Here is a 57,671-nt window from a genome sequence, read left to right as displayed (position 1 = left end):
CACGAGGTCAGCCCCCTGCCCCGCTTCGTGCCCCGCGCCGAGACGGCGGTGGCCGACGCCTACCTGACGCCTGTGCTTCGGGCCTATGTCGAGCAGGTGGCCGGCGCCGTCGCGGGCGCGCCGCTGTGGTTCATGACCTCCGCAGGCGCGCTGGTCCGTGCGGAGGCGTTCCGGGGCAAGGATGCGGTCGTGTCGGGCCCCGCCGGCGGCGTGGTCGGCGTCGCCCGCACCGCTGAAAGCGCCGGAGCCGCGGCCGTGCTCGGTTTCGACATGGGCGGCACATCCACGGATGTCTGCCGCTTCGCCGGCGTGCTGGAGCGGCGCGACGCGGCGAAGGTCGCCGGGGCGAAGCTGCGCAGCCCGATGCTGGACGTGGAGACCGTTGCGGCGGGCGGCGGCTCGATCCTGACCTTCGACGGCTTCCGCGCCCTGGCCGGCCCCGCCAGCGCCGGCGCGGACCCCGGCCCCGCCTGCTATGGCCGGGGCGGTCCGGCGACGGTGACGGACGCCAATCTGATCCTCGGCCGGCTCGATCCGCGCTTCTTCCCCGCGGTGTTCGGACCGAACGGCGACGCAGCCCTGGACCTGCTGGCGGCCCATGCCCGGCTGGCCGATCTGGCGGCCGCCATGGACCTGACCGTCGAGGCCGCCGCCGAGGGCTTCGTCGCCGTCGCGGTCGAACAGATGGCCCAGGCGGTGCGGCGCATCTCTACCGAGCGCGGCTTTGACCCGCGCGGCCACGCCCTGGTGTCCTTCGGCGGGGCGGCGGGTCAGGTCTGCTGCCAGGTCGCCGACGCGCTGGGCGTCACCGAGGTGCTCAGCCCGCGCCACGCTTCGCTGCTGTCCGCCTGGGGCATCGGCCAGGCGCGGGTGGGCGCCATGCGCCAGGGCGGGCTGGAACATCCGCTCGGCGAGGCCGGTCTGAAGGCGGCCGGCGCGCTGGCCGACCGCCTGGAAGCCGATGTGCGCGAAGCCCTGACAGCCCAGGGCGCGGACACCGGCGCCGTCGAGCGTCGCCTGCGCCTGCGCTACGACGGCGCGGACGCGGCCTTGCCGATCGCGCTCGGCGATGCGGAGACCGTGAAGGCCGCCTTCGAGGACGCGCACCAGCGGCTGTTCGGGTTTGTGGAGCCGGAGCGAACGGTCCTGATCGCCAGTGTGGAGGTGGAAGCGGAGGCGAGTTCCTCCCCATCGGGGGAGGTGGCTCGGCGAAGCCGAGACGGAGGGGGTCACCCGAAATCTGAGCGGACCCCCTCAGTCGGCTTCGCCGACAGCTCCCCCGAGGGGGGAGCATCTGCGATCGTTCAGGCCGCCGACCTCACCACCCTCGACGGCCCCGCCCTGATCATCCGGTCCGACACCCAGATCGCGGTCGCCGAAGGCTGGCGCGCCACCAGCGAAGCGGACGGCCTGATCCGCCTGACCCGCGTCGCCCCGCTGTCAGCCGGCGTCATCGCCGCGGATGCGCCGGACCCGGTGACTCTGGAGCTGTTCAACCGCCGCTTCATGGGGGTCGCCGAGGCGATGGGGGCGGCGCTGGAGCGGACGGCCCATTCGGTCAACATCAAGGAGCGGCTCGACTTCTCCTGCGCCCTGTTCGACGCCGACGGGGGGCTGGTGGCCAACGCGCCGCACATGCCGGTGCACCTCGGCAGCATGGGCGCCAGCGTGCGGGCGACCCAGGAACGGCATCCGGTGCTGCATCCCGGCGAGGCCTTCGCGCTCAACAACCCCTACTTCGGCGGCACACACCTGCCGGACATCACCGTCGTGATGCCGGTGTTCATGGCGGACAGCGACGCGGCGCCGGCCTTCTATGTCGCCGCGCGTGGCCACCATGCCGACATCGGCGGCGTTCAGCCCGGCTCGATGCCGCCGTTCTCGACAACGCTGGAGGAGGAAGGCGTTCTCCTCGACGCCGTGCCGATCATGCGCGAGGGACGGTTCCTTGAGGCCGAGACCCGCGCGGCGCTGCTGACCGGCCGGTGGCCGTCCCGGGCGCCGGACCGCAACATCGCCGACCTCAAGGCCCAAATCGCCGCCTGCCAGGCCGGCGCGGGGGCGGTGTCCGGCATGATCGAGGCCTACGGCGCCGACGCTGTCGCCCGCTACATGACCTTCGTGCAGAAGAACGCCGAGCAGGCTGTGCGCCGAGCCCTGACCAAGCTCACCGACGGCGAGGCGCGCGTGCCGATGGACGGCGGCGGCGAGATCGTCGTGAAGATCACCGTCGATGCGGCGGCCGGCGAGGCGGTGCTCGACTTCACCGGCTCAGCCGACCAACTGGGCAGCAACTTCAACGCCCCTTCTGCCATCGTCGATGCGGCGGCGCTGTATGTGTTCCGCAGCCTGGTGGACGACGACATCCCGCTGAACGCCGGCTGCCTGACGCCGCTGAAGATCATCACCCGGCACGGCTCGATGCTCGATCCCGAGCCGCCGGCGGCGGTTGTCGCGGGCAACGTCGAGACCAGCCAGCACGTGGTCGACGCCCTTTATGCGGCCCTCGGCGTCATGGCCAACAGCCAGGGCACGATGAACAACTTCACCTTCGGCGATGACGAGCGGCAGTACTACGAGACGATTTGCGGCGGCGCCGGCGCGACGGCCCACCGCGCCGGAACCAGCGCGATCCACACCCACATGACCAACAGCCGGCTGACCGACCCCGAGATTCTCGAGCGGCGCTTCCCGGTGCGGGTCGAGACCTTCTCCGTGCGACCGGGCTCCGGTGGCGATGGGGCGCGGCGCGGCGGCGACGGGACCATTCGCCAGGTCCGCTTCCTGGCCCCGATGGAATCGGCCCTGCTCTCGTCACGCCGAAGCCACAGTCCGGAGGGAATCTGTGGCGGTGGCGCCGCCCTGCCCGGCCGCCAGCGTTTGAGAACAGCCGACGGCGCTGTAAGGGAACTTTCAGGCTGCTTCTCGATTTCCGTGCGGCCGGGCGACGTCGTCGAGATTGAAACCCCGGGGGGCGGCGGTTTCGGTCGCAAGACCGGCGACCACGCCTGACGCAACAGTTTTAGGACCTTGAATGGCCCCGTATCTTCTCGTCCTCGCCCTGCTGTTCCAGGACGGATCCGCCGCCGCCGCGTCGGATGCGCCCGTCGCCACGGCCGTTCCGCGCAAGCAGGACATCGCGCCGCTGCCGATCCAGGGCGGGGCCGTGACGGCGCCGACGGACGACTACGGCTATGTCGGCTGGTGCTATGGCGCGATCTCGGCCTACGTCGATCTCTACGACCGGGCGATGCCCGAGGTGATCCGCATCGAGCGGGCCTGGCCGACGCCGAGCACCGAAGAGAACATCGCGGTGATCTATCCGGAGCAGCGCGAAGAGGCCAAACGCAACCTCGTGCTCTTCGCCCGCGCCATGGAGGCGGCCGAGAAGGCCAGCCCGACCCTGATCCAGCCCCAGGGCGCCGCCGCCATCAAGCGCGGGCGCGCCGTCTGGACGGGCGCGACCAACGTGCCCAAGGCCCAGCTCGCGCAGTTCTGGATGTCCTGGTCGCCGCCGGCCAAGTGCGCCGAGACGGCCAAGACGCTGGAAACCCGCTCACGGCTGTTCGGCCAGGCCCTGGCCACCGCTGCTCCGATCGTGGCCCCGCCGCCGCCTGTCGCCGAAGCGGCAGAAGCGACTCCTCTGGTCTTGCCGGCGGACGCCGCCATGACGTCTTCTGCCCTCGCGCCCACCGAGCCGGCCTCGGGCGGTATGATCGAGACCACGCAGCAAGCGCCCGCCCCGACGGTCGAGGCGCCGGTCGCGGCCCCTGCGCCCGTCGCCGATGACGTGGTGATTGAACAGCCGGCCGCTGACGGGCCGATGGTCTATGCCCAGCCCGCGCCCAGCGAGGACCCCGAGGTCGACGTCAGCGGCGCCGCGACACCGCCCGCGGCGGCGGCGGTTATGCCTGACGCCGCGGCCCTGTCAGCCGGCGCCCCGGAGCCGGTCGCTCAGACGGCGATTGACGACCTGCTGCCCAGGGAAGACGCCGCCGCAGCGCCGGTCGCTTCCGAGCCTGAGGCGCCGCCGCCCGTCGCAACGCCCGCAGCGCCCGTCGTGAAGCCCGCGCCCGCAGCCACGACCCCGCCTGCGCGCAAGCGCAAGCGCGGCCTGAAGGAAACCCTGCAGGGCCTGCGCGGTCCGCAGTAGGCGCTAGGCCGCCGCGTCCCGGTCCGTCGTGGACGGATCGTAGGCCAGGATCGGCGACAGCCACCGTTCGGCGGTCGCCACATCCCAGCCCTTGCGGGCGGCATAGTCGGCGATCTGGTCACGGTCGATGCGGCCGACACCGAAATAGTGCGCCTGGGGATGGCTGAAGTAGAGGCCGCTGACCGCCGCCGCCGGGCTCATGGCGAAGCTCTCGGTCAGCTTCATTCCCGTCTGAGCCTCAGCGTCCAGGAGTTTGAACAGCGTAGCCTTTTCGGTGTGATCCGGCTGCGCGGGATAGCCGGGCGCCGGGCGGATGCCGCGGTACTTTTCGCCAATGAGTGTGCCCAGATCAAACGCCTCGTCCGGCGCGTAGCCCCACAGTTCGGTCCGCACCCGATGGTGCATGGCCTCGGCGAAGGCCTCCGCCAGACGGTCGGCCAGCGCGGCCGCGAGAATGGCCGAATAGTCGTCGCCGGCGTCCTTGAACCGTTTGGCGATCTCCGGCTCGCCGTGACCGGCCGTCACCGCGAAGCCGCCGATCCAGTCAGCCGGCCCGCCGATCGGCGCGATGAAGTCAGACAGGGCGGCATTGGCCTTGTCGCCTGTCTTGGCCATCTGCTGGCGCAGGGTGTGGAGGCGAGCCAGTTCCGTGGTCCGGCTGTCGTCGGCGTAGACCACCACATCGTCGCCGTCGGACTGCGCCGGCCAGAAGCCGACCACGCCGCGCGCCTCGAACCAGTTCTCCTCGACGATCTTCGCCAGCATGGCCTGGGCGTCCTTCCACAGGTCGCGCGCCGCCTCCCCAACCACGTCGTCATCGAGGATGGCCGGGAAGCGCCCGACCAGTTCCCAGCTGGCGAAGAACGGGGTCCAGTCGATGTATTTCGCGAGTTCTTTCAGATCATAAGACGCAAAGCTTCGCGTTCCGGTGAACGTCGGCTTCGGCGGCGGCGCGGCGGTCCAGTCGATCGCGAACCGGTTGGCGCGCGCCTTCGCGATCGGCGTGCGGGTCTTCTGGTCCTGTCCGCGCGCGAACTGCTCGCGCACCCGCACATAGTCCTCGCGGGTCTGGGCCTCGAACGCCGCCTTGTCGGTCTTCGACAGCAGCTGCGAGACCACGCCCACCGCCCGGCTGGCGTCGAGCACATAGGTGGTCGAGGCCGCGCGATAGGCCGGCGCGATCTTTACGGCCGTGTGGGTCTTGCTGGTCGTCGCCCCGCCGATCAGCAGCGGGATGTCGAACCCGCGCCGCTCCATCTCGGCCGCGACGAACACCATCTCGTCCAGCGACGGGGTGATCAGCCCCGACAGGCCGATGATGTCGACGTTGTGCGCCTTGGCCTCGTCCAGGATCCGGTCGGCCGGGACCATGACGCCGAGGTCGATGACCTCGTAGTTGTTGCACTGCAGGACCACGCCGACGATGTTCTTGCCGATGTCGTGGACGTCGCCCTTCACGGTCGCCATCAGGATGCGGCCGGCCTGCTCGCGCGGCTGGCCTTCCTTCTCGGCTTCCATGAACGGCATCAGCCAGGCCACAGCCTGCTTCATGACCCGCGCCGACTTGACCACCTGGGGCAGGAACATCTTCCCGGCCCCGAACAGGTCGCCGACGATGTTCATCCCGTCCATCAGCGGGCCTTCGATCACGTGCAGCGGCCGCGCGACCGTCAGCCGCGCCTCCTCCGTGTCCGCATCGATGAACTCGGTGATCCCGTTGACCAGCGCATGGGCCAGCCGCTCGGCGACGGGCAGGCTGCGCCAGGCCTGGTCGGCGACCTGGACCTTTGATCCGTCGCCCTTGTACTTCGGCGCAAGATCCACCAGCCGCTCGGTCTGGCTGCCGCCAGACTTCGGCGTGCGGTTGAGGATCACGTCCTCGACGGCCTCGCGCAGTTCCGGCTCGATGTCGTCATAGACCGGCAGATCGCCGGCGTTGACGATGCCCATGTCCATGCCGGCGTTGATCGCGTGGTACAGGAACACGCTGTGGATCGCCCGCCGCACCGGCTCGTTGCCGCGAAAGCTGAACGAGACGTTCGACACACCACCGGAAACACGAGCGAATGGAAGGGTTTGCTTGATAACCCTCGTCGCCTCGATGAAGTCGACGGCGTAGTTGTCATGCTCCTCGATCCCGGTCGCGACAGCGAAGATGTTCGGGTCGAAGATGATGTCCTCGGGCGGGAAGCCGACCTGGTCCACGAGGATGCGGTAGGCGCGCTCGCAGATGGCGATCTTCCGGGCGGCGGTGTCGGCCTGCCCCTCCTCGTCGAAGGCCATGACCACCACGGCGGCCCCATAGCGCAGGCACAGCTTGGCCTGGGCGATGAACTCCGCCTCGCCGGCCTTCATCGAGATCGAGTTTACGATGGCCTTGCCCTGAACGCACTTCAGGCCAGCCTCGATGATCTCCCACTTGGAGCTGTCGATCATCACCGGCACGCGGGCGATGTCCGGCTCGGCGGCGATCAGGTTGAGGAAGGTGACCATGGCCGCCTTCGAATCCAGCAGCCCCTCGTCCATGTTGACGTCGATGACCTGGGCCCCGGCCTCGACCTGCTGGCGCGCGACAGACAGGGCGGCCGGATAGTCGCCCTCCGCCACCAGCTTGCGGAATTTCGCGGAGCCGGTGACGTTGGTGCGCTCACCGATGTTGACGAAGACTGGTCTCATTGGGACGTGGGACTTTCAATGGCCGGTTCGCGGCCCGCGAGGGCCAGACGGCGGCTGAGAATGGCTTGGGGCGCGCCGGCGGCGACGAGGCCGGGCCAGCATTTGGGATCCAGCGTGCGGTGCTCCGCCAGGGTGGCGACCAGCCGCGACAGGGTGGCGATATCGGCGGTGGCGGCGATCTTCACCACCAGTACGCCCGACAGCACCTTGGCCGGCACGGCGGTGGTCGCCGGGACGTCTGCCCGGGCGCAGGCGCTGATGAAGGCCGTGCCCAGCGCGAACAGCGCCGCGTCGCTGACCGCACGACGGTTCAGCCGGCTGCGGATGTCGCGCAGCATCTCGGTCTCGATGGGGCCGAGGGCCAGTACGGTCCGGGGGGCGGTCATGCGTACGACCTGCTGCGCGCGATCGACTTGATGATCAGATAGACCGACGCCTCGCCGGCCGGCGCGCGATAGGCGCCAAGGCCCGCCACCAGCTTCACGGCCGCGGCCGTCAGGCGCCAGGCCAGCGCCTCGAGGTCGGAGTCCGCGACGATCCGCTCGCGGAGTTCGGCCACATCGTGTTTGTCGCCGAGCGCCTTCGCCGCCGCGCTGTCGGTTGTGAACGGCTGCGGCAGATGCGGATTACCCCAGGCCCAGACCCAGTTGCGAGGGCCCAGCGTCCCGGCGATCTGCACCTCGGCGAACACCTGGATGCCCTGCTCGTCGGAAAAGGTCAGCGAGCCCTGACCGAGCTCGGCGTTCCAGACCGGCCAGGTTCCCAGGCCATAGCCCTCCGTCAACGCGTCCTGCTTGATCGCGAGCGCGGCCTCGGCCTCGGCGATCCAGTCCGCATAGACGAACGGCGGCGCCTTGCGCCGCAGCAGGTTCCTGAGAAAGCCGAGGATCGCCATCAGGCCAGCTCGAAGGCTTCCAGCCCGGCCAGTCGCATGGCGGTCGCCCGTTCCGGCAGCGCGCGCGGCGCCATGCCGGCGACCGACTCCGCAACGTGCGCGATGTGGTCGGGCGTCGTACCGCAGCAGCCGCCCAGAATGTTGACGATGCCGCTCTCCGCCCACTCATGGAGGGAACAGGCGGTCTCGTGCGGCTCCTCGTCATACTGCCCCATCGCGTTGGGCAGGCCGGCGTTGGGGTAGGCCGCGACCAGGGTGTCGGCGATCCGCGACAGCTCGGCGATGTGCGGCCGCATCAGGTCGGCGCCCAGCGCGCAGTTCAGGCCGATCGCGAACGGCTTCGCGTGGCGCACGCTGTTCCAGAAGGCCTCGACGGTCTGCCCCGACAGGGTTCGGCCCGAGCGGTCGGTGATCGTGCCGCTGATCCAGATCGGCAGCTCCTCGTGGCCTTCCTCGTCCCGCAGATCGAGGATCGCCTTGATGGCGGCCTTGCAGTTCAGGGTGTCGGTGATGGTCTCGATCAGGAACAGATCGACGCCGCCCTCGTACAGCCCCCTCACCTGCTCGCGATAAGCCTCGTAGACCTGGTCGAAGGTGACGGTGCGCGCTCCGGGGTCGTTCACGTCCGAGGACATCGACAGCATGACGTTCAGCGGTCCGATCGAGCCGGCGGCGAAGCGCGGCTTGTCCGGCGTCTTCGCGGTCCATCGGTCCGCGGCCGCCCGCGCCAGCTTCGCGCCCTCGAGGTTGATGTCGTAGGCGGCGCTTTCCAGGCTGTAGTCGCGCTGGGCGATGGTCGTGGCGCTGAAGGTGTTGGTCTCGCTGATGTCCGCTCCCGCCGCGAAGTAGGCGTCGTGCAGATCGGCGATGACGTCGGGCCGGGTCAGGCACAGGACGTCGTTGTTGCCCTTCAGCTGGCCGTTGTGATCGGAGAAGCGGTCGCCGCGGAAATCCTCCTCGGAGAGGCCGCGACGCTGGATCATCACGCCCCAGGACCCGTCGAGGATCAGGATGCGCTCGCGCGCCGCCTGCTTGAGGGCGGCGATACGGTCGAGGCGGCTCATGGCCGGACTCCTTGTTGGCGGGCCAGTTCGGCCTCGAAGGCGGCGCGGGACTCGGCGATACGGCGGGGCAGCTCGGCGGGATCGACGAACGGGCTGGGCTTGCCGCGTGCGACAGCGGCCCGCTTTTCCGCGAATCCGAACTGATCCGGATGGGGCGCGAGGAAAACGTCGGCCTTCAGGGCGCCCAGACGCACGAAGCTGGCGCGATAGTCGGCCACGATCGTCGGGTATTGTGGTTTCGGCGCGAGACGGTTGGCCGCGACGGTGGTGCTGCACCACAGGATGGCCTTTCGGACGACGCCGTCGATCTTCACCGGGAAGGTCCAGGTCGTGCATCCGGGGGTATGGCCGGGCGTGATGTGGGCGGTCAGCGTTACGCCGCCGAGCGTGACGGTGTCGCGGTCCTTGATCACCGCGTCGACCTTGACCGGCTTGAAGCGCAGGGCGGCCACGCCCTCGGAGCCGGGATAGACGCCCTTCTCCAGCAGCGGCCGGTCTCCGGCGCTGGCCAGCAGGGCCGCGCCCGTGTCCGCCTTCAGCCTGGCCAGGCCCGCAGCGTGATCGAAGTGGGCGTGGGTGTTGAGCAGGATATCGACGTCCGAGAGCTTGAAGCCGAGCGCCTTGATGTTGGCCTCCACGCCGGCGACGTTCTGCTCCATCGGGCCATCGATCAGGATGTGTCCCTTGGGCGTGGTGATCAGAAAGGCCGAAAGGCCCTCACTACCCACGTAGTAGAGGTTGTCGGCGATCTTCACGGGCGGAGCCGGCTTCAGCCACTCGGCCGGCCAGCCCTGGGCGATGGCGACGCCCCCGAGGGCGACGGCGCCCGCCAGCGCGATCCAGACCCGCTTCATGCCGCGGCTTCCCGGGACGGGAGGGCGGTGTCGCGCACGCCCAGCACCCTGCAGATGGCGTAGACCAGATCGGCGCGGTTCAGGGTGTAGAAGTGGAAGTCGCTGAAGCCTTCTTCGGCCAGCCTGGCGCAGGTCTCGGCGGCCACGGACGCGGCGATGAGGCGGCGGGTTTCAGGATCTTCGTCCAGGCCGTCGAACAGACCGCCCAGCCAGCCCGGCAGCGGGATTCCGCAGGGGTCGGCCATGCGCTGCAGGCCCTTGAAGTTGGACACCGGCATGATCCCGGGCGAGATCGGGATGGTCACCCCGGCCTTGCGGACCTTGTCCATGAACCGCAGGAACACATCGGTATCGAAGAAGAACTGGGTGATGGCGCGGGTCGCGCCGGCGTCGATCTTGGCCTTCAGGACATCGATGTCATGGTCGACGCCCGGGCTTTCCGGGTGGACCTGCGGGTAGAGCCCGACGGACACCTCGAAGGGCGCAACGCCCATGATGCCGCGGGTCAGCTCCGTGGCGTTGGCGTAGCCGTCCGCATGCGGAACATAGGCGCCGCCGATCGAGCCGGGCGGATCGCCGCGCAGGGCTACGATATGCCGGATGCCGCTTTCCCAGTAGTCGCGCACAACCTCGTCGACCTCCTCGCGGGAGGCGCCGACACAGGTCAGATGGGCGGCGGGCTTCAGCGTGGTCTCGTCGAGCATCCGCTTGACGGTGCGGTGCGTCCGCTCGCGCGTCGAGCCGCCGGCGCCATAGGTCACCGACACGAACGAAGGGTTCAGCGGCTCGAGCCGGCGGATAGCGGTCCAGAGCGACTCCTCGGCCTGCGGCGTCTTGGGCGGCGAGAACTCGAAGGACACCCGCACGCCGGTATCGCGGCCGCCCGCGCGGGCGACAGGACCCAGAGCGGAGGGATGGGCGGAGGGAGAAGTCATGCGGCGCTCCTTTCGGCCTGGGCGGGCCGACGGGCGGTCCAGATTTTCACAGTCAGGCCCGCCGCTGCCGGCGGCAGGGCGGTCGCGGTTTCCAGCGCCAGGCCGGCGCCGTCGAACCAGCGCCCGATCTCTTCGTCCGAGAAACCGAGACGGCGATGCTGGTGCTGCTCCCGCAGGTTTTCCAGCGCGTGCGGCGCGAAGTCGACGATCAGCAGCCGCCCGCCCGGCGCCACCAGTCTGGCGGCCTCGGCCACAGCGGCGGCGGGGTCGCCCAGATAGTGCAGCACCTGGTGAACGGTCACCAGGTCGGCGCAGCCCGTGGGCAGGCCGGTGGCGAAGATGTCGCCGTGGCGCAGTTCGCAGGTCGCCAGGCCCGCCTCGCTGACGTTCAGCCGGGCGATGTTGAGCATCTGCTGCGACAGGTCCAGGCCGACCGACCGCCGGGCGCGGGCGCCGAGCAGGGTCAGCATCCGGCCCGTGCCGGCGCCGAGATCGACCAACAGGCCCATCGGATCATCCCCGACCAGGCCGTGGATCTCCGCTTCGACGTCGGCTTCAGCGACATGCAGGGAGCGGATTTCGTCCCAGCGGGCGGCGTTGCGGGCGAAGTAGCTCGCCGCTTCCGAGCCGCGCTCGGTCGCGACCCGCGAGAGGCGCTCGGCGTCGAGCGCCAGGGCGGCATCGTCCAGGTCAATCTGCGCCAGGGTGCTGTCCGCCAGCGCCCGACCACTGCCTTCGGTCGCGAGACGGTAGAAGACCCAGGCGCCGTCGGGGAACCGCTCGACCAGTCCGGCCTCGGCGAGCAGCTTGAGATGGCGTGACACGCGGGGCTGGCTCTGGCCGAGCACGGTGCACAGTTCCAGCACCGACAGCTCCTCGCGGGACAGCAGCGCGAGGATCCGCAGCCGCGTCGGTTCGCCCGCCGCGCGCAGAATCTCGACCGCCTGTCCCGATGACACTGTCATGGGGATATAAAGATATCTTTATATGATCAAGTCAAGCGCCGGCGGGCGGTCGGCACGGCGTGGCAGGGTCGCGGCCTGTAGATCCGACCGCATCCAGGTCCCGCACCCGGCGGCGACGGCCGGATGTCAGACTACCTCTAGCCAGCACGAATTCGCTCGTCAAAGTGATATCACTTTGATATTGATTTCGCGAGCGACGGCGACGGGCCGCCGCACGGGAGGACCACGACATGCTTGGCGTATTCCTGAAGTCCCCGCGCAGGCGGCTGGTCGCCTTTGTTCTGTTCGGAGCCCTGCTGGCCGCCGGCGTCGGGATGCTGATTGCTCAGGCCTGAACCGGGGACAGCAGCGGCTCTTCATGGAAGAAGCGCCGCAGGTTCTCCAGCGTCTGGCCGACCATCTTCGGGATGCTCTCCAGCGTCCCGCCGGCCGTGTGCGGCGTCAGCACCGTATTGGGCACATCTGCCCAGCGATCAGCCGGCGTCGGTTCGGTCTCGAACACGTCCAGCGCCGCCATGCCCAACCGCCCGTCCTTCAGCGCCGCGATCAGCGCGTCCTCGTCGACCACCGAGCCCCGCGCCACATTGACCAGGCAGCCGCGCGCGCCGAGCGCCTCGATGACCGGCTGCGAGATCAGGTGATGGTTCACCGCGTCGCCGCGACAGCAGACGAACAGCGCGTCGCTGTCGCGCGCCAGCGCCAACAGCCCCTCGGCCATCGGCCAGCGGCTTTCCTTCGGATTGGGCCCCCACCAGGACACCGTCATGCCGAACGGCTCAACCCGCCGTGCGACGGCCTGGCCGATGTGGCCCAACCCGACGATGCCCGCCCTGCGACCGGCCAGCCCGGGCCGGGGCCGCATGCGGTCCGCATGGGTCCAGCGACCGCCGCGCACGATGCCGTCGCCGGTGACGATCCCGCGCCAGGCGGCCAGGAAGGCGCCGACAGCGTGATCGGCGACGTCCTCGGCGTTCAGGCCCCGGGAATGGGTGACGGCGACACCCTGCGACCGGCACCAGGGCACGTCGACGCCGTCATAGCCGACGCTGACGCAGGCGATGAGGCCCAGTCGGGGCATCTCCGACATCATGTCCACGGACAGTTTGATCTCGCCGGCATGGACGATGGCCTGCACCTCGCGGCCCGGGCCTTCGAGAAAGGCCAGGCGGTCGGGAAACTCCCACAGCCGGATGACCCGATAGGCCGGTTCGAGCGCCGCCTGCAGTGGCAGCAGCATCTCATGCGAGATCAGGACGACGGGCGGAGGCGAAGCATCGGTCATGCCGCGACATTGCGCCCGTCGCCAGGCGCGTCAATCGACGACGTCGTGAGCAACATGCCCCGCTAGACGATCCAGTCGTGATCGGGCAGGCCGCGCGGTCCCCAGAAATGACCGGCCGCCCCCTGCTCGAAGTCAGGCCGCCCGAGGTTGGCTGCAAACAGTCCATCCTCGTGTCCCTCAAGACCGGCGCTCTGACGGTGATCATCGGCCAGGGGTGTAGCGACGGCCGGCTTGTCGGCCGTAAACACGAAGTGCTCCGGCTCGTCCGGCGACGGCCCCGAAAGTCCGACGAAGCTGCCGTTCGTGACCGTGGTCGCGACGACGTTCTTCAGCACCATCGTTCGCCCGTTGGCGAAGGTGATCAGGGTGTTCACCCCGCTCTGGACGATGGTCCCTGTCGCCCCGAACGCGGTGACGTCGATCAGGTCCTGCCCCACAACGAAGCCGATCACCGTATCGGAGCCCGCCTCGAGCGTAGCCACGAAGGTGTCGCCGCCCGCGCCTCCGGTCAGGGTGTTGGAGCCAGTCCCGCCGACGAGAATGTCGGCGCCCTCGCCGCCATCGAGCGAGTCGTTGTTCGCGCCGCCCTCAAGGCGATCATCGCCGCCGAGACCGGTGAGAATATCGTTGCCGGCCAGACCCTGGATGCGGTCCGCCCCGGCCGTTCCGGTAATCGGGCGGTCCGAGCCGGCCGTGCCGACAATCTCGTTGTAGCCCGGCGGAGGGCTCGGCGGCGGCGACGGCGGCGGACTGGGCGGCGGCGACGGCGGCGGGCTCGGCGGCGGTGAAGGCGGCGGAGACGGCGGAGGTGAAGGTGGCGGCGAAAGGCCGATGAAGCTGCTTTCCGTAACCGCGGTCGCGACGACGTTCTTCAGCACCATCGTTCGCCCGTTGGCGAAGGTGATCAGGGTGTTGGCGCTGCTCTGGACGATGCTGCCGGTCGCCCCGAACGCGGTGACGTCGATCAGGTCCTGACCCACCACGAAACCGATCACGGTGTCGGAGCCGGTTTCGGCGGTGGCCACGTACCTGTCGGCGCCCGCCCCGCCCGTCAGGGTGTTGGACCCCGTGCCGCCGACGAGAATGTCGTCGCCGTCGAGGCCCGAAATGGAGTCATTGCCGCCCAGGCCCTGGATCCGGTCGGCCCCGGCGGTGCCGGTCAGCGGCCGGTCAGCGGCCGCCGTGCCGACGATCTCGTTATAGCTCACCGGCGGCGGCGGCGGCGGCGGGCTGGGCGGAGGTGAAGGCGGCGGACTTGGCGGCGGCGACGGTGGCGGCGACGGCGGCGGGCTCGGTGGCGGCGAAGGCGGCGGGCTCGGCGGTGGCGAGAGCCCGATGAAGCTGGCGTCGGTCACGGCGGAGGCCGTCGTGTTCACCAGGCGGAATGTCACGCCGCTGGCGAGGGTGACGATCGTGTCCCCGCCGGACTGGACGATGCTCTGGTAAGCGCCGAACGCGCTGATATCGATCTGGTCAGTCCCGACGACGAAGTCGGTCACCGTGTCGGCGCCGCCGTTCAGCGACGCGACGAACACGTCGGCGGCCGCGCCGCCCGTGAGATTGTCATCGCCCAGACCGCCGATCAGCCGGTCAGCGCCGCCGCCCGCGCTCAGGGTGTCAGCGCCGCCGTTGCCGGTCAGCACATTGGCGACGCCGTTGCCGGTGATGGTGTCGGCGCCCGCTCCACCGATGGCGTTCTCGATCACCGCGCCGATGGCGACGGCGACGTTGCCGACCAGATTGCTGCCCGAACCGTAGGTGCCGACGCTCGAGAACGCGCCCTGGTTCAGGTTGATGATCTGGTTGTTGCTGTAGCCGGAGAAGTCGAACGTGTCGGTCCCGCCCGCGTCCCAGACGGCGAACACCAGAATGGTCGAGGCCGACGACGCGATGAACCACGGCCGGTCGGCATTGGAGTTGAAGCCGTAGGTCGTATCGCCGGTGCGCGTCGCGGTATTGACCCCATAGGTCCGCTGGGCGGCGGCGATGTCGTCCAGCATGATCGTCGCCGGATAGGCCGGGCCGAAATTCCCGCCCGTGTAGTTCTCGGTGAAGTAGCTCATCACCGTGTACTGGTGGCTGTCCTCGAAATACTCCGCGTTGGCGGCGTACGTGATCGAGACGCCCTCGCCGGCGTTGTAGTCGCCCGGGTGCGAGAAGCCGATGGCGTGGCCGGTCTCATGGATCAGCGCCAGCATGGCGTAATTGCCGGCCGTCGGGTTGGCGTAGTCTTCGTTGATCCAGACGTCCCCGCCCGAGGCGCTCTGGCTCGGATAGTAGGCGAACGCCGCCGCGCCGGCCGCGCCGGCGGAATAGTTGGCGTACAGCATGGTGGCGCTGTTGGAATAGGCGTCCTCGCCGCTCGTCCCGGTTCCCACCCGGACAAAGACGATGTTCGCCACGTCCGACCAGGCCGCCAGCGCCAGGATGGTCGCGTTGATCTGGAGCTCGCTGAAGCGGCTGAAGCCCGTCGTGCCGTCGGCCCCGTCCGTGCCGCCGGCGCCGAGCCCGACAGACCGGAAGGCATAGGTCACCACCGACGGAGCGCCGCCCCAGTAGGGATCGTCCCAGCGGTTGTCCACGTCGGCCACGCCCGGCCGAATGTAGAAGTCGTTCCACGACGCGTAGGTGCGGTTCAGCTGAAGGGCCGCCTCGGCGACGGTCTTGGACACCTTGCCGGTGCCGGCCTCGGTGCCGCCGCGCTGGTCGGCGTTCAGGAAGAAGTCCGGCTGGGCCGGCGTTTCCGGCGCCTTGACCGCAATGAACCCGCCCGAGCACATCGGGCAGCCACAAGCGACCGCCGGCAGTGAGTCGTCCTGCAGTATGGCCCGGCTGAGCGCCGCGTCATGCTCCGTCGATGCTGTCAGGGTCAGCTGGCCGTCCAGATCGGGCGAGAACAGGCCCCGCCCCGTACCTGGAATGAAGTCGCCCACGCCGGGATCAGGCTGAGACAGGTCCTCGCGAAACTTGGCCATACTACGGCTGCCTTCCCTGCTCGATCCGTCCTCGTCCCCCGGAAACTAGGCCCCGGGCGGCGGTTCGGCAAGGAACCTGCACCGCGTGAGGTTGCCGCAGCGTTACGACCCGGGCGCCCGACCGGACAGGCCATCCGCAACAGGCTCCATTGCCATTCATGATTTGAGGTTCCACTGTTCTCCGGGGAGGCGCGGATGACTCAGGAGCCGCACATCGAGAGCCTGCGACGGCAGCAGCGACTCGTGTTCCGCTGCGTCACGATCTTCCTGCTCGATCTCGTTGGCCGCCAGATCCGCCGGCACGACGGCGATTTCACCCGCGCGATCGTCTACATGGCCGCGATCCAGGCCAGCCGATCCCCCGCCGGCGGCGAAGGGTTGGACGCCGCGGCTCGCGCCTTCAGCGTTCGGGCCATCGCCCAATCGCTGGCCCTCCCCTACGAGACCACGCGCCGGAAGGTCGCCGACCTTGAGGCCGCCGGTCTCGCCCGCCGCAACGGATTCCGCGGATTCACGGTCGCGCCCGCGGTCTTCGAAAACGAAGCCGGCCGCATGGACAACGAGGCGACGTGGCTGGCCCTCCAGCGGGTGATCGTCGACCTGCGCGCGCTCGGCTTCGACTTCAGCCAGATCCCCGGCGGAAACACCCCCGCCCTCGCCCCCGCGCGCGGCCTGGCCGAGGACGACCTCGTTGATGCGGTCACCATCCTGACCAACGACTTTCTGCTGCGGGTGCTCGAGGCGGGCTCAAGGCCGCACGGTTCAATGCTGGACGCATCCATCATCGCGACGCTCATTCTCGCCAATGCGGAGCTCCTGACGCTCGATCCGGAGCTGGCCTGGACCTATTCGGGCGCGGCGACGCCGCCGCCGGATCATCTGCGCACGCCGGCCACCATCACCAGCCTCGCCGCCTCGCTCGGCCTGACGCACGAGACGCTGCGTCGCCGGATGCGCCACTATCGCGCGCTCGGCTGGGTCAAGCGGGCGACCGGCGGCTATCTGATGACCCTCGACAGGCTCCAGGACCCGGACGTCCTGGCCGCGGGCCTGATGATCGTCCAGCGCTTCCTGCAGCTGCTCCAGTCGGTCAGCCAGCTGGGCGTCGACCTGGCGACGGTCGGCGCTGAGGACTAGAGCACCCACCCGCCGTTCACGTCGCCGCCGCCGGTGTAGAGGTTCGCCGTGGTGGCGGCGTGGTTGCCGGTGATCTCGATGGCGAGGTCGGCGACGCCATCGCCATCGACGTCCAGCTGCAGCAGGGTCTTGCCGCTGTTCGACTTGATCGTCGCCTGGCCGGCCGTGTTGGTGAACTTCGCGACGAAGGTGAAGGCCTGATCGTCGGCGAGGTTGACGTTGGCGTCGATGGCGCTGAGGTCGATGCGGTCGTTGAACAGGAAGCTGAGGTCGGTGATCGCGTCCCGGTCGGCGGTCTGGCCGAGGTTCGAGCGGCGGACGTCGAGATCGCTGAAACCGAACGTGTCGCCGCCCGTGCCGCCGGTCAGCCGGTCGCCGCCCGCACCGCCGTAGAGGACGTCGCCGTCCTGGCCGCCGTCGAGGCTGTCATTGCCGTTGCCGCCGTAGAGGCTGTCCGCGCCGGCCATCCCGGCGAGCACATCGGCCCCGTCGTTGCCGATGAGGGTGTTGCCGCCGGCGCTGCCCGTGATGGTGTTGGCCAGCGCGTTGCCTTCGCCGGTAACCCCGCCGTTCAGGGTCAGGCTCTCGATGTTGGCCGAGAGGGTGTAGCTGACCGACGAGGTGACGCTGTCGGTCCCCTCGCCCACACCCTCGGTGATGGCGTCGTCGGCGTCGTCGACGACGTAGGAGTCATTGCCCGCCCCGCCGGCCATGCTGTCGACGCCGGTTCCGCCGTCGAGCGCGTCATTGCCCGCCCCGCCGTTGAGCGTGTCGATCCCGGCGCCGCCACTGAGGACGTCATTCTGGGTGTCGCCGTTGAGCGTGTCGTTGTCATCGCCGCCGTTCAGGACATCATCCCCGCCGCCGCCATTGAGCGTGTCGTTGCCCGCCAGACCGTTGATCGTGTTGGCGACGCTGTTGCCGGTGATGACGTTGGCCAGCGCGTTGCCAGTTCCGGTCAGGGTCCCGCCGTTGCCCAGCGTGAGGTTCTCCAGCCCCGACCCGAGGGTCCAGCTGATCCGGGTGATCACGAGGTCGGTCCCGTCGCCGCCGGTCTCGTCGGTCGTATCGCCCGCGTCGTCAACGACATAGGTGTCGTTGCCCGTCCCGCCGGTCATGGCGTCGGCGCCGAGCCCGCCCTTGATGTAGTCATCGCCGTCGCCGGCATCGATGACGTCGTCCCCCTCGCCGCCGTCGACTGTGTCGTTGCCGCCGCCCGCATTGACGGTGTCCGCGCCGGCCTGGGCGCTGATCGCGTCCACGCCGCCCGTGCCGGTGAGGGTGTCGTCGCCGGGTGAGGGCGTGGTTGAGCCTTCCGCCGCGTCCTCGATCGGCAGGATCAGGCTGGTTGAGGCCGTGCCGCCCTGGCCATCGTCGGCCGCCAGGGTGATCGTCGCCGAGGCCGGCGGCGTATCCGTGTCGGCGAGGAAGTTGACGACGCTGGCCGGGTTCGTGTTGAGCAGGGCGTTGATCTGGAACCAGGTCCCGGTGAGAACGACGCTGGCCGTGCCCGAGCCGGAAACCAGAGCGCCGCTGCTGGCCGGAGCGACCGTGAGCAGGCCGTAGTCCGTGGACAAGGTCACGGTGAGCACGTCGCCGGCGTCCGGGTCGCTGATCGTGAAGCCGGTGTTTTTCAGGCTCAGCGCCACCTGTTCGACAGCCGTCGGGCCGACGTTGAAAACCTGCGCCTTGACCGCGAAGCCGCTGGCGTCGCCTGTCGCGCCGAGCACGCCCCGACTATCGTCGCGCCAGGTGACCACGAACCCGCCATTGGGCAGGGCAGCGATCTGGATGGTGTCCTGAGCGTTCGCTACGGCCGTGTTGACGCGGACCTCGGTCCCGACCATTGCCCCGGCAGCGGTGAAAACCTGCGCCTTGACGGCGTAGCCGCTGGCGTCGCCAGTCGCCCCGAGGACGCCCCGGCTGAAATCCTGCCAGGTGACGACAAACCCGCCGCCTGCAAGGGCGGTGACCTGCGGGGCGTCCTGACTGCTCGCAACAGCCGTGTTGACCCGGATCTCGGTCCCGACCATCGCCCCGGCGGCGGTGAACACCTGCGCCTTGACTGCGGTGCTGCTCGAGTCGCCCGTGGCGCCGAGTGCGCCCAGGCTGAGGTCCTGCCAGGTAACGACGAACCCGCCGTTGGACAGGGCTGTGATCTGCTCGTTGTACTGATTGTTCGCAACCGCGGTGTTGACCCGGATCTCGGTCCCGACCATCGCCCCGGCGGCCGTGAAGACCTGCGCCTTGACGGCAAGATTGCTGGCGTCGCCCGTCGCCCCGCCGTCACCCAGGCTGCCGTCTTGCCAGGTGACCACGAACCCTCCGTTGAGCAGGGCGGTGATTTGGGCGGTGTCCTGATCGTTCGCTACCGCCGTGTTGACGCGGATCTCGGTCCCGACCATCGCCCCGGCGGCGGTGAACACCTGCGCCTTGACCGCGTAGCCACTGGTGTCGCCGGTTGCTCCGAGCACGCCCTGGCTGCCGTCTCGCCATGCGACCAAGAAACCGCCGCCTGACAGAGCGGTGACCTGGGCGAAGTCCTGGCTACCCGCGACTGCCGTGTTGACGAGAATTTCGGTCCCGATCATCGCTCCGGCGGCGGTGAACACCTGCCCCCGGACTGCGGCGCCGACGGTGTCCGGGGCTGTCGCGCTGTTGTCCTGCCAGGTGATCACGAAGCCGCCGTTGGACAAGGTTGTGATCTGGGGAGAGCTCTGACCGTTCGTGACTGCGGTGTTGACGCGGATCTCGATCCCGACCATCGCCCCGGCGGCGGTGAACACCTGCGCCTTGATGGCGGTGCCGCTGTTGTCGCCGGACGCCCCACCCACGCCTCCGCTGGAGTCCTGCCAGGTGACCACGAACCCGCCATTGGACAGGGAGGTGATCTGCGGGAGGCTCTGACTGCTCGCTACGGCTGTGTTGACGAGGATTTCTGTCCCGACCATCGCTCCTGAGGCGGTGAACACCTGCGCCTTGATGGCGGTGCCGTCGCTGTCACCGGTCGCTCCCAAGACGCCCGCGCTGTTGTCGCGCCAGGTGACCACGAACCCGCCGTTGGACAGGGAAGTGACCTGCTGGACGAGTTGATCGCTTGCCACAGCCGTATTGACCAGGATCTCCCCACCCGTCCGCACTAACGTCGGCGTGAAGCCCACGGTCGGCCCGCCGGTTCCGGCGAAGACCTGCGGCTGGTCGCCGCCGTCCGTGGGATCGAGCGGCGCAGCTTCGGAGGGCGCGGATACGGGCGGCGTGCCGGTCGCGGGGACGGTGTCGCCGCCAGCGCCGACGCCGGTTTCAGCCACGGCCGTGGTCGATCGCGAAAGGAAATGCTGCACGTTTCGCCCCTGCTCCGCCGGACCAGAGGCGGACTGCAAACAGGGGTCATCACGGCCGGAGCAGGGTCAGCGCAGCGGGTCGTCCCGCCAGACCCGTACGGATACCGCAGGTTCGCGAACCGGCGGGTAACCGGAAGTGCAATAATTAGGGCCTATCCGGGCAATCGTCACCCGGAATGGGCCATCATCGCGCGCAGCGCGATATGTCCACGCGCACAGGGTCGCGGCGGACGAAGCCTTACCGCTCCCGGACCGCCGCTCGACGCCCGCCCTAGCGCGTGAACTTCTGGAACTTGATGCGGTGCGGGATCAGGCTGTCGGCGCCGAGGCGGCGCTTCTTGTCTTCCTCGTACATCTCGAAGTTGCCCTCGAACCACTCCACATGGCTGTCGCCCTCGAAGGCGAGGATGTGGGTGCAGAGGCGGTCGAGGAACCAGCGGTCGTGGCTGATGACCACTGCGCAGCCGGCGAACTCTTCCAGCGCCTCTTCGAGGTTCTGCAGCGTCTCGATGTCCAGGTCGTTGGTCGGTTCGTCGAGCAGGATGACGTTGCCGCCGGTGGCCAGGGTCTTGGCCAGGTGGACGCGGTTGCGTTCACCGCCCGACAGCTGGCCGACCTTCTTCTGCTGGTCGCCGCCCTTGAAGTTGAAGCTGCCGACGTAGGCGCGGGTGTTGATCTCGCGCTTGCCGACCATCATCACGTCGGTGCCGCCGCTGACCGCCTGCCAGACGGTGTCGGTGGGGATCAGGTCGTCGCGGCTCTGGTCGACGTAGGCCAGCTTGACCGTCTCGCCGAGGCGGACAGTGCCGCGGTCCGGCGTTTCCTGGCCGGTGATCAGCTTGAACAGGGTCGACTTGCCGGCGCCGTTGGGGCCGATGACGCCGACGATGCCGTTGGGCGGAAGCTTGAAGGTCAGGCCCTTGAACAGGACCTTGTCGCCGTATTCCTTCTCCAGGTCGGCGACCTCGAGCACGACGTTGCCGAGGCGCGGGCCCGGCGGGATCTGGATGACGGCGTGGGTCTGGGCGCCGCGGGCGTTCTCCTGCTCCGACACCATCCGCTCATAGGCGGCCAGGCGGGCCTTGGACTTGGTCTGGCGGGCCTTGGCGTTGGAGCGGACCCACTCCAGTTCCTTGGTCAGGGCGCGCTGGCGCGACTCGGACTCGGACTGCTCCTGCACGACGCGCTTCTGCTTCTGCTCCAGCCAGCCGGAGTAGTTGCCCTCGTAGGGCACGCCCTTGCCGCGATCGAGCTCGAGGGTCCAGCTGGTCACCTGGTTGAGGAAGTAGCGGTCGTGGGTCACCAGGATGACGCAGCCCGGGAAGGCTTCCAGGTGATGCTGCAGCCAGGCCACGGACTCGGCGTCCAGGTGGTTGGTCGGCTCGTCGAGCAGCAGCATGTCGGGCTTGCTGAGCAGCAGGCGGGCCAGCGCCACGCGGCGCTTCTCACCGCCCGACAGCTTGGTCACGCCGCTGTCGTTGGGCGGACAGCGCAGGGCGTCCATGGCCATCTCGACCTTGCTGTCGATGTCCCACAGGTCGCCGGCGTCGATCTTCTCCTGGAGGGCGGTCATCTCCTCCATCAGCTCGTCGGTGTAGTTCTCGCCCAGCTCCATGGCGATCTGGTTGTAGCGGTCGACGGTCAGCTTTTCGTCGCACCAGGCGATGACGTTTTCCCAGACGGTCTTGCTGTCATCCAGGTGCGGCTCCTGCTCGAGGTAGCCCATCTTGACGCCGTCGGCCGCGCGCGCTTCGCCGCTGAACTCCTTGTCCAGCCCGGCCATGATCTTCAGCAGGGTCGATTTGCCCGAGCCGTTGACCCCGACGACGCCGATCTTGGCGTCCGGGTAGAACGACAGCCAGATGTTCTCGAACACCTTCTTGCCGCCGGGATAGGCCTTGGTCAGGCCCTGCATCTGGAAAATGTATTGCGCGGCCATAGGGGTCGCTCGCTCTCGTCTGATCGTGATCCGGGGTGGCGCGGGATGTAGCGACCGGGGGGCCGAAACGCAATGCGCAGCCGGACTTGCCACGCGCCTCCATCAGGGAGAAGCATCGCCCGGTCGCCCCAGGAGCTCCCATGCGCCCTCTTCTGACCGCTCTGTTCGCCGTCGCCCTCGCCGCGCCCGCCGGCGCCATGCCGCCGCCCCTGCCGGCCGTCGCCGACCGCTCGATGACCGAGCTTCAGGCGGATATCGCGAGCGGAAGGGCGACCGCCGAGAGCCTGGCCAGCGCCTATCTTGTGCGCGCCCGCGCGATCGACCCGCAGCTGCGATCCATCATCGCCCTCAATCCGAACGCCCTGTCACTGGCCAATGCCGCCGACCAGGCCCGGCGACGGGGCGCCGCTGTCGGCCCCCTGTTCGGCATGCCGATCCTGATCAAGGACAACATCGAGACGCTGGATGCGATGGCCACCACCGCCGGATCGCTGGCCCTGGCGGAGAACGTCACCGGACGCGACGCGCCGGTCATCGCCCGCCTGCGGGCGGCCGGGGTTGTGGTGCTGGGCAAGGCCAACCTGTCGGAATGGGCCAACATCCGCTCCGACGACTCCCTGTCCGGCTGGAGCGCGGTCGGCGGCCAGGCGCGCAATCCCTATGACCTGGCGCGCAGCACCTGCGGCTCGTCGGCCGGCAGCGCCGCGGCGGTCGCGGCGGGGCTGGCGGCGGCGGCGGTCGGGACCGAAACCGACGGCTCGATCACCTGCCCCGCGGCGATCAACGGACTGGTGGGGCTCAAGCCGACGGTCGGCCTGGTCTCGCGCACCTTCATCGTGCCGATCAGCGACAGCCAGGACACAGCCGGGCCGATGACCCGCACCGTGCTCGACACGGCCAACATGCTGACGGTGATGGCGGGCAGCGATCCGAAGGACCCCGCCACCGCCGAGGCGGACGCGCGTAAGGGCGACTACGCCGCCGGCCTGCGCACCGATGCGCTGAAGGGCGTGCGCGTCGGGGTGATGCGCTACGCCGCCGGCTTCCACCGCGAGACCGACGCGGTGTTCGAGCAGGCGCTGGCGGCGCTGAAGGCGCAGGGCGCGATCCTCGTCGATGTTCCCGAGTTTCCCGACCGGTCGAAGATCGGCGCCAACGAGCTGGTCGTGCTGCTGACCGAGCTGAAGGTCGGGATGAACGCCTGGCTCGCCTCGACCGACCCGATGAAGGTCAGGACCCGCAGCCTGGCCGACGTGATCGCCTTCAACCGCGCCAACGCCGACCGGGAGATGCCCCTGTTCGGCCAGGAGCTGTTCGAAATGGCCGAGAAGACCACAGGGCTGGCTGACCCGGCCTATCTCAAGGCCCGCGATGACGCCCGGCGCATGGCCGGTCCCGACGGCATCGACGCGCTGCTGGCGAAGCACGACGTGGCCGTGCTGGTCGGGCCGACGCTGGGCCCGTCCTGGCTGATCGATCCGGTGCTCAAGGATCGCTACGTCGGGGGCGGAGCCGGCAATGCGGCGGCGGTGGCCGGCTATCCGCATCTGACCGTGCCGATGGGCCAGGTCGGCGGTCTGCCGGTCGGCCTGAGCTTCGTCGGCCCGAAGTGGAGCGAGGCGCGACTGCTGGGCTACGGCTTCGCCTACGAGCAGGCGACGCAGTTGCGCCGCCCGCCGGCCTTGTCCGTCAACTAGGCGCTGCTAGTAGCCGCCCGATCCGGTCCGCGGCCTGCCCCAGCGGGGCTTCGCCGGCGGCGCGGGACGCTGCGGATAGGGCTGGGCCGCTGGCGACCCGTCACGCTGGTAGGCGCGATCGTAGCCGTCGGCTTCCCACCAGTCGCGATAGGGGTTGGTGAAGCCGCTCTCGTCGCGCAGGGACGGCGGCAGGCCGCTGCTGCGCTGGCAGTACACGCCCTGCTCCCAGCCGCGCTTCCAGCAGTCGTCGTTGAAGTAGGCGTAGTTGGGCTCGAGATCGACGACGACGCCCTGTTCGATCCACAACGGCCGGCTGCTCCAGCCGTAGAAGCGGTTGCGCTTGACCGTCGCCTTGCCCGTCGACGCGTACAGGCCGACCTCGCGCGAGCCGATCGCCGATTCCGTCAGGGTCAGGTCGCCATCGGTGACCACGCCCACCGTCGTGCGGCAGAAGCGGCTGCGGTTGACCTCGACGATCGAGCCCCGGTCCAGATGCAGGCCGTTGCGCCAGCCGCAGACCACGGCGTTGTTGATCTTGAGCGCGCCGGACCCGCTGCGCTGGCCGCGCACCAGAATGCCGTTGCCGGCAGGCAGCGCGGCGTCGCGCCCCATGATGCCGCTCTGTTCGATGATGCTGTCGCCGACCCCGGGCGTGACGTCGAGCCCGGCCTCTTCGGCCAGCACCCGGGTGCGGCTCATCTTCAGGATCGCGCCGTCGGTGACGACAGCGGCGTCCCAGGTGCGGGCGTCGATGAAGCTCTCGATCAGACGCAGCTCGCCGCCCGAGGCGAACACCGCCGCCGTGTCGCCCCAGTAGCGGACGGTCGTCCGCACCAGCGCCACCTTGGAGTCCCAGGTCTCGACGCACGGCGCGCGGCCGCCCTTCTCTGTCGACAGGATCAGATCCCGCAGTTCGACCCCTTGCACGCCAGGCGCAACCTTGACGCAGGATGAGCCCTCGGCCGGGCTGATGGTCGCCCGTTGCGCCGGAGAATCGTCAAAAATCGAGGCGGCGGCGCCGACGATCGCGACAGGATGCTCGATCCACAGGGTCTCGCGGCAGGTGCCACGCACATAGAGGGTGCCGCCGTCAGCGAGACGCTGGAGCGCGTCGTTCAGCGGACCGCTGCTGTTGTACTGGCCGGAATCCTGATCGTCGTACTGACCGCCGGACGAGCCCGAACCCGACCCGTAGCCTGAACTCGGCGGAGCGCCATAGCCCGATCCGGACCCGGACCCATACGACGACGGCGGCGGCGCGTTGCAGTCGACCGTGATGCTGGTTTCGAACCGCCCGCCCGAATAGTAGCCGCCCCCGCCCTGACGCGGACGGTAGTAGCGGGGCTTGTAGCGATCAGGCCGCCAGCGCGGACGCAGCGGCGGCGTGATCAGGCCGCCGAAGTTGGGGCGAATCTGCGCATCGATCCCGGCGGCGGCGTCGGGGAAGGCCTGCGAGGAGCCGGCTGCGCCGAGCACGATCATGGCCGCGCTCGCGGCCGTGAGGAGGCGGGTAAGCGTCTTCATCGTACGTAGTCCCTGTCGCGGGGCGAGGGTCGCGGCGCGCGCGACACCTGGGCCAGCACCTGCTGGAGGCGTCCCACGGACGGCTTGAAGCCCGAGAGCGCGGAGTCGATCTGGTAGACGACCGCCTTGGCCTTGTCCTGGTCGGCCACGCCGGCGACGCCGAGCGAGAAGTAGGTCGACATGGCGTACTTGGCCTCGCCTGACCCCTGGCGATCGGCTTCGGCGAACCAGTGGAACGACCGGGCGTAGTCGCGCGGAACACCCACGCCCTCGGCGTACATCACCGCGAGCACCAACTGGGCCTTGGGCGAGCCGTTGACGGCCGCGTACTGGATGATGCGGACCTTCTCGATCGCCGTCAGGACGCCGGTCTGCGGCCGGGCGACGCGGGCCTGGAAGTCCTGGATTTCCTGCGGGTAGAGCGCGTCCTCGCTGGTCACAACGCGCGGCGTCGAGCGCAGATAGGCCAGCGCCTCGCCGATGTGGATGAACGGCAGTTCGCGAATGCGACCCAGCGCCACCTGTTGGGCGTCGCCCACCTGGTCGCTCTCGTCGGAGTGCGGCACGCCCGAGGACGGCGACTCGGGCGGATAGAATTCGTAGGGCGGGATCCAGCGCTTGGCCTTGGCCTCGACAAACTGGCCGGCGGCGGCGCGCTGCGCCGAGGACCGCTCGAAGTCCTTCAGCATCACATAGGCGCCGACATCGCCGGTCTGAACGGCGAGATAGTTGTAGAGATAGGCGTCGACGTCGTTGCGCGGGAACAGGTTCAGCACCTGCGGCGTGCCGGGCTTGTAGGGCTTGCCGCGGGCTTCCGTGGCCTGGCGGTTGTCGGACGGCTCCCCGAACGGACCGAAGAAGTTGTCGTGCATCCGCGCCAGCGTGCGGTAGCCGGGCGCGCCTTCGGTCGCCAGGATGTAGATCACGCGGCTGCGGACCTTCTCCTGCTCCTCGGACGACATCTGCGACAGCAGGCGGTCGAGGGAGCGGTAGGCGATGTTGCGCTCGACGGCGCGGCAGTCGTCATAGCGGGCGACGGTCTTCTGCTCGCCCTGCGGCGAACGCCGGCCAATGGCGGAAATCGGCGAGTAGCCCTCGCCGTTGGACAGGGCGATGGCGTACCAGACGGCCGCCTCAACCGGGTCCTCGAGGTTCTTGTCCGCCGCGCGCAGGCCTTCGTAGCGGCGCGCCAGCTCCAGTTGCGAGAAGAAGTCGCCGGTGAAGCCGCGGCGGCGAAGCGTGCGGATCTCAAGCTGCTGGGTGTTGAACTGCGGCGCCACGCCGGTCGGGACCTGCGGGCGGGGGCACGCCGTATCGCCCGGCTTGCCGAAGAAGCTCTCCGGTCCGCTGTCACAGCCGACGAGGGGAATCACCACCGCAGCGATGAGCGCAACGATCGAGCTGCCGCGGATCAGCGGGCCTTGCGCAGCCCCGAACGGGCGGCCTTGGGCTTCGCTGGTCTCATGCATACTGTTTAGCCCCCCAGCCCGGCCGTTAACCATTCGGCAACGTGACTCTTCGCCGGGCTCCCGCGGGAGTCAAGCTCGCCCACGGTCCGAGAGGCGTATCAATCCCTGTAACGGGCATCATAGTGAACCCCGTTCGCGCAACAGGCGAAGTTCATGGGGGGAGTGGACGGCAGATGCCCTCATTGCTGACGCATTCCCCCCCCGGTTTGGCCGCATCCTGCGCGCCGCATGCGCATGGAACGACATGTCAGGGGAATCGCATGCGGTTATCGAAAACGGCCCGTGGTCTGACGACGACGGTCGCCCTCGCGGGCTTCCTCGCGGCCTCGGCGCCGCCCTTCCAGATCGCGGCGGCCAAGGGTCCGGTCGACGGTCAGCCGACCGAGGCGGCCTGCGCTGCGCTCGGGTTTACCGCGTCGGGCGGCGGTGAACGAGCCGGCGGCGTTCGCGTGTTCGCCCGCCCGATGGTCGGCATGGCGGCGCCCTCCGCCCCTATGCCGCCGCCGCCCCCTCCCCCGCCGCCACCGCCGCCTTTGATGGCGCCGCCTCCGCCCGTCTCCACGGCTGACGTCAGTGTTACGGCCAAGCGCGCGGCGCCGGGCGTCGTCGCGCCCGGCTATGTCACGGGGATGGCGGCGGAAGCCGCCCCGGACACCGAACGTTACCCGGGCGGCGCGTCCAATCCGATCAAGCGGGTCGCCGACGATCCCGTCTCGACCTTCTCGATCGACGTCGACACGGCCGCCTACGCCAACACCCGGCGGTTCCTGAAGGACGGAACCCTGCCGCCGCGCGACGCCGTGCGGGTCGAGGAACTGATCAACTACTTCGACTACGACTACCCGCTGCCGACGAGCCGGGCCGAGCCCTTCAAGCCCTATGTCGCGGTCGTCCCCTCGCCCTGGTCGAAGGATCGCCAGATCCTCCACATCGGCCTGCAGGGCTACGACCTGCCGCGCAGCGAGGAGCCGCCGCTGAACCTGGTGTTCCTGATCGACACCTCCGGCTCGATGCAGTCGCCGGACAAGCTGGGTCTGGCGAAGAAGGCCATGAACCTGCTGGTCGACCAACTGCGGCCGCAGGACCGGGTTTCAATCGTCGCCTACGCCGGATCGGCCGGCGCGGTGCTGGCCCCGACGGACGGGCGCTCGAAGCTGAAGGTCCGCTGCGCTCTCGAGGCGCTGCAGGCCGGCGGATCGACGGCGGGTGGCCAGGGTCTGGCGCTGGCCTACGCCCTGGCCGGACAGAACTTCGATGCGAAGGCCGTGAACCGCGTCGTGCTGCTGACGGACGGAGACTTCAACGTCGGCGTTTCCGATCCCTCGAAGCTGAAGGACTTCGTCGCCGACAAGCGCAAGACCGGCATCTATCTGTCGGTCTATGGCTTCGGGCGCGGCAACTACAACGACACCATGATGCAGGCGCTGGCCCAGAACGGAAACGGGACCGCCGCCTATGTCGACACCTTCGAGGAAGCGCGGAAGCTGTTCCGGGACGACTTCTCCGGCTCGCTGTTCCCGATCGCCGACGATGTGAAGATCCAGATCGAGTTCAACCCGGCCCAGGTCAGCGAGTACCGGCTGATCGGCTACGAAACCCGGATGCTCGCGCGGGAGGACTTCAACAACGACCAGGTCGACGCCGGAGAGGTCGGATCGGGCGTGTCGGTGACGGCGCTCTACGAGATCACCCCGGCCGGGGCTCCCGGGTCCGCCGACCCGCTGCGCTACCAGTCGGCGCGGCCCGCGGCGGCGCCCGGCGCCGAGATGGCGTTCCTGAAGGTGCGCTGGAAGGCCCCCGGCGCCGCCACCTCACAGCTGATGCAGCAGGCGATCCCGGCCGGGAACACCGCCCGCGACCTCGCCACGGCGCCGGAGGCGACCCGCTGGGCCGTCAGCGTCGCGGCCTTCGGCCAGAAGCTGCGCAACGACCCCTGGCTCGACGCCGGCTACGGCTGGGACCAGATCCTCGACACCGCCCAGCGCTCGCGCGGCGAAGACGAATTCGGCATCCGCGCCGAGTTCGTCCAGCTGGTCCGCGCGGCGAAGGAAGGCCGGCGGGTCAACGAATAGCGCCGCAGGAAGGGCCGGTTCGGGTCAGGGCTGATGCGCCCAGCCCCAGCCGGCCCGGACCTGCCCCATGAAGACGTCGCGGTACCGGACCAGTTCGCCGCGGGCTTCCTCGCCGTCGCCGCTGGAATTCCTGTCCTCATAGCGCCTACGCGCGGCGGCCGCGGCGGCGGCATAGGCGCCGTAGCTCCCCTCGTACTTGCGCAACCGCAGCCGCGCGAAGCCGAGGTTCCCGTAGGCGGTGATGAGGTTCTGGGGTGTATCGCCCTCCCTGGCGCGCCGGTCCCAGGCGGCGGTGACCCCGACCAGTATCGTCTCCGCCTCGGCCGCCTTGCCGCTTGCCGAGAGCACGGACGCGAGATTGTTGGCCGAGAGCAGGGTGTCGGGATGCTCCGGGCCCAGCACCTGGCGACGGATTTCCAGAAGCAGCCGGTTGATGTCCTCGGCTTCCTTGCGACCGCCCAGCGACCTGAGATTTGACGCCAGCGCGCTCAGGGAGATGAGGGTGTCGGGATGGGCCGCGCCCAGGACCCGGGCCCGCACCTGCCAGACCTGGTAGTTGAGCTCTATGGCCTCATCCTTTCGCCCGGTGGCGCTGAGACTGAAGGCCAGTATGGCGATCGTCGTGAGCGTCTCGGGATGCTCCTCGCCGAGCGCACGGCGCTGCGCCGCAAGAACCTGCCGCGCGAGCGCCTCGGCGTCAGCATACCGGCGCATCAGAAGCAGGACATTGGCGACGTTCGCCGCGGAGGTCAGCGTCGACGGATGGTCCTCCCCGAGGAGGCGGCGTCGGGCGATCCAGATTTGCCGGTGCAGGGCTTCGGCCTCGGCCGTCCGTCCCAGACCATTCAGAATCAGCGCGAGATTGTTCGCCGACAGCAAGGTGTCCGGATGCTCCTCGCCGAGCAGCCGGCGGCGGATCGTCCATACCTGCCGATGCAACGGCTCCGCCTCGGTCAGGCGACCCATGCCGCCCAGATTCGTGGCCAGGTTGCCCATCGAGCGCAGGGTCTCGGGATGCTCTTCGCCCAGCACCCGCCGGCGAATGTCCAGGATCTCGCGCCCCAACGTGTCGGCTTCGGCGTACCGGCCCATGCTGTAGAGATTGTCGGCGAGGTTGCTTGCGGAGATCAGCGTGGTGGGGTGCTCACGTCCCAGCAGGCGGATGCGGGTCGTCCACGTCTGACGGTTCAGAGCCTCGGCCTCCGGCATCCGGCCAAGCGCGGAAAGGGCGACGGCGAGATTGTTGGCCGACGCGAGGGTATTCAGGTCCTCCTCGCCGAGGATTCGCCGACGCGCTTCCCAGACCTGCCGATGCAAGGCTTCAGCTTCGGCCAGTCGACCCAGGGCCTTCAGCGCGGTCGCGAGACTGCTTTGCGTGCCCAAGGTGTCGGGATGATCAGCGCCGACGCCCCGAAGGCGCGTCGCAAGGACCTCGCGGATGAGCGCCTCCGCCTCTGCCGCGCGGCCAAGCGACAGGAGGGCGTCGGCGACATTGCCTGCCGCGTTCAGCGTGGCGGCATCGTCCGGACCGAGCACGCGCAACCGCACCTGCCAGACCTGGCGGCTGAGCGTTTCCGCCTCGGCGAACTGGCCCAGGCCGCGCAAGGTCGCCGCGAGGCTACTCGCCGACAGCAGCGTCTGCGGCGCGTCAGGGCCCAGCTTGCGGACGCGGGCCGCCCAGAGGTGACGGGCGAACGGCTCAGCCTCGGCGTGGCGACCGAGCGCCCGCAGGTTGGCGGCCAGGTTCGCCTCCGAAATCAGCGTATCAGGGTGGTCGTCGCCCAGGACCCGGCGGCGGGTCTCCAGAACGGCGCGGTTGAGCGGCTCCGCCTCCGCCGGACGGTCAAGAGAATGAAGGACGTCCGCGAGATTGCTGGCGGCAATGAGCGTCAGCGGGTCGTCAGGGCCAAGCACGCGCAGCCTGACGGTCCAGACCTGGCGATTGAGGACCTCCGCCTCCGCCGTTCGGTCCAGCGCGCGCAGGATCAGCGCCAGATTGCCAGCCGCCAGCAGCGTCGGCGCCGCTTCGGCGCCAAGCACGCGGGTTCGCACCGTCCAGAGATGGCGGGCCAGCGGCTCGGCCTCGGCGTAGCGGCCGAGCGTGCGCAGATTGGTCGCGAGGTTGGATTCGGAGACCAGCGTCTCGGCGTGCTCCTCCCCCAGCACCCGACGGCGAACGGCATAGACCTGGCGGTTCAGAACCTCGGCCTCTTCGGTCCGTCGCAGGGCGCCCAGAGTCGCCGCGAGAAAATGGGCGACGCGCAGAGTGGAGGGATGCTCATCGCCGAGCGCCTGCTGGTAGCCGGCCCAGGCCTTGCGCAGGCCGACCTCCGCCGCGTCGAGGCGCTCGGCTTCGAAATCGAGACGCCCCTGCCGGAAAAGCTCGACGTCGGCAGGCGAAGCCGCAGGCGCCTGCGCCAGCGCCTCCTGGCCGCAAGACAGGGCGCCGATCACCACAAGCGCCACAAGCCGGCCTTGCAGGCCCATCTTCGCTATCTCCGTGACAGAGGCGCGAACACTGGAGCGCGGGTCCCGTTTGCTCAAGTGTCGTTTTGTTGCGGCGGAGTCGCGGCCATTGAGGCCTTCGCGACCTCATGCTCAGATCGGCGGTCGATGGGTCGGGGGACGGGCATGGGATGGGCGAAGGGAAGTCTGGCGGTCGTAGCCGTCCTGCTGGTTATGGCCGGATCCTGGCTGGGGTGGCGGGTGCTGGACGCCAGGGCGCGTACGCCGCGGCTTCTGGCGGTCGCGAACGCCCGCGTCGATCCGGAACTGGCCAGCCTCACGCCGGCGCGGATCGCCATCCTGCTGCGCGTCGAGGACCCGTCCTTCGAGACGAATGACGGGACGGACTTCGAAACGCCCGGACAGGGTCTCACGACCCTCACCCAGGCGGTCGCCAAGCGCCTCTATTTCAAGCGGTTCAAGCCAGGGATCGCCAAGCTGGAGCTGGTGCTGATCAGCCGCTACGCGCTGAACGCCAGGGCCAGCAAGGCCGAGATTCTCCAGACGGCGCTCAGCGTCGCCAGCTTCGGCAACGATGGTCGCGGCCCCGTCATCGGCTTCGCCGAAGGCGCGCGGCGCTGGTACGGCCGCGAGCTCTCGCAGCTCAGCGACGATCAGTACATCGGTCTGGTGGCGATGCTGCTGGCGCCCAACGCCCTGGACCCGGTCCGCCACCCGGCCGCCAACGCCGAACGGTCGGCGCGCATCCAGCGCCTGCTGGACGGCGCCTGCGTCCCGACCGGCCTTCGGGACGTGGAACTGGCGGGCTGCGCGGTCGACACCCGGCCAACAAAGGGCGTTCGGCCGACCTGAAGCCGTCGCAGAAAAGGGCGCGGCTTTCGCCACGCCCTTCCTGATCGAAAGCCTGCGTCCGGTCGCGTCAGCGGCCCGTCGGCATGTCCTTGAACGCCACGTCCTTGTCGACGCGGACGTCGCCCGGCAGGCCAAGCACCCGTTCGGCGATGATGTTCTTCAGGATTTCATCCGTACCGCCGGCGATGCGCAGGCCGGGGGCCCACAGCAGCGACTGCTGGAAGGCCGCCTGCATCGGGGCCTCGGACGGGTCGACGAGGATGCCGTACTGGTCCTCCATCTCCACGCCCTGGTTGGACATGTCCTGCATCTGGTTGGCGGCGATGATCTTGCCGATCGAGCTCTCCGGTCCCGGCGTCTGGCCGCGCGACAGCGCGGTCATGGTGCGGAAGCGGGTCAGCTTCAGACCCTCGGCGGCCACGTACCAGTCGGCCAGCTTCTCGCGGAAGGCGCCGTCCTTGATCGCCGCCCCGGCGGGGCCGGTGACCTGACGGGCCAGGTCCATGATCAGCTTGTAGTCCGGGCCCGACGAGCCGCCGACGGCCAGACGTTCGTTCATCAGGGTGACCAGCGCGACCTTCCAGCCGTCGCCGACCTCGCCCAGGCGCTGGCTGTCCTTCACGCGCAGATCGGTGAAGTAAACCTCGTTGAACTCGCTGCCGCCCGAGGCCTGGTGGATCGGTCGAACCTCCACGGCCGGATCGTGCATGTCGATCCAGAACATGGTCAGGCCCTTGTGTTTGGGCACGTCGGGATCGGTGCGGACCAGCAGGATGCCGTAGTCGCAATACTGCGCGCCCGTGGTCCAGACCTTCTGACCGTTGATCACCCACTCGTCGCCGTCACGGACGGCCTTGGTGCGGGTGGCCGCCACGTCGGAGCCGCCGGCGGGTTCTGAGAACAGCTGGCACCAGATTTCCTCGCCGCGCATCGCCGGACCGACGAAGCGGGTCTTGGTTTCGGCGTCGGCGAACGCCATCACGGTCGGGACGCACATGCCCAGGCCGATGGTGAAATAGCCGTAGTTCACGCCGACCTTGGACTCTTCCTGTCCGAAGATGACCGACTGCAGCGGCGTGCCGCCGCCGCCGCCCCATTCCTTGGGCCAGGTGATGCAGGCGTAGCCGGCCTCGGCCTTCTTGGTCTGCCAGGCCTTGGCCATGGCCATGTGCTCGGGGCTGTTGGGCCGGCGGCCGTTGGCGCTGGCGTTGCCCTTGTGCTCGGCGGCGTTCTTTTCCAGCCAGGCGCGAGCGGTTTCGCGGTAGGCGGCTTCTTCGGGGGAGTCGTTGAAATCCATGATCTTATCTCCCGTCCGCTTACGCGGCGTTCCTGCGTTCAAGCTGGGTGACCAGCCGTTCTTTCCAGACCTTCGGGGCGCCGGCCACCAGGCCGAGCTGCCGCGAGCGGCGGTAGTAGAGGTGGCAGTCGACTTCCCAGGTGAAGCCCATCCCGCCGTGCGTCTGGATGTTTTCCTTGCTGCCGAACCAGTAGGCCTCCGACGCTGCGATGCGCGCGGCCGAAGCGGCGACAGGTAGCTCGGGGGCGTTCGTGTTCAAGGCCCAGGCGCCGTAGTAGGCGTTGGAGCGGGCGACCTGGTTCTTGACGTACATGTCGGCCAGCTTGTGCTTGATCGCCTGGTAGCCGGCGATGACGCGGCCGAAGGCGTAGCGGCCCATGGCGTAGTCCTTGGCCATTTCCAGGCACTTGTCGGCGCCGCCGGTCTGTTCGAAGGCCAGCAGCACGGCGGCCCGGTCGAACACCTGCTCCATCAGCGCAAAGCCCTCGCCGGCCCCGCCCAGACGGGTCGCCGCCGCGCCGCTGAAGGTCAGGCGGCCAACGCCGCGGGTCGGGTCGAGGCTCTTGAGGGTCTCACGGCTGACGCCGGCGCCCTTCAGGTCGACCAGGAACAGGCCGGCCTTGCCGCCCTCGTTGGCCAGCACCACGGCGACGTCGGCGATGTCGCCGTCGGTCACCGGGATCTTCACGCCGGTCAGCTTGCCGCCCTCGACCTTGCAGACCAGGTTGCTGGCGTTGACCACGCCCGGACCTTCCGAGGTGGCGAAGCAGCCGATCAGCTCACCGGCGGCGATCTTCGGCAGCAGGTCGGCCTTCTGGGCGTCATCGCCGGCCAGCAGCACGGCTTCGGCGAGGAAATAGACCGTCGAGGCGAACGGGATCGGCGCGACGACGCGGCCCATCTCCTCGGCGATGGCGCAGAGCTCGACGTGGCCCAGGCCCAGACCCCCGAACTCTTCGGGGATCGCGGCGCCGAGCCAGCCCTGCTCACCCACGCCCTTCCACAGCTCGGCGTCGAACGAGACGTCGTCGTCGTTCAGCACCTTGCGGACGGCGGCGCTGGTGCAGCGGGCCTCCAGGAACTTGCGCGCCTCGTTCTTGAGGAACTTCTGGTCGTCGGAATAGTCGAAATTCACAGCTGCCTCCCGCCGCGCGTCGGTTCGCGCGTCTCGTTGGGATCGCAATGTAGCGGGCTTTCCGCGTGGGGAAAGATTGACCTCGCGTCAATGAATTCAGGTTCTTATGCACGACCAATCAGAATGATGGCGTGGATGCATGGCGAAGGCCGTTTTTCAGAAGAACCAGAAGGTGTGGGTCGAGAGCGTCGGCGCCTGGGCGACCATCGACAGGATCGTGCCCATCTGGGCCAAGGGCTTCGACGAGCCGGTGCGCGTCACCTACGACGTCGGGCTCGGCCGCGAGTTTCACGCCCATGAGCTTCGGCCCGAAGACCGTGTAGAGGACGCTGACGGCGAACTGCCGGGCGAAGGCTGGCGGCTGATGCGCGCCAAGAACAAATGGCAGCAGGAAGGCGACTGCTCGCACCATCCCTTCCCCGGCACCTATCCGGTCGTGGTGACCGACCCGAGCGACTGGGGCGGCTGGCGCACGCCGGGCGCCGAGTACGACCGCGACCCGAACAGGATGGAGCGCCAGGCCCGCCTTATCGCCAGCGCCCCGCGCCTGCAGGCGATCGCCCGCGAGCTGATCGCCCTGGTCTCGGAGTCGCCGGAAGACGCCCCGCCGGTCGTCGCCGAACTGGCCCGCCGCGCGGCCGTCATCGAACGCTACGTCCAGGAAATTCCCGCCGCGGCCTCCGAAGGGTCGCGACGCGAAAGCAGCGCGGCCTGACTGTTGTGACTTGAACGACAGGCCTGCGGGGCGCGTTCTGCGATCAACCCGCAGGAGTCGCTCATGTCCGCCAATCCCCGCTTCCAGACCGTTGACCCGGCGACCGGTCTACCCGGGGAAACGTACGACGGTCACAGCCGCGACGACGCCCTTTCGATCCTTGGCCGCACCCATGACGCCTTCGGGTCGTGGCGACGAACGGCCTTCGCCGAGCGCGCCCGGCTCATGCGGCGGGCGGCTGTCGTGCTGCGCGCCCGCAAGGATCTCTACGCCGCCCTGATGACCGCCGAGATGGGCAAGACCCTGACCGACGGTCGCGCCGAGATCGAGAAGTGCGCCGGCGGCTGCGACTTCTACGCCGGGCACGCCGAAGCCTTCCTGGCGCCGGAACCCGCCGCCATCGAGGGCGCGAAGGCCTACGCGACCTTCAATCCGCTGGGCGTGGTGCTGGCGGTGATGCCTTGGAACTTCCCGTTCTGGCAGGTCTTCCGCTTCGCCGCGCCGGCGCTGATGGCCGGCAACGGCGCGCTGCTCAAGCACGCCAGCAACGTGCCGGGCTGCGCGCTGGCGATCGAAGACGTGTTCCGCGAAGCGGGATTTCCCGAGGACATCTTCCGCACGCTGCTGATCCCCAGCGACGATGTGCAGACCCTGATCGAGGATGATCGCGTGGCCGCCGTCACCCTGACCGGCAGCGTCGAGGCCGGGCGCAAGGTCGCGGCGGTCGCCGGCGGGGCATTGAAGAAGGTGGTGCTGGAGCTCGGCGGCGCCGACGCCTACCTCGTGCTCGAGGACGCCGACATCGCGCTGGCGGCGAAGGTCTGCGCCACGGCGCGAATGGTCAACGCAGGCCAGAGCTGCATCGCGGGCAAGCGGTTCGTGGTGATCGAGAGCATCGCGCCGGCCTTCGAGCGAGCGCTGGTGCGCGAGATGAGCGCCTTCCAGCCTGGCGATCCGCGTGACGCCGCGACCCGTTTCGGCCCGCTGGTCAGCATCGCCGCCCGCGACGATATCCACGCCCAGGTCGAGGCCAGTCTGGCCGCGGGCGCGCGCCTGCTGCTGGGCGGCGAGCGACCGGACAAGCCCGGCGCCTGGTACCCGGCCACGGTCCTGACCGATGTGGCGACCGGCCAGCCGGCGCATGACGAGGAGGTCTTCGGGCCGGTCGCGGCGATCATCCGCGCGAAGGACGAGACCGACGCCATCCGCATCGCCAACGCCTCGCCGTTCGGCCTCGGCTCCGGCGTGATCACGTCCGACCTGGCCCGCGGCGAACGGATCGCGGCCGGGGACCTCGACGCCGGCATGGCGTTCGTCAACGCCAACGTCCGGTCCGACGCCCGCCTCCCGTTCGGCGGCGTCAAGCACAGCGGCCACGGCCGTGAATGCAGCCGTCACGGCCTGCTGGAATTCGTCAACGTGAAGACGGTCTGGGTCGAGGGCGGCTGAGCGGATTTGTCGCCCGCGCTGCTGGCCTCGCCCCCTCCGCGCGCCTAGATATCTCCCATGCGCACAGATGCCCCCCAGCCCGTCCGTCTGGCCGAATACCGGCCGCCCGCCTACCTGATCGACGAGGTGTTCCTCGACTTCGGCCTGGAGCCGTCGGCCACCCGGGTGAAGGCCAGGCTCACGGTCCGGCGCAATGGCGACCACGCCGAGCCCCTGGCGCTCGACGGCGAGGGCCTGAAGACGATCTCCGTCGCGGTCGACGGCGTCGCCCATCCCTACGAGGCGACGGCGGCGGTCCTGACGCTCACCGATCTCCCCGCGGCCTTCACGCTGGAAACCGAGGTCGAGATCGACCCGCGGGCCAACACGGCCCTGATGGGGCTCTACATGTCCGGCGGCCGGTTCTGCACCCAGTGCGAGGCCGAGGGCTTCCGGCGCATCACCTGGTTCCTCGACCGCCCGGACGTGCTCAGCCGCTACACCGTGCGGATGGAGGCGGACACGGCGTTCCACCGCCTGCTCGCCAACGGCAATCGGGTCGAGGGCGGCGATCTCGGCAACGGTCGCCACTACGCGGTCTGGAACGACCCGTTCCCCAAGCCCTGCTACCTGTTCGCGCTGGTGGCCGGCGAGCTGGACGAACTGGCCGACAGCTTCGTGACCATGACCGGCCGCACGGTCGACCTGCGCATCTACGTCGACCCGGGCATGTCGGCCCGCGCCGAGTACGCCATGGACAGCCTCAAGCGCTCGATGAAGTGGGACGAGGAGGCCTTCGGCCGCGAGTACGACCTGGACCTGTTCATGATCGTCGCCGTGCGCGACTTCAACTTCGGGGCCATGGAGAACAAGGGCCTCAACATCTTCAACTCGGCGCTGCTGCTGGCGGACTCCGCCACCGCCACCGACATGGACTACGAGCGCATCGAGAGCGTCGTGGCCCACGAGTATTTTCACAATTGGACCGGCGACCGGATCACCTGCCGCGACTGGTTCCAGCTGTGCCTGAAGGAAGGCCTGACGGTCTTCCGCGACCAGTCCTTCAGCGGCGACATGCGCGGCGAGGCGGTCCAGCGGATCAAGGACGTGAAGGCCCTGCGCGCCCGGCAGTTCAGCGAGGACGCCGGCCCCCTCGCCCACCCGGTGCGGCCGTCGAGCTATCTGAAGATCGACAACTTCTACACTGCGACGATCTACGAGAAGGGCAGCGAGGTCATCCGCATGCTCAAGACCCTGCTGGGCGCGGACGCGTTCCGGGAGGGCATGGATCTCTACTTCACCCGCCACGACGGCGAGGCGACGACGGTGGAGGCCTTCATCCAGTGCTTCGCAGACGCGTCAGGCCGCGACCTGACCGACTTCTTCCGCTGGTACGAACAGGCCGGCACGCCGGCTGTCGACCTGACGACGGCCTATGACGCGGCCGCCGGATCGGTCGCCATCACCCTGCGCCAGACGACCGCCCCGACGCCCGGCCAGCCGTCCAAGTCGGCCCTGCCGATCCCTGTCCGCCTGGGGATGCTCCACGACGACGGTCGGCCGATGGGCGAGGAATGCCTGATCATCCTTGAACAGGCCGAGCAGACGATCACCCTGCCCGTTCCGGCCCGCCCCGTGATCTCGCCCCTGCGCGGCTTCTCGGCGCCGGTGAACCTGACGACGGACTCACCGGAAAAGGACCGTTACGTCCTGCTGGCGGCCGATCCCGACCTCTTCAATCGCTGGGAAGCGGGCCAGGGCCTGGCGAAGGACCTGATCCTCAAGCGCGCGAAGGGCGCGCCGGACGAGGTGGCCGAAGAACGGTTCGCCGAGGCCATGGGCCGCGCGCTGGGCGACCAGGCGGCCGATCCGGCGTTCAAGGCGCTGCTGCTGGCCCTGCCGACCGAAGGCGACCTGTCCCTGGCGATGAGCCCCGCCGATCCGCAGGCGATCCACGACGCCCGCGACCATCTGCGCGTGCGGCTGGCCGTGCATCTGGGCGATGATCTGCGGCGACTGCACGCGGGCCTCAGCGACAGCGGCCCGTTCTCGCCCGGCGCCGAGGCCGCCGGCCGCCGCGCCCTTCGCAACGCGGCGCTCGACCTGCTGTCGGTCGATCATCACGCGGAGAACGCCGACATCGCCGCACGCCACTTCGAGACGGCGGCCAACATGACCGACGCGATCGGCGGTCTGGCGGCCCTGATGGAGCTGGGCGGCGAGGCGCGCGAGAAGGCCCTCGAGGCCTTCCATGCGCGCTGGAAGGACGAGCCGCTGGTGCTCGACAAGTGGTTCGCCATCCAGGCCCGCGAGTCCTCGGAAGAGGCGCTGGGCCGGGTGCTCGGCCTGACGGTCCATCCGGACTTCGATCGCCGCAACCCCAACCGCCTGCGGGCGCTGGTCGGGACCTTCGCGGGCTTTAACCCGGCCCGGTTCCACGATCCGTCGGGCGCCGGCTATCGCTTCCTGGCCGACCAGATCATCGCCACGGACGCGGTCAACCCGATGACCGCCGCCCGCTTCGTCGAACCCCTCGGCGGCTGGCGGCGCTACCGGCCTGAGCTGGGCGCGCTGATGAAGGCGCAACTGGAGCGCATCGTTGCGGTCGAGGGCCTGTCGAAGAACGTGTTCGAACTGGCGAGCAAGGCGCTGGCCTAGCGACGTTCAATCCTCCCCGCTTCGCGGGGAGGGGGACCGCCGGAGGCGGTGGAGGGGTGTCCGTGCACCGACTCCCCTCAGTCAGGCTCCGCCTGACAGCTCCCCACGCGTGGGGAGCATCTTCTGAATGCGAGGCCAGAACGTGTTCAGCGCCAGCCCCGCCATCACCAGTCCCGCCGCCGCGAGCTTCCACGCCGGCAGCGCCTCGTGCAGGAAAACCGCCGAGGCCGCCATGCCGAACACCGGCACCAGCAGCGACATCGGCGCGATGGTCGCTGTCGGATACCGCGCGAGCAACCCGCCCCAGATCGCATAGCCGAACATGGTGTTGCCGACGGCCTGCCAGACCACGGCCGCCCAGGTGACGGCGTCCGCCTTCACAAGCCCGGTCCGGATCGCCGGCCAGCCCTCGAACACCAGCGAGAACGCAAGCAACGGCGGAATAGAGAACAGGCTCGCCCAGACCACATAGGCCAGCATGTTCACGTTCGGCGTCCGGCGCGCGACGAGGTTGCCCCCGGCCCAGCCGAGCGCGGCCAGCAGCACCAGGCCGATGCCCAGAGGCGTCGCCGATCCGTCCGTCCGCCAGATGATCACGCCGATCCCGGCCGCGGCCAGCGCCAGGGCCGCGTACTGGAAGGGCCGCACCTTTTCGCCGCTGATCCGCATGGCCAGGGCGATCGTGAAAAACGCCTGGGTCTGCACCACCAGCGACGCCAGACCGGGCGAGATATGACCCTTCATGGCCAGGAACAGCATACCGAACTGTCCTGCGCCGATCAGCACGCCATAGGCCGCCAGATTGCGCCACGGCACATCCGGCTTTTTCAGGAACAGCGCGGCAGGCAGGAAGGCGACGCTGAACCGCAGCGTGGCGAACAGCAGCGGCGGCAGATGATCCAGCCCCACGCGGATGACGACGAAGTTGGATCCCCAGACCGCCATGACCGCCAGGGCCAGCAGCGCATGCCGAAGGGACAGGGCGTTCGTCGTCATGGAGTCGGGGACCTCGCGGCGGGCGTCTCTCTCTAGGCGATTGCGCCGGAAACACCACCCGGAGGGTCCGCCAGGTGAGTCCGCCGGACCACGATCCGCGGCCATGTGACCGAGACTGGGGAGAAATCGCCATTGGTCCGTGACGCCGGGACTCCGCGCCCCTAAGATTCCCCCTACGGGGTAACTGACTCGGGTTTTGGGGACTGAGGTTGGCGGGCAAGCGTCGCAAGGCAGCAGTAGCCGGCGAGCCATCCTTCGCCGCGTCGAAGAGCCATGCCTCGTCCGGCGCCTTTGTGCGCATCGTCATTCTGGCGGCGGTCGTGCTGCTGGGCGTCTACACGGCCTTCGGCGTCATGCGGCTGCAGCGCGGCTGGGTGTCGCACGAGGGCGCCGGCGGACCGGACGCCGTCGCCCAGATCCTCGCCGCCCGGCTCGACGCCCGCATCGCCCAGCGTAGCGGCGGCCTCGCCACGGGCTATGAACTTCTGAACCGCTCTGCGGACCGCCCGATCGACGCGGCCGAGGGCGCCCTGCGCGCGGCTGGTCCGGGCGTCGCCGCCGCCGCGGTCGTCACGGGCGACACCGTGGCCGCCGCGTCCGGGCGGGCCGACGGCGCGGACTGGAAGGGCGCGGCGCGGCAGGCCGAGGCTTCAGGCCGCAGCCTGTGGATCGGCACGGCCGCCGGGGACCCGCTTCGCCTGTACATCGCCCGGGTCGTGCCCGGTCGTGCGGTCATCCTGACGACCGAGGACAGGGCCAGACTGCCGACCGGCCCCGACGATGAAGGCTCTTCCGCGGTGGCCACGGCGGACGGTCGCCTCATGGTCAGCATCGGGCCCGGCGGCGCCGCCCAGGCCTCGACGGCCCAGGAAGCCTTCGGTCTGGCGCTCTCGGATCTGCGCACGGACCTGCTGGTGCGCGGGCGGCAGCCGAACGGCGGCATCGTCGATGTCGCCAGCCGCCCGGTCGCCGGCGGTCTGCTGGTGGCCATGGCCGCCGCCGCGCCGATCAGCGTGATGCAGGCCAACGAAGCTCGCATCGACGGCATCGTCTCGCTGCTGGTGCCGCTCGGCATCGGCATCGCGCTGGCCTTGCTGCTGTTCTCCCAGAGCCGCAAGGCAGAGGCCACCCATCGGGCCTTCGTCGAGAGCGAGCAACGCTTCCGCATGGCGGTCGAGGCGGCGCGGTGCGGCATCTGGGAATGGGACTTGGTCAACGACCAGGTGTTCATGTCCGACGTCACCGGAGTCATCTTCGGCTGGGGCGGCGGCGGCGTCGTCGGCGGCCAGGAGGTGCTTGACCGGGTCGCGCCCGATCACCGTGAGCGGGTTCGCCAGTCCCTCGCCCATGCCGCCAGCTTCGGCGCCTTCGACGTGTCCTTCCGCGTGCCCGACCGCCAGGGCGGCAAGTCGATCTGGATCGACGCCCGGGGTCAGGGCCTCGGCCAGGCCGGGGAGGACGGCTACCACCGGATCATCGGCGTGGCGCTCGACGTCACCGAGGAACGCCTCGCCCAGGCCCGCGCCCAGGCCGCCGAGAACCGCCTGCGCGACGCCATCGAGAGCGTTTCAGAGGCCTTCGTGCTCTGGGATCGCTCAGGCCGCCTGCTGATGTGCAACCGCAACTACCGCAGCGTCTTCAATCTTGAGCCGAAGGTGCTCAAGCCAGGGGCCGCGCGCGATCATGTGAACCGCTTCGTCCAGCTGGCGATCAAACAGGAGATCGCCGGTCCGGAGGGCGTCCGCGGCATCCGCGAGGCCGAACTCAACGACGGCCGCTGGGTGCAGATCTCCGAGCGGCGCACGGCCGAGGGCGGCCTGGTGATGACCGCGACCGACATCTCCGCCGTGAAGGCCCAGGAAGAAGCCCGGCGCCTCAACGAAGAGCAGCTCCAGAACGCGGTGGTCAGCCTCGAACGAAGCCAGGAGCAGCTCGCCGAGCTGGCCCGCAAGTACGAGAACGAGAAGGTCCGCGCCGAGGCCGCCAACAAGGCCAAGAGCGAGTTCCTCGCCAACATGTCCCATGAGCTGCGCACCCCGCTCAATGCGGTCAACGGCTTCAGCGAGATCATGATCGCCGAGATGTACGGCCCGCTCGGCGACCCGCGCTACAAGGAGTACGCGGGCGACATCCACAACAGCGGCCAGCACCTGCTGGCGCTCATCAACGACATCCTCGACATGTCGAAGATCGAAGCCGGCAAGATGAACCTCAAGTTCGAGCCGCTGAACCTGGAAGAAGTGACCGAGGACGCCGTGCGGCTGGTGCGCAACCGCGCCGAGGCGGCCGGCCTGTTCCTGACGGTCGACTTCCCGTTCCTGCCGGAAATCGAGGCGGACTACAGGGCGGTCAAACAGGTGCTGCTGAACCTGCTCAGCAACGCGATCAAGTTCACCCCGCGCGGCGGTCGCGTGACCGTGCGCGCCGAGGTCCGGCAGGACTCACTCGGCGAGCGGGTCCGCGTCTCGGTGACGGACACCGGGATCGGCATCAGCAAGGAAGACCTCTCACGCCTGGCCCAGCCCTTCGAGCAGGTCGAGAGCCAGCACAGCAAGACCACCCAGGGCACGGGCCTGGGTCTGGCCCTGACCAAGTCGCTGATCGAACTGCACGAGGGCGCGCTGGAAATGGACAGCACCCCCGGCGAGGGCACGACGGTCAGCTTCATCCTGCCGATCCGCCGCCTGCAGGGCGTTATCGCGGCCTGACGCCTATTCCGCCGGCCGCGGGTCCGTCCCGGCCTGGGGAGCGGCGGGCCGGCTTTCCCACTGACGCTGGAAGCGCTGGTTGACCATCTGGGTCATGGCGCCCCGCATGGCTTCGGCGAGGTTCGCCCGCTCATCGGGCGGCAGGGTGGCGGAGAAGGCGACCATGTCCCGTTCCAGCCGGGCCCGCGCGCCCAGTTCGAGGGTTCGTGCGCGATCGAGATCAGCGGTCACCTGGCCGGCGTCGAAGTCTCCCGACGACATGGCGTCAAAGGCCCGGCGCTTGATCTTCCGGGCTTCGCGGATATCGCCCACCGTATCCGCCAACGCCCGGCGCAGCACGGCGTTGAAAGCCGGACGATACTGCGGAGACAGCGCGCGGGCGCTGGCCCAGAAAGGCAGAGGCGCGCGTCCGGGCCCCTGGACCACGACCGGCGTCGGCTGCATCAGCTTCGGCCCCAACGCCCAGGCGCCGACGCCCAGTCCGACGAGGAACAGGTTCAGCGCCAGCGACGCCAGCAGCGCGATCGTCAGGCGGCGTGGGGTCAAGAGGGGTCTCCTTCATCAACCAGCAGCCCGGAACTGTAGGCGGCGGCCATCAGCAGGGCGTCTTCGCCGGCGCTGGCTGCGGACAGATTGACGCCGGCGATCAGCCCCGCCGCCGTGGCCGCGGCGAGGCCCGCGCCGACACCCGCACCGGCCAGCCAGCGCTGGAACGGCGTGCGCAATGGCCGGCGGGCCGTCGGCGCGGCGTCGATGATCCGCTGGCGAAGCGCCGCGCCGGGCGAGAGCCGTTCGGCGCCGTCAAGGTCATCGTCCAGGTCCCGCGCGGCGGCCAGCGCGAGCGCCGCCTCGTCCGGAGACGCCGCGGTGAAGGCGAACGCCGCGTCCTGCACGTCCACGGGCCAGCGAGTGATCGATCCGCCGAACGCGTCGGCCAGGGTCTGGAAACGGTCCAGGTTCATCGTCCTACTCCCTCAGGTCCGCCAGCGCGGCGCGCAGGGCCCGTCGCCCTCGCGCCAGCAGGCTTTCCAGCGCATCCACCGTCACGCCCATCAGGGCGGCGGCCTCGATATTGGTCAGTTCCTGGTAGTGGCACAGCGTCACAGCCTCGCGCTGGCGGTCCGGAAGCTCGGCCAGGGCGGCCGATACGCGGCGGCCGGTGTCCCGGGCCAGCAGCCCGCGGTCGGCCGCCGGTCCGGTATCGACCTGCTCCGGCGGCTCGGCCATCGTCACTTCGCGCCGCCGACGGAGCCGGTCGTAGCAGAGGTTCAGCGCCACCCGATGCAGCCAGGTGTCGAACCGCGCGGCCCCGGGCTGCCATGTCGGCGCCTGCTTCCAGGCCCGCAGGAACGCCTCCTGGGCCACGTCCTCCGCCTCGGCGGCGTCGTTCAGCATGCGGTGGGCGAGCTGAAGCATCCGTGGAAGCTTGCGGGCCACCAGCGCCTGTACGGCCGCCGGATCGCCGCGCCCCACGCGCGCTATCAGCTCCTGGTCCGGATCGCCGTCCGTCGCCAATCGTCTCTCCACACCGCCAGCGCGCCCCCCGGCCCGCCGTCTGGCAAGTCTGGAGATCACCGGCCGCCGCCACCCCCGCCGCCCATCTGGCCCCCGCGCATGGCGGCCATCTCGCTGGAGCTCAACGCGCCGTCGCCGTTGACGTCGATGCGCTGGAAGCGGCGCTCGATCATCTTCTCGATTTCCGGACGCGTTAGGAAGCCGTCCTTGTTGGCGTCCATCATGCCGAACATCATCCCGCCGCCCTTGCCGGCGCCGCCGCCGCCCTTGCGCATGGCGGTCATGCCGGTCTCGAGCTCGGCCTTGCTCAGCTTGCCGTCCTTGTTGGCGTCGGCGCGCATCATCATCGTCACGCGGGCGTTCGTGAACTCGCCCTGGGTGACCTTGCCGTCGCCGTTCACGTCCATCCGGGCGCCGGGGCCGCCCTGGGCCAGGGCCGCGCCGGCCGACAGGGTCAGCAGGACGGCGGCGAGTGTGATCGTCTTCATGGGTCAGATGCTCCTTGATACGCCCCGCAGCTTCAACGCCGCCTGATCGGCGTTCCGTCGCCTCAGGGGCGAGTCAGTTGCTCAAAGGCCCTGCGCGCCTTGTCGCGGCCCGTCGTGAGCCTCTTGCGCAGGTCGGAAAGACTGCGCGCGCCGCCCGCCCGCGCGAGCAGGGCCTGCAGCCCCTTCGGCTCCTCGTCGGGGTCCGCCTTGTCTTCCAGCGCCAGCTTCAGCAGTTGTGACAGGTCCTGCTGCAGCCGCCAGGCCTCGCCCAGATCGGCCAGCGCGGCGGCATCGCCCAGCCCCGCGGCATCCAGGGCGGCGAGCGCCGCGCCGGTGTTCTGGGCCAGGGGGCCGCCGGCCGCCGCGTGGATGATCTGCAGGTGCTGCGCGGCGAACTCGACATCCACCAGCCCGCCCGGCGTCAGCTTGAGGTCCCAGAAGCCGGACGGCGGCCGTTCGGCCTCGAGCAGGGCGCGCATCTCCCGCACGTCGGCGGCGGTGCGCGCCGCGTCGCGCGGCCGGCGCAGGGCGGCTTCGACCGCGCCGGCGGCTTCGTCGGCGAAGGCGGCTGAACTGGACCAGACGATCCGCGCCCGCGTCAGCGCCAGCATCTCCCAGGTCTCGGCCTCCCGGTCGTAGTAGGTCTCGAACGCCTTCAGGCTGACCGCCACGGGCCCCTTGCTGCCGGTCGGGCGCAGCTGCATGTCGACCTCATAGAGGCCGCCCTCGCCGGTCGGCGCCGACAGGGCCGCGATCAGCCGCTGGGTAAAGCGGGCGTAGAACACATCGGCGCTCCAGCCCTTCACGGCGGACATCCCGGCCGGATCGACGGACCGGTAGAGCGTCATCAGATCGAGGTCGGACCGGGCGGTCATCTCGCGGCCGCCACACTTGCCCAGCGCCACCACGGCCACATCGCCCTCGAACGCGCCCCCCTGACGCACGGTCTCGGCGAGGGCGGCCTCGGCCAGGCCCTGGATGCAAAGGTCGGCGAGATCGGCGAAGGCGGCGCCGGCCTGGGCGGCGCTGGCGGTGCCGCTCATCACCTGAACCCCGACGCGGAACGCCTGCTCGCGATGCACCCGGCGGGCGGCGTCCATCGCCTCCTCGAACCCTTCCGCCCGGCCCAGCGCCTGGTGGAACGCTTCGGCCCCCTGCCCGTCCTCGAACGGCCGGAAGAAGGCGCTGTCGAGCAGCGCGTCGAGCGCCGCGGGGCGCCGCGCCAGCGTCTGGGCCAGCTGCGGCGCATAGGCCATCACCTGGACGATCAGCTCGAACAGCCGGGGCTGGGCCAGGAACAGCGACTGCACCTGCACGCCCGACGACAGGCCGCCGAAAAAGTCGGCGAAGCGGTTGAAGGCGGAGTCCGGCGCGCCGGTCGCCTGCACGGCGTCGAGCAGACGCGGCGCCAGCCGGGTGAACAGCTCGCGACCCCGCTCGGTCCGCGTCGCGGCGATCCGGCCGTGATGCCAGCCGCGGATGGTCTGCGACACCTGCGGCGGGTTGGAGAACCCCATCCGCTTGAGCGTAGCGAGCGTCGCGGGATCATCATCGACGCCGGTGAAGATCAGGCTGCCGAACCGCGAGGACAGCTCTTCCTCGCCCTTGAACAGCTCGCCGTAGATGGCGTTGACGCCCTTCAGGATGCGGCCGACGGCGGCGTCGAAGCTGCGCAGGTTGTCCATGCCCCACAGGGCCGCCACGCGTTTGCGGTCAGCGTCGGACTCCGGCAGCCGGTGAGTCTGGTCGTCGGCCAGCATCTGCACGCGATGCTCCAGCGCCCGCAGCTCGCGATAGGCCTTCGACAGCGCCTCGGCCGCCTGAGGCGTCACATGGCCGGCGGCGGCCAGGGCGGCCAGCCCGTCCAGCGTGCGGAACGAGCGCAGATCCGGGTGTCGCCCGCCGAGGATCAGCTGCTGCGTCTGGACGTAGAACTCGATCTCGCGGATCCCGCCCCGTCCCAGCTTCAGGTCCGCGCCCTTGGCGGTCAGCCGGTCGTCGACCTTGTAGGTATGGATCTGGCGCTTGATCGAATGGATGTCGGCGATGGCGGCGAAGTCGAGATTCTTGCGCCAGATGAACGGCTTCAGCTCCTCCAGGAACGCCTCGCCGGCGGGGATGTCGCCGGCCGCCGCGCGCGCCTTGATGAAGGCCGCCCGCTCCCAGTTCTGACCGACGGATTCGTAGTAGGCGAACGCGGCCGGCGCAGGCACGGCGGGCGGCGTCGAGGACGGATCCGGCCGCAGCCGCAGGTCCACCCGGAACACATAGCCGTCGGCGGTGCGGTCCTGCAGCGTGCGCGCCACGCCATGCGCGATCCGCACGGCGACATCTCCGGCCTCCACGCCCTCGGCCAGCGGCAGCCGTTCGGGCTCGTAGAAGAAGCTGATGTCGATATCGCTGGAGTAGTTCAGCTCGAAGGCGCCGTGCTTGCCCATGGCGATGATCATCAGCCCGGGGATCGGCCCTGCCGGCCCGGGCGCCACGGCGACCAGCCGCCCCCGCTCGATCTCGGCCCGTGCGGTCAGGGCGACCGCTGCGTTGAGCGCGGCGTCGGCGAACCTCGCCAGCGCGCCGGTCACGGCGTCCAGATCCCAGACCCCGCCGAGATCCGCCAGGGCGGTCAGGAGATGAAGGTCGGCCTTGAGATCGCGCAGCGCCTTGCGTCCGACGTCCTCGTCCGGCTCGTCCGCGACAGCCAGGGTGGCGGCGAGAATATCCGCCAGGCGCTCGTCAGGATCGCGCTCAAGGGTCTCGCGCAGCGCGGCCGGCCGCCGCCGCGCCAGTCCGGCGAGATAGGGCGAGGCGCCGAACACCGGCGCCAGCGCGGCGCGGGCCGCCTCGATCGCCTCGGCCTGTCCGACCTTCTCGCCAATGATCTCAAGGGTTCGCTCCGCCGCCTTGGCGTCGTTCACGGGGCCGCAGGGGGCGAGTCGGCTGGCGAGCGCACTCATGTCGCCACTCTAGCTGTCAGGAACGCCGGGCGGGAAACCTTGAATAGAGATCGGCCAGCCGCTTGATCACCCGTTCGGTCTCTGCGGGGTCGGGTGTTTCGTCGTCGTCGCCATAGCCGTCCATCTCGCTCTCGCCGAGGTACTGCACCACGATGCCATCGTGCCGCGAGACAACCATCACGTCGTTATAGAGCAGGCCGTAGTTCACCTCAGGCTGGGGCAGAAGCCAGGTGATCTGTCCGCGCACCGGCACGATCGACTCGTCCTTCCAAAGCGCGCGCGCGCCGTAGCCGGTGCAGTTGACCACCACCTTCTGCTTCAACGGCGCGAGGTCGGCGGGGGTGTGAAACTCGCGCGTCTCGATCTTCCCGCCGCCCATGAGAAAATCGCTGGTCAGCAGCCGGGCGTAGGCGGCGATGTTGAACTGCATGGCCGAGCCACGGCGCGCGCTTTCGACCGGAAAGGGATGCGTGCCTGGGGCGAGTGTCGCGCCACGATGGCGCAGATCGCTGATGCGGTCGCCATAGTAGACGAACCTGACCGGGTCGTTGTTGGGCGGGTCTTCGGCGCCCGGACCCAGATCCTTGTCGAGCAGCACGTAGCGGTCCTGCCATTGCACCGGGTCACCGGGCAGCCCCAGCCAGGTCTGGAAGGTCCGGTATGAGGTCCGGGCCATCTCCTCCCACAGCGCGGGAAAGCCGGGTGCGACCGACCCTTCCGCCGCGATGCGCGAGTCCGGCGACCAGGTCCCGGTGGCGCGCGACGAGCGGGCCTCGAACATCCGCTCCTTGGCGTAGATGGTCACGTTGGCGCCCGCCTGTTGCAGAAGCGTCGCGGTGGTCAGGCCCAGGGCCCCGGCGCCGAGCACCGCAATGTCCCTTTCGCCGCCGGACAGGGCGTTGCGCGCGGCGATCGTGCCGGAACCCCAGGACAGCGACCATCCGCTGCCGCCGTGGCCGTAGTTGTGCACGACACGCTTGTCGCCGACGGTCTCGACATCCATGCGTGGCCCGGCCTTGCGAAACGGCCGGAGACAGACGGTAACGCGCGAGATGCGCTGCATGTCGGCGCGGATCGGCGCGATCAGGGTCGGAGCAGCGATCAGGCCGGCTGCCGGGGCGACCGGTGCGGCGATCGGCCGGGTCGCACACCCGGCCAGGCCGAGTCCGCCGAGCGCACCCGCGCCGAGCACCAATCGCCGACGGTCGATCGCTCTGTTCATCTGGTCCCCTCGCGCCATCGCCCCCCGGGCGCTACTCGACCCGCGGCAGCACCAGCGCCACCCTCAAGCCTGGTCCGAAACCGTCGTACTCGCCGGGCCCTTCGTCCAGCTCAAGCCGGCCGCCATGCGCTTCGGCGACAGCCGCCACCAGCGACAGGCCGAGACCCGATCCCGGCTCGCTGCGGCTGTTTTCCAGCCTTACGAACCGCTGCACCACGCGGGCGCGATCCTCGAGCGGAACGCCCGGGCCGTTGTCGGTGATCGAGAATTCGATCTCGCCCGACGACCGCCGCCGCACCCGCATCATCACCGCCCCGCCGGGCGGGGTGTATTTGATGGCGTTGTCGATGACGTTGGCTAGGGCCTGGGCGAGGATCGGCCGCGCCGCCTTGACGGTCAGCTGCGGGATCAGCTCGGCCTTGAAGTCGATGCCCTTCTCCTCGCACAGCGGCTCGTAGAGCTCGGCCATGTCGGCGGCCAGCTGGCCGGGGTCGAACAGCGTCTGGTCCGGCGCGCTGCCGGCGGCCTGCAGCCGGGCGATGGCCAGCACCGCGTTGAAGGTGGTCAGCACATTGTCGGCGTCGTCGAGCGCCTGGATCAACGCCTGCTTCGGGTCGCCCTTGCCGGCCTCGACCTCGATCAGCGCCGATTCCATCCGCGCCCGCAGCCGTGTCAGCGGCGAGCGCAGATCGTGGGCGATCGCGTCGCCCGCGTGCCGCAGCCCGCCCATCGACCGTTCCAGCCGGTCGAGCATTTCGTTCAGCCCCTCGGCCAGCTCGTCGTACTCGTCCCGCGCCCCGCGCACCCGCGCCCGGGCCTTCAGGTCCCCGGCCCGGACGGCGGCGATCGTCTCGTTGAGGCCGGCCATGTGGCGACTGACGTTGCGACTGACCAGCACCCCGCCGGCCAGCCCCAGCAGGATCACCAGCGCGCCGGCGCCCCAGAGCGCCCGCACGATGCCGGTGACGAACCCCTCGGATTCGCCGACGTCGGCGCCGACGAACAGTGTCTCGCCGCCCGTGAGGCGTTCCTGCATCCCGCGCGCCGGCCGTTTGACCTCGCCGCCGTCCATGTCGGTGTCGGTGACCTGGAAAGTGGTCCAGTTCTCGCCCGGCGCCTCGATGTCGCCGATCGGCGATTCCTCGATAGACCCGGTGATCCGCTCGCCCCGGGTGTCGAGCAGCAGATACAGGAACGGCCGCTCGCCCACGGCGCGCTCGATCAGCGCCTGGTTCAGCGATGACACCCCGCCCCGGCGATAGATGGCTTCGAGCGAGTTCATCTCGCGCCGGATTTCGTCATCGGCGCGCCGCGTCACCTCCCCGGCCGTGGCCAGATAGGCATAGGCGAGGAATGCCGCCGCCGCCGCGGCGAACATGGCGAGGAACAGCAGCGTCAGCCGGAAGGGCGTGGTGCGGAAGATCCGGGGCAGACGCATGGGCTCTGGTCAGCCCGCTAGGGGTCGAGCCGGTAGCCGGCGCCGCGAACGGTCTGCAGCATCTGCCGGTCGAAGCCCTTGTCGATCTTCGAGCGCAGTCGCGAGATGTGCACGTCGATGACGTTGGTCTGGGGGTCGAAGTGGTATTCCCACACCTTCTCCAGCAGCATCGTGCGGGTCACCGACTGGCCGGCGTGGCGCATCATGAATTCCAGCAACTGGAACTCGCGCGGCTGCAGGTCGATCTCGGTCGTCCCGCGATGCACGGTCCGGGCGATGAGGTTCATTTCGAGATCGCCGACCTTGAGGGTGGTCGCGACCGCGCCGGTCTCGCGCCGACGCGACAGGGCCTCGACCCGGGCGATCAGCTCGGGAAAAGCGTAGGGCTTGACCAGATAGTCGTCGGCGCCGGCCTTCAGGCCGTCGACCCGGTCTCCGACCTCGCCGAGCGCGGACAGGAACAGCACCGGCGTCGCATCGCCCTCGCGGCGCAGGGTGGACACCACCTCCACGCCGTTCATCTTCGGCATCATCCGGTCGACGATCAGGACATCGAACCCGCCCTTCTGGGCTTCGGCCAGACCCGCGGCGCCGTCGGCGGCGTGGACACAGTCATAGCCGGCCTCGCCCAGCCCGCGCGCCATCGCCTCGGCCGCCTCGATATCATCCTCGATAATCAGGATTCGCATGGTTCGCCCCGGCGCCACGGCGGGAAGAATCCGCCGACGTCGGGGAAACTACCGCGTACCGCGCGGCGACCTCAACATACGATAGTGTAATGCGCCGCCCGATCGTGACGGCGAGCCCTCCCCGAAGCGCAAGGCTCCGGGGAGGGTCGCGTAGCGCTTTAGTTGACCTTCACCGGCACCGAAGCCAGCTGGCCCCGGAACAGCACCGACAGCAGGATGGTCGGGCGGCCGGCCTTCTTGGCGGCGTCCACGGCGGCGGCCACGTCGGCCGGCGTGCGAACGGCCTTCAGGTTCACCGAGGTGATCACATTGCCGACGGCGATGCCGCGCTCGGAAGCGTCGGAATCGGCCCGCAGGCTGTCGATCAGCACGCCCTGGACCTCCGAGCCGATGTTGTAGCGCTTGCGCGCTGCGGCATCGAGCGGGACCAGGCCCATGCCCAGGACCTGGACGCGCGTGACGCCCGGAGTCGTCGGCGGCTTGCCCGGCGCGGCGCCTTCGGCGTCAGGCCGCAGGGTGCTGGCCAGCTCCTCATTCGACGGGCGGACGCCTGAGCGGATGTCGATGGTCCGCGCCCGGCCGTCGCGCAGGATTTCCAGCCGCAGGGTCGAGCCGGCGGCGCCGCGCGCGACTTCGCGGGTCAGGGCGGTGGAGGATTCGACCTTCACGCCGTTCACCGACAGCACGATGTCATCGACCATCAGTCCGGCCTTGGCTGCCGGCCCGCCGGGCGTCACGGCCTTGACCACGGCGGCCTTGAGGTCGCCCAGGCCGATGGCCTGGGACATTTCGGCCGTGAAGTTCTGGATCTGCGCGCCGATGTAGCCGCGCACGACCTTGCCGCCGCTGATCAGCTGCTTGGTGATGCTGTCGGCGACGTCGGCGGGAATGGCGAAGCCGATGCCGACCGAGCCGCCCGTCGGCGAGAAGATGGCGCTGTTGACCCCGATCACCCGGCCATAGACGTCGAACGTCGGCCCGCCGGAGTTGCCGCGGTTGATCGGCGCGTCGATCTGCACGTAGTCGACGAACTGGCTGCTGTCGTCGTTCAGGTTCCGGCCGTAGGCGGACACGATCCCGGCCGTGGCGGTGCCGCCGAGGCCGAACGGGTTGCCGACCGCGATGACCCAGTCGCCGACGCGCGGCTTGCCGGCGTTCTCGAAGGTGACGAAGGTGAAGCCGTTGCCCTCGACCTTGATCACGGCCAGATCGGTGTTCTCGTCGCGTCCGACCAGCTTGGCCTTCAGCTCGCGGCCGTCCTTGAGCGTGACGGTGATCTCGTCCGCGCCCTCGATGACGTGGTTGTTGGTGACGATGTAGCCGTCGGCCGAAATCAGGAAGCCCGACCCGGACGACTGCTGACGCGGACGGCCCGCGCCGGGGTCCTCCCGCTCTTCATCCTGCTCGCCCGGCTTGCCGTTCGGTCCGAACGGGAAGTTCGGCATCCGCAGCGCGCCGGCGTTCACCCGCGACGTCACGTCGATCGACACGACGGCGGGCGAGACCTTCTCGAAGATATCGGCGAACGACATCGGCGCGCCCGGCGGCGGCGCGAACATCAGCGGCCCGGCGTTCGCCGTGCGGATCAACTGTGTGGGCTCGGCGGCCTGCGCCGGGGCCATACGCAAACCAACGCCGGCCAGCGCGGCGGCGGCGACACCCGCGCCCGCGACGGCGCCGACAATAAATCCGGTCTTCCTGGCGACCATCTGTGTTCCGTTCCTGTCCCGCGCGATGCGGGGTGATTTGCTGAAGTCGATGCCAAAGCGCTCAAAGGCGCTCAAGTTATCTTTCCGTCATCCGGCCTGCGTTTCTGAGGCCCGATCACGGCGCAATCGTGTCACGGGGCTTCGTCGTCCAGCAAGGCCGCCAGCCGCGATTCTTCGTCACCGGTCAGCTCCTGTGTCGCTTCGCGGCGCCGCCAGCGCGTTGCGAGCATCCCGACCCCGACCAGAACCGCCAGAAACGGCGCGAGCCACAGCGCCGCGTTGCCCAGGCTGAAGCGCGGCTTGAGCAACACGAACTCGCCGTAGCGGGCGGTCAGGAAGGCCTTCACCTGCGTGTCGGACCGCCCGGCGGCCACCTGCTCGCGCACGACCTTGCGCAGATCGCCGGCCAGCTCGGCGGTGGAATCGTCGATCGACTCGTTCTGGCAGACCAGGCATCGCACCTGGCTGAACAGCGCCCGCGCCCGCGCTTCCTGCGCCGGGTCGGCCAGCCGCTCGGACGGGTCGGAGGCGGCGGCGAGACTGAAGATCGCCGCCAGAAGCAGGAACAGCCGTCCGGTCATGCCTTCTTCCCCACCGCGAAGCGCAGCCGCCGGTCGGACAACGACATCAGCCCGCCCAGCGTCATCAGCAGAGGGCCCAGATAGATCAGCTGGACCCACGGGTTGAAGTAGCTGCGCACCAGCCAGGCCGGCTGGCCCGCGGCGGTCGCGCGCCGCTCGCCCAGCACCACATAGATCTGGCTGAAGCCGAGGTTGCACAACGCGACCTCGGACGTGCTCTGCCGGCCGGCGGTGTAGAACCGGCGCTCCGGCCGCGGCGTGCAGACGCTTTCGCCACGCCGGGTCACGCTGATCTCCCCGCGCTCGGCGAGGTAGTTGGGGCCGTCCACGGTGCGGACGTCCTTGAGGGTCAGCTCAAAGGCGCCGAGACGAAGCTGCCCGCCGAGGCTCAGGGCCTGGGCCGACTCGACCTTCCAGGTGGTCTCGAAACAGGCGCCCAGAATGAACACGCCCAGTCCCGCGTGCGCCAGCGTCATGCCCCAGGCCCCGCGCGGCAGACCCGTCAGGCGACGCCGGACCTCCGGCCACGGCGCCTTGAACGCCTTTGTCCGTTCGGCGATCTCTGCGGCGACGCCGGCGATCAGCCAGACGCCCAGCGCGATCCCGGCGCTGGCCAGCGCCTTGCGCGGGCTCATTACGCCAAAGACGGTCGCGCCCGCCAACACGGCGACGGCGGCGGCCAGCTTCAGCCGGTCGGCGCTGGCGACGATGTCGCCCCGCTTCCAGGCGGTCAGGGGCCCGAACGGCAGCGCCAGCATGGCCAGCGCCATCAACGGCGCGAAGGTCAGGTTGAAATAGGGCGGCCCGACCGAGACGGTCTCGCCGCCGATGGCCTCGCGGATCAGCGGGAACAGCGTGCCCAGCAGCACCGTGGCCGTGGCCGCGGTCAGCAGGATGTTGTTGAGCACGATCAGGCTTTCGCGGCTGGCCGGAGCGAACACTCCGCCCGGCGCCAGCGCCGGCGCCCGCCAGGCGAACAGCGCAAAGGCCGCGCCCGAGGATACGCCAAGGATGGACAGCAGCAGCACGCCCCGCGTCGGATCCACGGCGAACGCATGCACGCTGGTCAGCACGCCCGACCGCACCAGGAAGGCGCCGAGCATGGAGAAGGTGAAGGCGGCCAGCGCCAGGAACACGGTCCAGCCGGACAGCGCCCCGCGCTTCTCGGTGACAATGGCGGAGTGCAGCAGGGCGGCGCCGATCAGCCAGGGCATGAAGGAGGCGTTCTCGACCGGGTCCCAGAACCACCAGCCGCCCCAACCCAGTTCGTAGTAGGCCCAGAAGGACCCCAGCGCGATCCCGACGGTCAGGAAGCTCCAGGCCGCCAGCGTCCAGGGTCGCACCCAGCGCGCCCAGGCGGCGTCGACCCGGCCCTCGATGAGGGCGGCGACGCCGAACGAGAACACCACCGAGAACCCGACATAGCCCAGGTAGAGAAACGGCGGATGGAAGGCGAGCGCGGGATCCTGCAACAGCGGATTGAGCGACCGCCCCTCGATCGGCGCCTCGGCCAGACGCGCCAGCGGGTTGGAGGCGAACACGGTGTAGGCGAGGAACAGCACGCCCAGCAGGCCCTGCACCCCCAGAACCCGGCTCTTCAGGCTCGGCGGCAGGCCCCTGCCCCAGACAGCCACCGTAGCGCCGAACCCCGTCAGGATCAGACACCACAGCAGCATCGAGCCCTCGTGGCTGCCCCAGGCGCCTGCGATCTTGTAGAGCAGCGGCTTGGCCGTGTGCGAGTTGGCCGCCACGTTGGCGACCGAAAAGTCCGAGGCGACAAAAGCCGCGACCAACGCCGCGAACGCCAGCGCGACGCCGAGGAACGCCCCGACGCTGGCCCCCTCGCCGGCCCCGGCCAGCATCGGTCGGCGCGCCCCGGCGAACCCGAGCCCGACCTGGGCGAACGACAGCGCGAGCGCCAGCGCCAGCGCGAAGGCGCCGAATTCAACGATCATGGTTTGTCATAGGACGGCGCGGCGCCGTCTCCCCGCCACTCGCCCTGGTCCTTGAGCGCCTTGGAGACCTCGCGCGGCATGTATTTCTCGTCGTGCTTGGCCAGCACCCGCTTGGCCTGGAACTGGCCCGCCGCATCGAAGGAGCCCTCGGCGACGATGCCCTGCCCCTCGCGGAACAGATCGGGCAGGTCGCCGCGATAGCTGACCGGCGCGGTCGCTTCCTTGTCGGAGATGACGAACTCGACCCGCCCGTCGGGATGCTTGACCACGCTGCCGGGCAGCACCAGCCCGCCGAGCTGGACAGCCCGGCCCGGCGCCACGTTTGCGGCCTTGGCCTGGGCGGGCGTGTAGAACAGCGAAATGGAGTCGGAGAGACCCCACAGGGTCAGACCCGCGGCCAGCGCCAGCACCGGCGCGATCGCCAGCAGGATCGTCAGCCGCCGGCGGGCGGTGCGTGATTTCGGCCAGAAGCTCATCGGGCGGCCTCGTCCAGCGCGTTCATGATGTCCGGCTTGTCCTTGTAGAGGGCCCGCGCCCGCGCCAGCGCGGCGTCGCGCTTCTGCGTCTCGCCGAGCACCGACCAGGCCCGCACCAGCCGCACCCAGCCCTCCGGGTCGTTGGGCGAGGCTTCCAGCCGCGAGGCCAGTCCCTCGACCATCCCGCGGATGGCGGCGGCGTCGGGCTGTGCGGGGGCGGGCTGCGCCTTCGGCAGACCGCCGGCCTTGGCGACCGCCGCGATTTCACCGGTCAGGGCCAGCCGCGACGGATCATCGGCCGGCAGGCTGGCCGCCAGCGCGCGCCAGCCGTCCAGACCCTGCGCGAGCTTGCCGTCGGCGATATCGGCGCGGGCGAGGAAATAGCGGGCGCTCAGCGAACCGGGGTCCAGCCGCAGCGCCTCGGCGAAGGCGGCCCGGGCGTCGACGCCGATCTCGCCCTCGCCTTCGGCCATGAAGGTCTCGCCGAGCGCCGCCCACAGGTCGGCGCGCTTCGGCGCCAGGGCCACGGCCCGGCGCAGCGCGCTCGACGCGGCCATGGCGTCGCCGGACGCCATCTCGGCCAGGGCCAGGTTCTTGTAGCCTTCGGGATCGTTGGGCCGTTCCACGACGATGGACCGGATCAGGGCGGCCATCTGCGGCGGGTTCAGGGTGGCGGGATCGGCCTGGCGCCATTCGGTGAGACGCTGACGGAACGGCCGGTCCGAGACGCCGGGCGCGCCGACCACGCTGTAGAGGCCGACAGCCAGGATCGGCGCGACCACCGCAAGCCCGAGCACCAGACGATGCCCGCCGGGGATCGCTGCAGGCGCTGTCGCCGGCGCGGCCTCGGCCACGGCCAGCAGCCGCCGCCCCGCTTCGGCCCGTGCGGCGCGCACCTCGCCCTCAGGCAGCAGCCCGCGCGCGGCGAGATCCTCGATCTCGGCCAGTTGCCGCCGATGCACGAACAGACTCGGGTCCTCGCCGACGGCGCGGGCCGAAGCCAGACGCGCGTTGCGCAGCATCAGCCAGCCGGCCGCCGCTGAAAGGGACGCTGCAGCGATCCAGAATGCGAACATGCTCGCCTGTTAGCGGATCATTCGATCCGGCGCGAGGATTTGGATCAAACGGCCCCGGATCAGGCGGCTGCGGCCCGTCGCCGCACGATGGCGGCGCTCCGGTCATCCCGCACCAGCGCCAGCAGGGTCGCGGCGACGCCAAGAAACTCGCGCGCCCGTTCGTCATCCTCGACTTCGCCAAGACGGATCTGTTCCAGGACGTCCTCGACGTACTGGTCGATTCGCTTGCCCAGGGTCTCGAGCACCTTCTTCCGCACGCCGCCGAAGCCGCCGTCGGGCGCGCTGGGCCGGACGGTCTCGGCGAAGGTCAGCAGGCCCGTGGCCCAGTTGATCGC

At 69.7% G+C, this 57,671-nt stretch carries 41 protein-coding genes (2 of these 41 running past the window's edge); 10 read left to right on the top strand and 31 right to left on the bottom strand.

The genetic code is table 11. The features are described from left to right. Nucleotides 1–3,012, top strand: partial view of a hydantoinase B/oxoprolinase family protein gene (locus tag AC3WJT_RS10620; protein WP_492343086.1) — the 3' portion only. The gene continues 594 nt to the left of window position 1, outside the view; 3,012 of the gene's 3,606 nt are visible here — the last part of the coding sequence; its start codon lies off the left edge, out of view; its stop codon occupies nt 3,010–3,012. A gap of 22 nt (nt 3,013–3,034) precedes the next feature. Beyond that, on the top strand, nt 3,035–4,153 hold the full coding sequence (locus AC3WJT_RS10615; RefSeq protein ID WP_492343085.1) for a hypothetical protein: 1,119 nt from the start codon (nt 3,035–3,037) through the stop codon (nt 4,151–4,153). 3 nt (nt 4,154–4,156) lie between these two features. On the opposite strand, the gene metH is transcribed toward AC3WJT_RS10615, so the two are convergent. The 9 genes from metH to AC3WJT_RS10570 form a co-directional block, all read right to left on the bottom strand. Continuing rightward, nucleotides 4,157–6,829 (bottom strand): methionine synthase, encoded by a 2,673-nt coding sequence (metH, locus tag AC3WJT_RS10610; RefSeq protein ID WP_492343084.1) that lies wholly within the window; start codon nt 6,827–6,829, stop codon nt 4,157–4,159. After that, nucleotides 6,826–7,215 carry a hypothetical protein gene (locus AC3WJT_RS10605; protein ID WP_492343083.1) on the bottom strand — a complete coding sequence of 130 codons (390 nt, stop codon included), beginning with the start codon at nt 7,213–7,215 and terminating at the stop codon, nt 6,826–6,828. The genes metH and AC3WJT_RS10605 overlap by 4 nt, the downstream gene beginning before the upstream one ends. Beyond that, the gene (locus tag AC3WJT_RS10600; protein ID WP_492343082.1) at nt 7,212–7,724 is read right to left on the bottom strand and encodes a DUF6882 domain-containing protein; all 513 of its coding nucleotides are present in this window, start codon (nt 7,722–7,724) and stop codon (nt 7,212–7,214) included. Before AC3WJT_RS10600 ends, AC3WJT_RS10605 begins: the two co-directional genes overlap by 4 nt. After that, nucleotides 7,724–8,788, bottom strand: a complete 1,065-nt coding sequence (locus AC3WJT_RS10595) for a homocysteine S-methyltransferase family protein (protein WP_492343081.1) — start codon at nt 8,786–8,788, stop codon at nt 7,724–7,726. The genes AC3WJT_RS10600 and AC3WJT_RS10595 overlap by 1 nt, the downstream gene beginning before the upstream one ends. Next, nucleotides 8,785–9,642 (bottom strand): subclass B3 metallo-beta-lactamase, encoded by an 858-nt coding sequence (gene bla / locus AC3WJT_RS10590; RefSeq protein ID WP_492343080.1) that lies wholly within the window; start codon nt 9,640–9,642, stop codon nt 8,785–8,787. Before bla ends, AC3WJT_RS10595 begins: the two co-directional genes overlap by 4 nt. Beyond that, nucleotides 9,639–10,577, bottom strand: a complete 939-nt coding sequence (metF, locus tag AC3WJT_RS10585; RefSeq protein WP_492343079.1) for a methylenetetrahydrofolate reductase [NAD(P)H] — start codon at nt 10,575–10,577, stop codon at nt 9,639–9,641. Before metF ends, bla begins: the two co-directional genes overlap by 4 nt. After that, nucleotides 10,574–11,542: an ArsR/SmtB family transcription factor gene (locus tag AC3WJT_RS10580; protein ID WP_492343078.1), complete on the bottom strand. Its 969-nt coding sequence runs from the start codon at nt 11,540–11,542 to the stop codon at nt 10,574–10,576. Before AC3WJT_RS10580 ends, metF begins: the two co-directional genes overlap by 4 nt. A gap of 325 nt (nt 11,543–11,867) precedes the next feature. Further along, on the bottom strand, nt 11,868–12,824 hold the full coding sequence (locus AC3WJT_RS10575) for a 2-hydroxyacid dehydrogenase (RefSeq protein WP_492343077.1): 957 nt from the start codon (nt 12,822–12,824) through the stop codon (nt 11,868–11,870). Between the two features lie 62 nt (nt 12,825–12,886). Beyond that, nucleotides 12,887–15,799: a M10 family metallopeptidase C-terminal domain-containing protein gene (locus tag AC3WJT_RS10570; protein ID WP_492343076.1), complete on the bottom strand. Its 2,913-nt coding sequence runs from the start codon at nt 15,797–15,799 to the stop codon at nt 12,887–12,889. A 195-nt stretch (nt 15,800–15,994) separates the two neighbouring features. Between AC3WJT_RS10570 and AC3WJT_RS10565 the strand changes: the two genes are divergently transcribed. After that, the gene (locus AC3WJT_RS10565) at nt 15,995–16,936 is read left to right on the top strand and encodes a hypothetical protein (RefSeq protein ID WP_492343075.1); all 942 of its coding nucleotides are present in this window, start codon (nt 15,995–15,997) and stop codon (nt 16,934–16,936) included. Here the strand turns inward: AC3WJT_RS10565 and AC3WJT_RS10560 are convergent. Together AC3WJT_RS10560 and ettA are read right to left on the bottom strand one after the other, a co-directional pair. Continuing rightward, nucleotides 16,933–20,277: a hypothetical protein gene (locus tag AC3WJT_RS10560; RefSeq protein WP_492343074.1), complete on the bottom strand. Its 3,345-nt coding sequence runs from the start codon at nt 20,275–20,277 to the stop codon at nt 16,933–16,935. The two genes, AC3WJT_RS10565 and AC3WJT_RS10560, sit on opposite strands and share 4 nt — an antisense overlap. Before the next feature lie 271 nt (nt 20,278–20,548). Next, nucleotides 20,549–22,216: an energy-dependent translational throttle protein EttA gene (gene ettA / locus AC3WJT_RS10555; RefSeq protein WP_492343073.1), complete on the bottom strand. Its 1,668-nt coding sequence runs from the start codon at nt 22,214–22,216 to the stop codon at nt 20,549–20,551. Nucleotides 22,217–22,356: 140 nt separating this feature from the next. Here ettA and AC3WJT_RS10550 point away from each other — a divergent pair, with 140 nt between their 5' ends. Beyond that, nucleotides 22,357–23,913 (top strand): amidase, encoded by a 1,557-nt coding sequence (locus AC3WJT_RS10550; protein WP_492343072.1) that lies wholly within the window; start codon nt 22,357–22,359, stop codon nt 23,911–23,913. Nucleotides 23,914–23,919: 6 nt separating this feature from the next. Here AC3WJT_RS10550 and AC3WJT_RS10545 read toward each other — a convergent pair whose 3' ends face one another. Next, nucleotides 23,920–25,437: a hypothetical protein gene (locus tag AC3WJT_RS10545; RefSeq protein WP_492343071.1), complete on the bottom strand. Its 1,518-nt coding sequence runs from the start codon at nt 25,435–25,437 to the stop codon at nt 23,920–23,922. Beyond that, nucleotides 25,434–26,906 (bottom strand): tetratricopeptide repeat protein, encoded by a 1,473-nt coding sequence (locus AC3WJT_RS10540; protein ID WP_492343070.1) that lies wholly within the window; start codon nt 26,904–26,906, stop codon nt 25,434–25,436. The genes AC3WJT_RS10545 and AC3WJT_RS10540 overlap by 4 nt, the downstream gene beginning before the upstream one ends. Nucleotides 26,907–27,166: 260 nt before the next feature. Here AC3WJT_RS10540 and AC3WJT_RS10535 point away from each other — a divergent pair, with 260 nt between their 5' ends. Beyond that, nucleotides 27,167–28,978 carry a vWA domain-containing protein gene (locus AC3WJT_RS10535; protein WP_492343069.1) on the top strand — a complete coding sequence of 604 codons (1,812 nt, stop codon included), beginning with the start codon at nt 27,167–27,169 and terminating at the stop codon, nt 28,976–28,978. Between the two features lie 24 nt (nt 28,979–29,002). On the opposite strand, the gene AC3WJT_RS10530 is transcribed toward AC3WJT_RS10535, so the two are convergent. After that, nucleotides 29,003–31,465 carry a tetratricopeptide repeat protein gene (locus AC3WJT_RS10530; RefSeq protein WP_492343068.1) on the bottom strand — a complete coding sequence of 821 codons (2,463 nt, stop codon included), beginning with the start codon at nt 31,463–31,465 and terminating at the stop codon, nt 29,003–29,005. Between the two features lie 144 nt (nt 31,466–31,609). Between AC3WJT_RS10530 and AC3WJT_RS10525 the strand changes: the two genes are divergently transcribed. After that, nucleotides 31,610–32,296 (top strand): transglycosylase domain-containing protein, encoded by a 687-nt coding sequence (locus AC3WJT_RS10525; protein ID WP_492343067.1) that lies wholly within the window; start codon nt 31,610–31,612, stop codon nt 32,294–32,296. Between the two features lie 67 nt (nt 32,297–32,363). On the opposite strand, the gene AC3WJT_RS10520 is transcribed toward AC3WJT_RS10525, so the two are convergent. Both AC3WJT_RS10520 and AC3WJT_RS10515 read right to left on the bottom strand, forming a co-directional pair. Beyond that, the gene (locus AC3WJT_RS10520) at nt 32,364–33,593 is read right to left on the bottom strand and encodes an acyl-CoA dehydrogenase family protein (RefSeq protein ID WP_492343066.1); all 1,230 of its coding nucleotides are present in this window, start codon (nt 33,591–33,593) and stop codon (nt 32,364–32,366) included. A gap of 19 nt (nt 33,594–33,612) precedes the next feature. Further along, the gene (locus AC3WJT_RS10515) at nt 33,613–34,728 is read right to left on the bottom strand and encodes an acyl-CoA dehydrogenase family protein (protein ID WP_492343065.1); all 1,116 of its coding nucleotides are present in this window, start codon (nt 34,726–34,728) and stop codon (nt 33,613–33,615) included. A 139-nt stretch (nt 34,729–34,867) separates the two neighbouring features. Here AC3WJT_RS10515 and AC3WJT_RS10510 point away from each other — a divergent pair, with 139 nt between their 5' ends. From AC3WJT_RS10510 to pepN, 3 genes are all read left to right on the top strand, one after another. Beyond that, a complete protein-coding gene (locus tag AC3WJT_RS10510) occupies nt 34,868–35,443 on the top strand; it encodes a hypothetical protein (protein WP_492343064.1) in 576 nt (191 codons plus the stop codon). Between the two features lie 63 nt (nt 35,444–35,506). Then, complete coding sequence (locus AC3WJT_RS10505) at nt 35,507–36,892, top strand: NAD-dependent succinate-semialdehyde dehydrogenase (protein WP_492343063.1); 1,386 nt, start codon at nt 35,507–35,509, stop codon at nt 36,890–36,892. Nucleotides 36,893–36,949: 57 nt separating this feature from the next. Beyond that, the gene (gene pepN / locus AC3WJT_RS10500) at nt 36,950–39,529 is read left to right on the top strand and encodes an aminopeptidase N (protein ID WP_492343062.1); all 2,580 of its coding nucleotides are present in this window, start codon (nt 36,950–36,952) and stop codon (nt 39,527–39,529) included. Nucleotides 39,530–39,610: 81 nt separating this feature from the next. On the opposite strand, the gene AC3WJT_RS10495 is transcribed toward pepN, so the two are convergent. Next, a complete protein-coding gene (locus tag AC3WJT_RS10495; RefSeq protein WP_492343061.1) occupies nt 39,611–40,525 on the bottom strand; it encodes an EamA family transporter in 915 nt (304 codons plus the stop codon). Between the two features lie 209 nt (nt 40,526–40,734). Here AC3WJT_RS10495 and AC3WJT_RS10490 point away from each other — a divergent pair, with 209 nt between their 5' ends. Further along, a complete protein-coding gene (locus tag AC3WJT_RS10490) occupies nt 40,735–43,233 on the top strand; it encodes a sensor histidine kinase (RefSeq protein WP_492343060.1) in 2,499 nt (832 codons plus the stop codon). 3 nt (nt 43,234–43,236) lie between these two features. Here AC3WJT_RS10490 and AC3WJT_RS10485 read toward each other — a convergent pair whose 3' ends face one another. The 14 genes from AC3WJT_RS10485 to AC3WJT_RS10420 form a co-directional block, all read right to left on the bottom strand. Next, nucleotides 43,237–43,779 carry a periplasmic heavy metal sensor gene (locus AC3WJT_RS10485; protein WP_492343059.1) on the bottom strand — a complete coding sequence of 181 codons (543 nt, stop codon included), beginning with the start codon at nt 43,777–43,779 and terminating at the stop codon, nt 43,237–43,239. After that, on the bottom strand, nt 43,776–44,195 hold the full coding sequence (locus AC3WJT_RS10480) for a hypothetical protein (protein WP_492343058.1): 420 nt from the start codon (nt 44,193–44,195) through the stop codon (nt 43,776–43,778). Before AC3WJT_RS10480 ends, AC3WJT_RS10485 begins: the two co-directional genes overlap by 4 nt. A 4-nt stretch (nt 44,196–44,199) precedes the next feature. Next, nucleotides 44,200–44,748 (bottom strand): RNA polymerase sigma factor, encoded by a 549-nt coding sequence (locus AC3WJT_RS10475; protein WP_492343057.1) that lies wholly within the window; start codon nt 44,746–44,748, stop codon nt 44,200–44,202. A gap of 56 nt (nt 44,749–44,804) precedes the next feature. Next, the gene (locus AC3WJT_RS10470) at nt 44,805–45,236 is read right to left on the bottom strand and encodes an EF-hand domain-containing protein (RefSeq protein ID WP_492343056.1); all 432 of its coding nucleotides are present in this window, start codon (nt 45,234–45,236) and stop codon (nt 44,805–44,807) included. Between the two features lie 62 nt (nt 45,237–45,298). Beyond that, on the bottom strand, nt 45,299–48,190 hold the full coding sequence (locus AC3WJT_RS10465; RefSeq protein ID WP_492343055.1) for a bifunctional [glutamine synthetase] adenylyltransferase/[glutamine synthetase]-adenylyl-L-tyrosine phosphorylase: 2,892 nt from the start codon (nt 48,188–48,190) through the stop codon (nt 45,299–45,301). A 16-nt stretch (nt 48,191–48,206) separates the two neighbouring features. Further along, nucleotides 48,207–49,412, bottom strand: a complete 1,206-nt coding sequence (locus AC3WJT_RS10460) for an FAD-dependent oxidoreductase (RefSeq protein ID WP_492343054.1) — start codon at nt 49,410–49,412, stop codon at nt 48,207–48,209. Between the two features lie 31 nt (nt 49,413–49,443). Next, on the bottom strand, nt 49,444–50,850 hold the full coding sequence (locus AC3WJT_RS10455; protein ID WP_492343053.1) for a sensor histidine kinase: 1,407 nt from the start codon (nt 50,848–50,850) through the stop codon (nt 49,444–49,446). A 17-nt stretch (nt 50,851–50,867) separates the two neighbouring features. Beyond that, nucleotides 50,868–51,539, bottom strand: coding sequence for a response regulator transcription factor (locus AC3WJT_RS10450; protein ID WP_492343052.1), 672 nt, complete (start codon nt 51,537–51,539; stop codon nt 50,868–50,870). A gap of 158 nt (nt 51,540–51,697) precedes the next feature. Next, nucleotides 51,698–53,248, bottom strand: coding sequence for a Do family serine endopeptidase (locus AC3WJT_RS10445; protein WP_492343341.1), 1,551 nt, complete (start codon nt 53,246–53,248; stop codon nt 51,698–51,700). Nucleotides 53,249–53,379: 131 nt separating this feature from the next. Further along, nucleotides 53,380–53,829 carry a cytochrome c-type biogenesis protein gene (locus AC3WJT_RS10440; RefSeq protein WP_492343051.1) on the bottom strand — a complete coding sequence of 150 codons (450 nt, stop codon included), beginning with the start codon at nt 53,827–53,829 and terminating at the stop codon, nt 53,380–53,382. Beyond that, nucleotides 53,826–55,784, bottom strand: coding sequence for a heme lyase CcmF/NrfE family subunit (locus tag AC3WJT_RS10435; RefSeq protein WP_492343050.1), 1,959 nt, complete (start codon nt 55,782–55,784; stop codon nt 53,826–53,828). Before AC3WJT_RS10435 ends, AC3WJT_RS10440 begins: the two co-directional genes overlap by 4 nt. Continuing rightward, nucleotides 55,781–56,260 (bottom strand): cytochrome c maturation protein CcmE, encoded by a 480-nt coding sequence (ccmE, locus tag AC3WJT_RS10430; RefSeq protein ID WP_492343049.1) that lies wholly within the window; start codon nt 56,258–56,260, stop codon nt 55,781–55,783. The genes AC3WJT_RS10435 and ccmE overlap by 4 nt, the downstream gene beginning before the upstream one ends. Next, entirely contained in the window at nt 56,257–57,336 is a 1,080-nt protein-coding gene (gene ccmI / locus AC3WJT_RS10425; protein WP_492343048.1) for a c-type cytochrome biogenesis protein CcmI, read from the bottom strand. Before ccmI ends, ccmE begins: the two co-directional genes overlap by 4 nt. Before the next feature lie 59 nt (nt 57,337–57,395). After that, a protein-coding gene (locus AC3WJT_RS10420) for a hypothetical protein (protein WP_492343047.1) crosses the window boundary here: on the bottom strand, nt 57,396–57,671 show its final stretch. The gene runs 1,035 nt beyond the window's last position; the window shows 276 of its 1,311 coding nt (coding positions 1,036–1,311); its start codon lies beyond the right edge, outside the window; its stop codon occupies nt 57,396–57,398.

Source organism: Caulobacter sp. FW305-C-30-S16 (assembly GCF_058783025.1).
The sequence above is the reverse complement of the archived record's forward strand: the minus strand, read 5'-3'. Positions and strand labels throughout refer to the sequence as shown.

Coding starts and splice junctions, on each gene's coding strand:
- AC3WJT_RS10615 (WP_492343085.1), top strand. CDS start 3,035: ATGGCCCCGTATCTTCTCGTCCTCGCCCTGCTGTTCCAGGACGGATCC.
- metH (WP_492343084.1), bottom strand. CDS start 6,829: ATGAGACCAGTCTTCGTCAACATCGGTGAGCGCACCAACGTCACCGGC.
- AC3WJT_RS10605 (WP_492343083.1), bottom strand. CDS start 7,215: ATGACCGCCCCCCGGACCGTACTGGCCCTCGGCCCCATCGAGACCGAG.
- AC3WJT_RS10600 (WP_492343082.1), bottom strand. CDS start 7,724: ATGGCGATCCTCGGCTTTCTCAGGAACCTGCTGCGGCGCAAGGCGCCG.
- AC3WJT_RS10595 (WP_492343081.1), bottom strand. CDS start 8,788: ATGAGCCGCCTCGACCGTATCGCCGCCCTCAAGCAGGCGGCGCGCGAG.
- bla (WP_492343080.1), bottom strand. CDS start 9,642: ATGAAGCGGGTCTGGATCGCGCTGGCGGGCGCCGTCGCCCTCGGGGGC.
- metF (WP_492343079.1), bottom strand. CDS start 10,577: ATGACTTCTCCCTCCGCCCATCCCTCCGCTCTGGGTCCTGTCGCCCGC.
- AC3WJT_RS10580 (WP_492343078.1), bottom strand. CDS start 11,542: ATGACAGTGTCATCGGGACAGGCGGTCGAGATTCTGCGCGCGGCGGGC.
- AC3WJT_RS10575 (WP_492343077.1), bottom strand. CDS start 12,824: ATGACCGATGCTTCGCCTCCGCCCGTCGTCCTGATCTCGCATGAGATG.
- AC3WJT_RS10570 (WP_492343076.1), bottom strand. CDS start 15,799: ATGGCCAAGTTTCGCGAGGACCTGTCTCAGCCTGATCCCGGCGTGGGC.
- AC3WJT_RS10565 (WP_492343075.1), top strand. CDS start 15,995: ATGACTCAGGAGCCGCACATCGAGAGCCTGCGACGGCAGCAGCGACTC.
- ettA (WP_492343073.1), bottom strand. CDS start 22,216: ATGGCCGCGCAATACATTTTCCAGATGCAGGGCCTGACCAAGGCCTAT.
- AC3WJT_RS10550 (WP_492343072.1), top strand. CDS start 22,357: ATGCGCCCTCTTCTGACCGCTCTGTTCGCCGTCGCCCTCGCCGCGCCC.
- AC3WJT_RS10545 (WP_492343071.1), bottom strand. CDS start 25,437: ATGAAGACGCTTACCCGCCTCCTCACGGCCGCGAGCGCGGCCATGATC.
- AC3WJT_RS10540 (WP_492343070.1), bottom strand. CDS start 26,906: ATGCATGAGACCAGCGAAGCCCAAGGCCGCCCGTTCGGGGCTGCGCAA.
- AC3WJT_RS10535 (WP_492343069.1), top strand. CDS start 27,167: ATGCGGTTATCGAAAACGGCCCGTGGTCTGACGACGACGGTCGCCCTC.
- AC3WJT_RS10530 (WP_492343068.1), bottom strand. CDS start 31,465: ATGGGCCTGCAAGGCCGGCTTGTGGCGCTTGTGGTGATCGGCGCCCTG.
- AC3WJT_RS10525 (WP_492343067.1), top strand. CDS start 31,610: ATGGGATGGGCGAAGGGAAGTCTGGCGGTCGTAGCCGTCCTGCTGGTT.
- AC3WJT_RS10520 (WP_492343066.1), bottom strand. CDS start 33,593: ATGGATTTCAACGACTCCCCCGAAGAAGCCGCCTACCGCGAAACCGCT.
- AC3WJT_RS10510 (WP_492343064.1), top strand. CDS start 34,868: ATGGCGAAGGCCGTTTTTCAGAAGAACCAGAAGGTGTGGGTCGAGAGC.
- AC3WJT_RS10505 (WP_492343063.1), top strand. CDS start 35,507: ATGTCCGCCAATCCCCGCTTCCAGACCGTTGACCCGGCGACCGGTCTA.
- pepN (WP_492343062.1), top strand. CDS start 36,950: ATGCGCACAGATGCCCCCCAGCCCGTCCGTCTGGCCGAATACCGGCCG.
- AC3WJT_RS10495 (WP_492343061.1), bottom strand. CDS start 40,525: ATGACGACGAACGCCCTGTCCCTTCGGCATGCGCTGCTGGCCCTGGCG.
- AC3WJT_RS10480 (WP_492343058.1), bottom strand. CDS start 44,195: ATGAACCTGGACCGTTTCCAGACCCTGGCCGACGCGTTCGGCGGATCG.
- AC3WJT_RS10470 (WP_492343056.1), bottom strand. CDS start 45,236: ATGAAGACGATCACACTCGCCGCCGTCCTGCTGACCCTGTCGGCCGGC.
- AC3WJT_RS10465 (WP_492343055.1), bottom strand. CDS start 48,190: ATGAGTGCGCTCGCCAGCCGACTCGCCCCCTGCGGCCCCGTGAACGAC.
- AC3WJT_RS10460 (WP_492343054.1), bottom strand. CDS start 49,412: ATGAACAGAGCGATCGACCGTCGGCGATTGGTGCTCGGCGCGGGTGCG.
- AC3WJT_RS10455 (WP_492343053.1), bottom strand. CDS start 50,850: ATGCGTCTGCCCCGGATCTTCCGCACCACGCCCTTCCGGCTGACGCTG.
- AC3WJT_RS10450 (WP_492343052.1), bottom strand. CDS start 51,539: ATGCGAATCCTGATTATCGAGGATGATATCGAGGCGGCCGAGGCGATG.
- AC3WJT_RS10445 (WP_492343341.1), bottom strand. CDS start 53,248: ATGGTCGCCAGGAAGACCGGATTTATTGTCGGCGCCGTCGCGGGCGCG.
- AC3WJT_RS10440 (WP_492343051.1), bottom strand. CDS start 53,829: ATGACCGGACGGCTGTTCCTGCTTCTGGCGGCGATCTTCAGTCTCGCC.
- AC3WJT_RS10435 (WP_492343050.1), bottom strand. CDS start 55,784: ATGATCGTTGAATTCGGCGCCTTCGCGCTGGCGCTGGCGCTCGCGCTG.
- ccmE (WP_492343049.1), bottom strand. CDS start 56,260: ATGAGCTTCTGGCCGAAATCACGCACCGCCCGCCGGCGGCTGACGATC.
- ccmI (WP_492343048.1), bottom strand. CDS start 57,336: ATGTTCGCATTCTGGATCGCTGCAGCGTCCCTTTCAGCGGCGGCCGGC.